Here is a 55184-nt window from a genome sequence, read left to right as displayed (position 1 = left end):
CGCCTGCGCGCGTTCGGACTGGCTTTCCCGGTCGTAGACCAGCGCGTAGACCAGCATAAGCGGCACGATCAGCACCGCCGCGACAAGGCCGGCCAGCAAGAGCTTCATGCCGGGGCTGCGTTCTCGTTTCATCGACTCGACTCCCTCATGGTGTTGCGATGAACCGTGCATTGTGAGCGACGAACTGAATGATGAGTGAACTCGTGCGCGCGTGCGTTGAAGCCGTCGAAATGTCCGGGCAGGATGGCGCGATGCTGAAACGAATCGCCCTTGCCGCGCTGGTTTGCCTTGCCTCCCCCGTCCAGGCGCAGGAAGTCATCGAAGCGGACGCGGAGGCGCAAGCCGAGTTCGAAACCACCGACGTCGTGCTGCAAACCACCATGGGCGACATCGTCATCGCGCTGGAGACCGAGCGCGCGCCGATCACCGCCGGCAATTTCCTGCGCTATGTCGAGGAGGATCGCTTCGACGGCACGGTGTTCTATCGCGCCATGCGGGTGGAATGGGGCGAGCAGCCCAACGGCCTGATCCAGGGTGGCACGCAATGGGACCCGGAGCGCGTGCTGCCCGGCATCGAGCACGAGCCGACCACCCTCACCGGCCTCAGCCATACGCGCGGCGCGCTGTCGATGGCCATGGGCGAGCCGGGTACGGCCAACGGCGATTTCTCGATCATGCTGGGCGACCAGACCGGCCTCGACGCCAATCCCGAAGCCGACGATCCGGTGTGGCGCAACGGCTATGCCGTGTTCGGCTACGTCAAGGAGGGGATGGACGTTGTGCAAGCGATCCATGCCGCGCCGATCGATCCGGAAAAGGGCGAAGGCTGGATGCAGGGGCAGCTGTTCGCCGAGCCGATCGAAATCGTCGAAGCCCGCGTGGTGGAGACCGAGGCTGCTGCCGAATAGCGCCTATTCGGGCATGATCACGCGGTAGATCTTCACCTCGCCCACGCCCTTCAGCGTCGCCAGTTCGGGTTCGCTGAAGTCCACTTCCTCGTTGGCGCCGTAATAGACGCTTTCGGACACGGCGATGCCGCCCGGATGGGCAATGCCCTCGATCCGGCTGGCGATGTTCATCGTGTCGCCCCAGTAGTCGTAGGCGAGCCGCTGCTGGCCGATTACCCCGCCCACCACCGGGCCGGTATGGATGCCCACCCGCACCTGCACGTCGATCTTGGTGCGGTCGGCATAGCGGCCGATCAAGTCGATCAGTTCGCAACCGAAGCGGATGGCGCAGCTCGCCCCGCTGTCGCCCGAGCCGTGACCGCCAGCCACCGCTAGGTAGGCATCGCCGATGGTCTTCACCTTTTCCACGCAGTGCTTCTCCGCTGCCTCGTCCGCCAGCAGGAAGATCTCGTTGAGCATCTTCACCAGCCGCCCCGGCGAGAGCGCCTTGGCGAGCTGCGAGAAACCGACGATGTCGACGAAGATCACCGATACGTCGGCAAAGGAATCGGCCACCGCCTCACCCTTGCGCAGCCGCTCGGCGACGTCCTGCGGCAGCACGTTGTGGAGCATTTCCTCGACCTTGGCCCGCTCCGCCTCCAGCGCGCGATTGGCCTCCCAGGTCTTCCGCGCGCGGCGGTCGATGTCCCAGTTCACGAAGGTCGCGAAGGTCAGGAAGGTGGTGAAGTTGGTGAAGGTATAGACCTTGGAGACGATCGAGCGGTCCGCCTCCAGCAGGAAGATCAGGTAGAGCGTCACCAGCGCGGCGGCCCAGATGAGGAAATTGCGCAGGGACGCTACAAAGCCAACGCTGGCGAACACCACCAGGATGCCCAGCTGCACGATGGCCATGCCGAAGCGCGAGATGCCGGTAATGTCCGCCTGCGCCGCCAGCGCCTCCAGCAGCATTACCATCGGCACCGCGAGCACGGAGAAGATGATGATATCGACCCACGGCCGTTCGACGTAGAAGCGCGTGTAGGTGGCGGCGAAGGTGGCGCCGAGCACGGCAATCATCAGTCCGGCGGCGATATTGTATTCGATTACCCCGTCGCGCGGGAAATGCATCGGGTTGAAGCCGATGTAGGTAATCAGCGTGGCGACCGCGATGGCGCAGAGGAAACGCGTCGCCGGGATGCGTTGGGTGCGCTCATGCACGACATAGGCCTGCTCGGCCTCTTTATCATCGAACCGGAAAGGCACGGCGCTTCCCCCCTTGGTCACGCGGTTGGGGGGAAGCTATCGAATGCGGCAGGCGTTGGCCAGCGCCGCGGAGCTTAATACTCTTCCTGCGCCAGGCGGCTCATCAGGATGGCCGCGCGCTGCGACTGGCGGGTGAGGCTGGTCAGGTCCAGGCTTTCCCCCGGCGCGTGGGTGCCGCGCCCGCTGGCGCCCATGCCGGCCAGCGCGTCGGTCAGCGGCGCGACGAAGCTGATGTCGGCCGCGCCGCGACGGATCGGGGCGATCGGTTCCTGCACCGCCAGTCCGAGGTCGGCATTCACCGCGTTGAGCCGCGCCAGCAGCGCGGCATTGCCCTCGGTCGGCGACATCGGCGGATAGCGGAATTCGACTTCCAGCGTGGCCTCGGTGCCCGGCAGGCCATCGGCGACGATCTCCTGCATCCGCGCCACCACGCGCTCGGTCTGTTCCTGCGAGATCGTGCGCAGGTCGCCGCGCGCCACGGCGCTGTCGGGGATGATGTTGGTCTTGCCGCTGGTGGTGGCCGAGAGGCCGTCCTCCGCCAGCACGGCGGGCGTGCCGCCGGCCACCAGACCGACGTTGAAGGTGAGGTTCTCCTCCGGCAGCTGGGTGCGGAAGGCATCGAGGATGCGCGCCAGTTCGTAGATCGCGCCGACGCTGCTGGCCGAGTGGAAGATGCCCGAGCTGTGTCCGGAGCCGGCGCTGATCCGCAGTTCCCAGCTGTTCGAAGAACGCCGCGCGGTCACGCCCATGTCACGCCCGTCGACGATGGAAAGCCCCTCGAATCCCAGCGTGACATCGGCCCATTCGCCAGCCGCCAGCAAGTCCGCCCGCGCCTCGGCAATCGGGTCGCCAACGTCTTCCTCGTCGCCGGTCAGCGCGACGACGATATTGGCGTCCTCCAGCGTTCCCGCCGCCTGCATGGCGCGCAGGGCGGAAAGGATGACGATGATGCCGCCCTTGTCGTCCTCGATGCCGGGGCCGGTGGCCACGTTGCCGTCGCGGGTGAAGTCCTGGAACGGGCTGTCCGGCTCGAACACGGTGTCCATGTGCCCGATCAGCAGCATGCGCGTGGAACCGGGCCGTCCCTCGTGCCGTGCGAACAGGTGGCCGGCCCGCCCGACATGCGACTGGTCGATGAACTCGACACTGAAGCCCAGCGCTTCGAACTCGGGCACCAGCATGTCCGCCACGGCGCGCACACCCTCATGGTTATGCGTGCCGGAATTCTGCACCACCAGCCGCTCGAGCAGCGCGACGTCGGTCTCGAAATGCTCCTCGACGGTGGAGACGATGGTCTCCTCGGCTGCGGAAAGCTGTGCGGCGGCAGGGGTGGAAAGGACCAGCGAGGCGGCAAGGCCCATGGTCGCGAGAATGCGGTTCGTCATGCCATCGAGATTGCACGGGTCGAAGGTGCGGGCAAGCCACCTTGCACTTGGAGCGCGCCTGGCGCGAGAACGGGACGGCGAGGCGTCCAGCTTGCCAGTGGCCAAAGCGACCTATACCGCTTGCTCCATGGGTACGCATAGATCAGCTACAGGACTGAATTTCCTGACAGCCGCAGGCGCGCTCGGGGTGGTCACCCACCTCGTGTTCTCGCCGCAACTCGATCCCGGCACCAGCTTCGGCGTGTTTGCCGCTTCCGAAGCCTTCTTCTGGCGTCTCAGCCTCGCCATCGGGGTGACGTTCCTGTTGCTGTGCGGGCTTGCCGCACAGTTCCGCAGCCTGTTCGACAGGATGGGGCGCTGGGGCAAGGCCACGCTGATGCTGGCCTTTGCCGGTACGGCGGTAACCTTCGCCCACGAATGGGGGCAGATCTTCTTCCTGCGAGAAGTGGCGCTGGTGGCACCGCAGGCGCTCGATACGCTGGAAGACCAAGCGGGCTTCAACCTGTTCGATCTCGAGTCCGCGATTGCGGCCTCGCTGTTCATGCTGGGCTGGGTAGCCTTCGTCATCGCCCTCTGGCGCAGCCGTGTGGTCGCAAGACGAGGTCCGCTGCTGGTCCTGGCCGGCTTCGTGCTGATCCCCGTGCTCACCCTGGCCCTTCCGGGCCTTTGGGGAGCAGCGCTCGGCAACGCCGTGCTCTGCGCGGGCTGGATGGTGCTGGGTTACGACCTCACCGGCGTTGCCGAGGAATAGCGGGAACGCGCCCTCAACTCCGCTACCACACCTTCGCCAGCATCCAGCCGGCGACTGCCAGCAAGGCCAGCGCCGAGAACAGGCGTACCGTCTTCTCTTCCGCCTTGCGCGCCACGACCGTGCCAAGATGCTCACCACCCAGCACCAGCAGGACATGGATGATCGTTGCGATCGCCACGTAGATGACGCTCAGCACCGTGTATTGCGGGACGAGGCCGTTATCGAAGTCGACGAAATTCGGCATCACCGTGATGAAGAACAGCGCCGCTTTCAGGTTCAGCACGTTGATGATCAGCCCGCGCCGGAAGAACTTCGCCGGATCGTCCTGTGCACCGCGCACCCAGCGCCCCCGTCGTGACGGCTCCCGCCAGGCATCCCAGGCGAGCCACACCATGAAGGCCACGCCTGCCAGGCAGATGGCCCGGAACAGCACCGGATAGTCGGCTACCAGCCGCGCGAGACCCGTCAAGGCGACAAGCGCCAGCAGGCTCAGCCCCAGCGCGATCCCCAGCGTTGCCGCAAAACCCGCCCGTTGCCCGTAACGGGCGCTGAGCATGGTCAGCCAGACCATGTTCGGCCCCGGCGTCAGCTCTATCAACAGGGCCGTCAGCGCGAAGGAAGCCGTTAGCGTCGACAGCACCGTGGTTAGCCGCCGCTAGTAGACCCGCTTCTTCGGCTTGATGTACTCCGCATCGTCGGTGAGCGTGTACTCGTGGACCGGGCGGTAGTCGATCTTCACCGCGCCGCCATTGCCGCCCCAGCCTTCGAACCATGCCGCGGTGTGCTTCATCCAGTTCGCATCGTCGCGATCCGGATAGTCCTCGTGCGCGTGGGCGCCACGCGATTCCTTGCGGTTCTCGGCGGAGTTCATGGTGACAACGGCCTGGGCCATCAGGTTGTCCAGCTCCAGCGTCTCGATCAGGTCGCTGTTCCAGATCAGCGAGCGGTCGTGGACTTTGATGTCCTGCATCCGCTTGTTGGTCTCGGCCAGCGAGCGCACGCCTTCGGCCATCAGCTCGCTGTCGCGGAACACGGCGGCGTGCTTCTGCATCGTCTGCTGCATTTCCTTGCGCACCTCGGCGGTGGAGGAACCACCATCGGCGTGGCGGAAGTGGTCGAGGCGACCCAACGCGAAATCGGCGCTGTCGGCAGGCAGCTCGTCGTGGCTCTGGCCCGGAGTGATCAGTTCCTTCAGGCGGAAGCCGGTCGCGCGGCCGAACACCACGAGGTCGATCAGCGAGTTGGAACCGAGGCGGTTCGCGCCATGGACCGAGACGCAGGCCGCCTCGCCCACGGCGAACAGGCCGGGCACGACATGGTCCGGATTGCCGTCGGGGCCGATGGTCACGACTTCGCCGTGATAGTTACAGGGGATGCCGCCCATGTTGTAGTGCACTGTCGGCGTGACGGGCAGCGGCTGGCGGGTCAGGTCGACACCGGCGAAGATCTTGCCGCTCTCGGTGATGCCCGGCAGGCGCTCGGCCAGCACCTTGGGATCGATGTGATCGAGGTGCAGGTAGATGTGGTCCTTGTCCGGACCGACACCGCGGCCTTCACGCATTTCCAGCGCCATCGAGCGCGAGACGACGTCGCGGCTGGCGAGGTCCTTCGCGGAAGGCGCGTAGCGTTCCATGAAACGCTCGCCTTCGGAGTTGGTGAGGTAACCGCCCTCGCCGCGCGCGCCCTCTGTAATCAGCACGCCCGCGCCGTAGATGCCGGTGGGGTGGAACTGCACGAATTCCATGTCCTGCAACGGCAGGCCGGCGCGCAGCACCATGCCGCCGCCGTCACCCGTGCAGGTGTGGGCGGACGTGGCGGTAAAGTAGCAGCGGCCATAGCCTCCGGTCGCCAGCACCACGCCGTGCGCGCGGAAGCGGTGGATCGAGCCATCGTCGAGGCACATGGCGATCACGCCGACGCAGCGACGGTTCTCACCCTCGCCCGCCATGATCAGGTCGATGGCGAAATATTCGATGAAGAAGTCCGCGTCGTACTTCAGGCTCTGCTGGTAGAGCGCGTGCAGCATGGCGTGACCGGTACGGTCGGCTGCGGCGCAGGTGCGCTGCACCGGCGGGCCTTCACCCATGTTCTGCATGTGGCCGCCGAAGGGGCGCTGGTAGATCGTGCCGTCCTCGTTGCGGCTGAAGGGCACACCGGCGTGCTCCAGCTCGTAGACCGCGGCGGGAGCTTCGCGCGCGAGATACTCGATTGCGTCCTGGTCGCCCAGCCAGTCGGCGCCCTTCACGGTGTCGTACATGTGCCACGACCAGTGGTCGGGCGAGTTGTTGCCCAGCGAAGCGGCGATGCCGCCCTGCGCCGCCACGGTGTGGCTACGGGTGGGGAACACCTTGGAGATGTTGGCGGTCTTCAGCCCGGCCTCGGCAGCGCCCATGGTGGCGCGCAGGCCCGAGCCGCCGGCACCCACGACGACCACGTCATAGGTGTGGTCGATGATCGGATAGGCGCGACCGTTGATTTCAAAAGTCTCTTTGCGGGCCATCAGGCGGCTCCTCCGGAGAAGGCAAGACGGGCAATGCTGAACAGGCCGAACGCGGCCCCGGCAAATGCAGCGAGGTTGAGGACGAGCATGGCGGCAAACTTGTTGCCCTCTTCATGCACGTAGTCCTCGATCACCACCTGCAGGCCCAGGCGGGCGTGCCAGAAGGTGCTGATCACCAGCATGGCCAGCATGAAGGCAGGCAGCGGCTGCCCGGCCCACTTGGCCATGCCGGCGTAGCTGTAGTCACCGGCGGTCGCCAGCGAGATGCCCAGAAACAGCACCGTCACCAGATTGCCGACGGCGGTGAAGCGCTGCATCACCCAGTGATGCGGCCCCTCGTGAGCCGCGCCCAGGCCGCGCACGCGGCCGATCGAAGTTCCGTTACCCATCGCTCAAGTCCTCAGCGAAGCAGGACGAAGGCCCAGAAGGCCACCGTCAGCACCACGCCCGCGATCATCGAGATCCACGAGAAGGTGCGATTCATGTCGAGTTCGTAACCGGCGCCGATATCCAGCACGAAGTGCCGCAGGCCGCTGCACAGGTGGTTGAAGAAGGCCCAGGTCAGGCCGATCAGCACCGCCATGCCATACCATTCGGTGGCGTGGCCGAGGAAGCTTTCGTAGGCTTCCGGCCCGCTGGCCAGCGCGCCCAGCCACCACAACAGCACGCCCAGGCCGACAATCGCCATCCCGTCGCCGGAAACCCGGTGGAGGATGGAGACGGCCATGTGCGGGCCCCATTTCCAGATTGACAGGTGCGGTGAGAGTGGACGGTTGGCCATGGCATATTCCGTTGGTTACGTTTGTGACGGCTGCTCTAGCGGATCGCGCGACTGAGGCAAGCGGACCTTGGCCCATAATCGCGCATTCCTGCGGCCTTTCCCCGCCTGTGACTGCCCGCTATGACCCCTGTCCATGACCAATATTCTCGTAACCGGCAGCAGCAGGGGCATCGGCCAGGCGATTGCCGACCAACTGGCAGAACGCGGCTGCAACGTCATGGGCCACGCAACGCGGGCCATCGACGCGCGCACCATTGCGGCGGACTTCGCCGATCCCCCCGCCCCGCAGATGCTGTGGGAGGAGGCGATCGAGCGGCTCGACGGGCGGATCGACGTGCTGGTGAACAATGCCGGCCTGTTCGAACAGATCCCCCTGCACGCCAGCGACATCGAATGGCTGGATCGGTGGGAGGACACCCTGCGGATCAACCTCACCTCTGCCGCGCAGCTCAGCCGCTTTGCCGTGCGGCACTGGCAGGACACCGGACGGACGGGCCGCATCGTGCATATCGCCAGCCGCGCGGGTCATCGCGGGGACTCGCCGGGCCACTGGCATTACGCGGCGGCCAAGGGCGGGATGCTGGCCATGCACAAGACCATCGCCCGCGCCTATGCCGCGGAAGGCATCTACAGCTACGCCATCGCGCCCGGTTTCACCGATACCGCCATGGCGGGCGATTACCTGGAAAGTCGCGGCGGCCCCGGCCTGCTGGCGGACATTCCGCTGGGCCGCGTGGCCGAGCCGGAGGAGATTGCCGACATCGCCGTGTTCTGCGCGCTCGACGCCCCGCCCAGCATGACCGGCGCGGTGATCGACGCCAACGGCGCCAGCTATGTCCGCTAGGTGCTGTTCCGTCGCCGCTGCGGCGCTGCTGCTGGGGGCCTGCGTCGCCCCGCAACCACCGGCCCCGCGCGCCAGCTCTTCCGTGCTGGATGCCGCCCGCGCCAACGCGCCTGCCGCCGCAGCCTGGGCCGAACAGTGCAGTGACTGGGACGACTGGGACAAGCGCGCCCAGCCCTTCCGCGTGCACGGCGACACCTATCACGTCGGCACTTGCGGCATATCCGCCGTGCTGGTCGCCGGGCCGGAAGGACACGTGTTGCTGGATACCGGCACGCGCAACGGCTCGCGCGTGGTGCTGAGCAATATCCGCACGCTTGGGTTCCAGCCGGACAACGTCGAATTCATCCTCACCAGCCACGAGCATTTCGACCACGTCGGCGGCATCTGGTGGGTACACCAGAACACCGGCGCGGCGGTGCTTACCTCTGCCGAGGCGGAGGCGGTCATCCGCACGGGGCAGGCCGATCCGGCCGATCCGCAGTTCGGCATGCACGAGCCGATGCATGATTACGAAGGCCGCCTGATGGTGCTCGAGAGTGCGGTAGAGACTGTAGACCTTGCCGGACTGGACTTCACCGCCATAGCCACGCCCGGCCACACGCCGGGCGCTCTGACCTGGCAGTGGCAGAGCTGTGAGGGCAGCGATTGCCGGACCATCGTCTATGCCGACAGCCTGTCCGCCGTCAGCCGCGACGACTACCGTTTCTCCGATCATCCCGCCTACGTGCAGGCCTATCGCGACGGTCTTGCCCGGCTCGCCGCACTCGACTGCGATATCCTGCTCACCCCGCACCCTTCGGCCAGCGGGATGCGCGAAAAGCTGCTGGCCGGCGATATCGGCAGCGGCATGACCTGTGCCGACTACGCCGCCGACCGGCTGCAACGCCTCGATGCGCGCCTAGCGGCAGAGGCCAGGCAATGAGCTGGAAGCTCTCCGCCGTCGCCAGCAAGGATGCCGTCGAGGCTGCCTTGGAAGCGCGCGAATATACCATCGGTTGGGACGAGAACATCGTCCTCACCGGTTTCGAGGTGGACCCGCAGGAACCCGACACCTGGCGGCTCGATGCATATACGCAGGACAAGCCTACCGAAGACGAGCGCGAGGCCGTGCGCGCGCTGTTCGGCGATAACCCGCCTCCCGTGCTGGCAGAGGAACTGCCGGACAAGGACTGGGTCGTCGAAAGCCAGAAGGGCGTCGACCCGATCCGCGCCGGACGCTTCCGCGTGCGCACGCCGGATCACGAGCCCCTCGACGAGCCCGGTGTCACCGAATTCGTCATCCCCGCCGCCCAGGCCTTCGGCACCGGCCAGCATGAGACGACCGCCGGCTGCCTGGAAATGCTCGACGTGATGAAGCAGCAGGGCCTGAACCCGCGCTCCATCGCCGACATTGGCACCGGCACCGGCCTGCTGGCTTTCGCGGCGATGGACCTGTGGCCGACGGCCCAAGCCACCGCCAGCGACATCGACCCGGTCTGCGGCCCCGCCGTGGTGGGCAATTGCGAACTCAACGGCATCCCGCTCGGCACCGCGCGCGGGCAGCTGGCCATGGTCATCGCCGACGGCATGGACGACCCTGCCCTGCAGGCGCGGGCGCCGTATGACCTGCTGATCGCCAATATCCTGGCGGGACCGCTGATCGAGATGTCCTTCGACTTCGCCGAGGCCGTGGCCCCGCGCGGCAGCATCCTGCTGGCGGGCCTGCTCGAACGGCAGGAAGAAGGCGTGCGCGCGGCCTATCACAAGGCCGGGTTCCGCCTGCACCGCCGGATCGTCAACGGCGACTGGAGCATCCTGTGGCTGCGTCACCGCTTCGCCGGGTAACCCGCGTCCTGATCGCCGTGGTGGGCGCGCTGGCGCTGGTGGTGATCGGCTATCCGCTGGCCGCCTGGGTCGGTAGTTCCATCCCGGAAAGTGTCCCTGCCGCGCTGCCGGACGATGCCGACACGATCGAGATCATGGTCGAAACCAACGGCACCCATACCAGCATCGTCGTCCCGGTCGTCTCGGCCACCAAGGACTGGCGCGAGGACTTTCCCAGCGCCGCCATGCCGCGCCCCGACGGCTCGCTGCCGACGCATCTCTCGATTGGCTGGGGCGAGCGCGAGGTTTTCCTCCACGTGCCGACCTGGGGGGACCTGAAGGTTTCCACCGCGCTGCGTATCGCCACTGTCGGCGGGGAGCCGCTGATGCGAGTCAGCCATTACCTGCGGCCACAGCCAAGCCCGAACCACCGCCCCGTGCGCATCACCGTCGCGCAGTACGAGCGACTGGTCGCGGCGATCGAGCGGCCCCTGCCCGAAATGCCCGCCGGCGAAAGCCGGCAAATCCTGCAGGGCACCTATGCGGACGATGCCTATTACGAGGCGGACGGCAGCTACACCATGGCGAACACCTGCAATACATGGGTGGGTGACACGCTGGCGGAAGCCGGAGTCGAGATGGGCATGTGGACGCCGCTTGCCGGCGGCGTGATGAAATGGATTCCCCAGCCCGAGCCCGCCACTTGACGAACGGCTAGGGGATACCGCAGGTTTCCTTGGCGGACCGCGTGGGATACAATGCGGCCGCACTGGAGCGAACACGAGCGCGAGGAGGATTGGCATCGCGCATGACAGGGCCGGACCGCGAAGATCGTTTCGATATCTCCATAACCGGGCAATTGCGCACGGGTACCGGTAAGCGCGACGTGACCATCGTCGACCTGTCCGAGCATGGCTGCCGCATTTTCGACCGCATGGGCTACCTGCAACAGGGCCTCGCGGTCACCATCCGCATAGGCCCCGTCGGCCCGATCGATGCATCGGTTCGCTGGCAGGACCAGCCCTATGCGGGCATTCGCTTCGACAACCCGCTCTACCCTGCCGTGCTCGACCATATCCGCGCGCACTTCGACCTGCGCAGCCTGGGCAGCGGCAACATCGATTCGGCGCCGGAGTAGCGCCTAGCCCGCAGCGGCGACGATTTCCGCCCAGCCGGCCTCGTCGATCACCTCGATGCCCAGTTCCTGCGCCTTCTTCAGCTTGGACCCGGCCCCCGGCCCGGCCACCAGCAGGTCGGTCTTGGCACTGACCGAGCCGGAAGCCTTGGCGCCCAGCCGTTCGGCCTGCGCCTTGGCCTCGTCGCGGCTCATCGTCTCCAGCTTGCCGGTAAAGACCACGGTCTTGCCGGCCACCGGGCTGTCGACGCTTTCGACCTCGTAACGCGGCGGGTCCACCTGGCCGAGCAGGTCTTCCCACACCGCGACATTGTGCTCTTCGTGGAAGAAGTCGCCCAGCGCCTCCACCACCGCGCCACCGATGCCATCGATGGAAGTGAGCAAGCCGGCAGCCTCCTCGTCACCGTCGCGGGCCTTCTCGGCGGCTTCGCGCAGCGCGGGCAGCTCGTGGAAGTACTTGAGCAGGTCGCGCGCGGTCACCGCGCCGACATGGCGGATGCCGAGGCCGAACAGCAGTCGCGCGGCATCCGGTTCGCGCTTCGCCTCGATGGAGGCAAGCAGGTTCTCGACCGATTTCTCCTTCCAGCCGTCCAGCGCGAGGATCTCCGCCTCGCGGTCCTTCAGGCGGAAGATGTCGGCCGGGCTTTCCAGCCAGCCGAGCGCGAAGAACTGGTCGATGGTCTTCTCGCCCAGCCCCTCGATATCCAGCGCGGCGCGGCTGACGAAGTGCTTCAGCCGCTCGGTGCGCTGCGCCGGGCAGATCAGGCCGCCGGTGCAACGCACGTCGACCTCGCCTTCCTCGCTCACCGCTTCGCTGCCGCACTCGGGGCAATGGTCGGGGAAAACGAAGGCCGGGCGATCCTCGTCGCGGGTAAGGTTGTCGACCACCTGCGGGATGACGTCGCCCGCGCGCTGGATCACCACCCGGTCTCCCGGTCGCACGCCCAGTCGCGCGATCTCGTCGCGATTGTGCAGCGTGACGTTGGTAACGGTGACGCCGCCGACCAGTACCGGGGCAAGCCGCCCGACCGGCGTCAGCTTGCCGGTGCGACCGACCTGGATGTCGATATGTTCCAGCACCGTTTCGGCGCGTTCGGCGGGGAACTTGTGCGCCATGGCCCAGCGGGGCGCCTTGGCGACGAAGCCCAGGCGCTTCTGCAGGTCGAGCCGGTCGACCTTGTAGACGACGCCATCGATGTCATAGGGCAGCCCTGCCCGCGCTTCCGAAATGCTGCGGTATTGCTGCAGCATATCCTTGACATCATTACACAATACCAGGTCAGGTGAAATCGGCAGGCCCCACTCAGCCATACGCTGCATCATGCCGTACTGCGTGTCGCACGGCACCTCGCTCGCTGCGCCCCAGCCGTGGGCGAGGAAGCGCAAGGGACGCCTGGCGGTGACGCTGGCATCCTTCTGCCGCAGCGAACCGGCCGCCGCATTGCGCGGATTGGCGAACTGGCGGACCTTGGCCGGATCGAATTCGGTGCCCTTCTCTGCGGCCGCCTTGCGCGCATCCTCCATCAGCTCGGCATTGAGCGCGGCGAAATCGGCCTTTGCCATGTAGACCTCGCCGCGCACCTCGAACAGTTCGGGCACCTCGCCGGACAGTCTCTGCGGAATGTCGGAAATGTGCGCGACATTGGGCGTGACGTTCTCGCCCACCTGCCCGTCCCCGCGGGTCGCCGCCAGCACCAGTTCGCCATTCTCGTAGCGCAGCGAGCAGGACAGCCCGTCAATCTTGTCCTCGGCGGTGAAGGCGACCGTCTCATCCTCGCCCAGCGAGAGGAACCGGCGCACGCGGCCGACGAAGTCCTCCACCTCCTCGTCCGAGAAGGCATTGTCGAGGCTGAGCATGGCCACCTCGTGCTGCACCTTCGACAGCGGCGAGGCGGAGATTTCGTGGCCGACGACCTTGCTGGGCGAATCCTCGCGCACGAGGTGGGGGAATTGCTCTTCCAGCTCCGCATTGCGGCGCACCAGGGCATCGAACTCGGCGTCGGAAATCTCCGGCGCGTCCTCCGCATGGTAGAGCTTGTTGTGCTTGGCGATGGCCTTCGCCAGCCGCATCAGTTCATTGGCGGCTTCGGCTTCGGTGATCTGGTTCATTCGGCGATGATCCGGTTATCCCGGGTGAATTCCCATGCGCTGCCGTTCCACTCGCCGCGATAGAGCGCGCTCATGGAGTTCTCGCCATTGGAGATGTAGCCGCCCCAGGCGCTGCAGCTGTCCTCGCTGGCGCAGGTGAAGTTGTGCAGGGTGAAGACCAGCGCGGGCTGCTGCGTCTCGGTATCGATCCAGCCGTTGCTGCGCCGCGAGCAGCGCGCCAGCGGAGCAAGGTTCGGGAAGCGCTCGATCAGCGCGATTTCCTGCTGCGGCATCAGCGCCTCTTCCTCGCGCCCGTCGTGGATGCTGGCACAGACGGTGGGGCGGTTGGCGATGTCGGAAGAGAAATAGGCGCCAAGGATGTGTTCGAGCATGGCCAGCTGCGGTGCGTCATGGCGCTGTGCCAGCGGTGGCAGCGGGTCCGGCGTGCCAAGGGTTTCCTCGGCAGGATTGGTGCAGGCGGCAAGCGCCAGCGCCGCCAATGGAGCAATTGCCTTCATCATACGCCCTCCAGCAGCCGGTCTGCCTGTGCGCGGGCCTCGGCGGTGATCTCCGCACCCGACAGCATGCGGGCGATCTCTTCCTGTCGCCCGGCCTCGTCGAGCAGCGCGACCGAGGTCTTGGTGACGGTGCCCTCGCTCGACTTGGCGATCATGTAATGCGTGCGCCCGCGCGCGGCGACCTGCGGGCTGTGCGTGACCGCCAGCAGTTGTCCGCCATCGCCGGCCAGCCGTGCCAGCCGTTCGCCGATCGCGCTGGCCACCGCGCCGCCGACACCGCGATCGATCTCGTCGAAGATCACCGTCGCCGCCCCGCCCTGCTCCGCCAGCGCCACTTTCAGCGCGAGGATGAAGCGCGACAGCTCGCCCCCGGAGGCAATCTTGTTGAGCGGAGCGAAATCGGCGCCGGGATTGGTGGCGATGAGGAATTCCACCGCGTCCATGCCGGCCGGGCCCCATTTCTCCTCGTCCTGCGCGGAGACGGCCGTCTTGAACCGCGCAGCGTCCAGCTTGAGCGGAGCAAGCTCGGCCGCAACCGCCTCGTCCAGCTGCATCGCGGACGTCACGCGCTTGCCGTGCAGGGCCTCGGCCCGCGCGCGATAGACTTCATGCGCCTCGCGCTCCGCCTTCTCGAGGTCCGCCAGGTCGGCATCGCCCTGTTCGATGGCGTCCAGCTTGGCGCGCATCACCCGCATCACTTCGGGCAGGTCGTCCACCTGGCAGGAATGCTTGCGCGCCAGCGCCCGCAATTCGAACAGCCGCGTCTCGATCCGGTCCAGCTCGGCAGGATCATGTTGCATCGCTTCGGCTGCGGCCTGCAGCTTTTCTTCCGCCTCGCCCGCCTCGATTACCGCGCGGTCAAGCGCGCCCAGCGCCTCGGCCAGCAGCGGGTGTTCCTCGGCGATGCGATCCAGCTTGCGTGCTGCCACCCGCAGCGAGGCGAGCGGCGAATCCGAACCATCCCACACTTGCCGCAGGTCTTCGAGGTCACCCGCCAGCTTTTCGCCCTTCTGCATGTCGGCCCGGGCATTGGCGAGGCTCTCCTCCTCGCCCTCGACCGGTTCGATGGCAGTGAGTTCCGCAAGGTGCGCCAGCAGCAGGTCCTGGTCGGCCTTGGCCTGTTCGATCTCGGCGCGCGCCCCGTCGAGCCGCGCCTGCGCCTGTCGCCAGGCTTCCCAGGCTGCGCCGACCCCGGCGACATCGGCCCCGGCATAGCGATCCAGCAGCGCCCGGTGTCCGCGCGGGTTCACCAGTCCGCGATCGTCATGCTGGCCATGCAGTTCCACCAGCGAACCGGACAGGCTGCGCAGCAGCGCCACGCCGACGGGCTGATCGTTGACGAAGGCCTTGCTGCCGCCATCGGCCTTCAGCCGGCGGCGCAGGATCAGCGGCTCACCCGGCTCGATCTCCACCTCGGCCTCTTCCAGCGCCTCGACCACGGCGGCGGGAAGCTGCGCGAACTCGAAGGTGGCGGTAACGCTCGCCTGCTCCTCGCCCGCGCGCACCAGCGCCGAATCGGCGCGGTTACCGAGCACCAGGCCCAGCGCATCCAGCAGGATCGACTTGCCCGCGCCGGTCTCGCCGGTCAGCACGCCCAGACCCGGCCCGAAGGTGAGGTCGAGCGCGTCGATCAGCACGATGTTGCGGATGGCTAGCGAGGTCAGCATGGCGGTTCGCCACCGTCATTACGACCCCGCCAGCGGCGGTGCAACGCACGCCGGCCGGCAATGATTCGACTCGTCGTTAATTGTGGACTAGCTGTGGATAAATTGGACGCAAGATCCAGGGGACCGGACTCGCAATGCACAAGATCGAAACGCGGCCACTTCGTCGCTATGCCTTCCGCATGCCGGTGGAACTCGAACGCGGTCGCCGCGCCAAGGCCAGCGGCCTGCTTATCGAACTGTCCCACGACTGCGCCCGAATCAGCCAATTGAGCCGCGGCAAGTACGAAGAAGGCGACAAGGTGGTGATCCTCGCCACTCCGGAACGCCAGCTTTCGGGCACCATCCGCTGGACCAACAACAGCATCGCCGGCATCCGCCTCGACGAACCGCTGCCGACCCCGGAATTGCAGGACCTTGTCGCGATGAATCGTCGGCAACAGGAACAGCCGGAACTGCGCTGCGGCACCTGATCCGGAACCCAAGGCGAGAATTTCTTAACCATTATCTGCGCTTAATCGGTGGGCAACCTCAGGAGGGACCCGCCGCGATGTCGGTGCTCACGATCAGGGCATACAAGCGTTACGCCACGCGCCTGCCGGTGGAGCTGCGTCGCAGCAGCCGCAAGACCGTGCAGGGGCTGCTGATCGAACTCTCCCAGCAAGGCGCTCGGATCAGCAATCTCGACCGCGGCAAGTACGAAGCGGGCGACGAGGTAGTGATCGTAACCCCTACCGGGCTGGAGCTGGAGGGCACCATCCGCTGGGCGCATGATGGCCTCGCCGGCGTGCGGCTCGGCCGCTCGCTGCACCTTCCCGAAATGCGGGACCTGCTGGAAATGAATCGTCGCCAGCAATCCGAAGTGGACTGGCGCTACGGCACCTGAAGCCTAGGTGGCGACGCGTTCCGGCGCGTGCTCTTCCATCAGGTCGAAGGCCTTCAGGTACCATTCCGAACCCGGATAGTTGGCACCCAGCACCGCAGCGTAACGCTGTGCCTCTTCCAGCAAGCCGAGCGACAGGCTGGTTTCGACCAGGCGATAGAGCGCCTCGGGCGTGTGGCTGGTGGTCTGGTAGTCATCCACGACGTTGCGGAAGCGCAGCTGCGCGGCCAGCCACTGACCGGTCCGCTCGTAGAATCGACCGATCTCCATTTCCTTGCCCGCCAGGTGATCGTTGACGAGGTCGATCTTCAGCCGCGCATCGTCGGCATAGGGGCTTTCGGGATAGCGGCGGACGATCTCGGTCAGCGCGGCCAGCGCCAGCTGGGTGATCGCCTGGTCACGCTCCACGTCGCTGATCTGCTCGTAATAGCTGATGGCGATCAGGTAATAGGCATAGGGCGCATCGCGGTTGCCCGGATGGATCGACAGGAAGCGCGAGGCCGACTGGATCGCGCGGTTGTAATCCGCCGCGGCGTAATAGGAGAAGGCACTCATCAGCTGGGCACGGCGCGCCCAGGGCGAATAGGGATGCTGGCGCTCCACTTCGTCGAACAGGCCGGCGGCCAGCACCAGGTCGCCGCGATCGAGCCGGTCCTTCGCCGCGGTGTAGAGCGATTCGACGTCGCGCGCGACGTAAGCGAGATCGTTCGGCTCGGTATCGCGACCGCCTCCACAACCCGCCAGCAGCATGGCACCCGTCGCGCACACCAGCGCGTTTCGAACGAAAAGCTTCGCAGTCATGCGCCGCCTATAACTAGCCGCGCGCTGAACGCCAAGTGAAGTGACGCCGCCAATCCCCTTCATGACCACATTATATAGCCGCCCGACCTGCCGTGGCCGATTGGTTGCACCTGAAAATGCCTCGACGTTTGTCGATGAAAGTTGGCCGGTTGTCGGGTCCAGGCGGCCTTGGTCGAGACCAGCCACGGTCCTGTCGACCTTGTGATGCCCTGACGCAAACCCCTGTCTACACCACAATCATCGCTTCGGCCCGTCCCCCAAATTTGCGGGCCAGAGCAAACAAGTGGAGGTGTAAAATGAAGACGATTTCGATGAAGACTGGCCTGGCCGCCGCGATCGCCGCGAGCGCCATGATTGCAACCCCGGCCCTCGCCGACGCCCGTGACGGCGGCGAGACCGTGTCGGTCCGCTACAGCGACCTCGACCTGTCGACGCAGGAAGGTCAGAGCGCGCTGCAGCGTCGCCTGAACCGCGCGGCAGAGGAAGTCTGCGGCATCGACTACCGCACGTCCGGCCGCGCGCTGCCGAGCAGCGAAGCACGCAGCTGCTACGCCGAGACGATCAAGACTTTCGAGCGGGAAATCGCCGTTCGCGCCGCTGAACAGCAGCGCGGTTGAGACCCGGCATGGTTTCTTAGCGAACCGGGACCAGGCCTCAACCGGGCGTAGGGTAAGATGCGCACGGGCTAGAGCCAACTAGCACCAAAGGCAAGGTCTCAAGCTGACCCGTCTGCGATGGCTTCCTAGAGAGCCTCGCGGCGGGTCTCTTTTTTTGTCCGGGACTGGCGCCGTAGGGACACGCTTTCTATAGGCTGCGGCATGGCCAAAGCCCTGTTCGAACTGAACCCCGATCTCGATCGCGCCAACCTCGCCCGGCGATTCGCTGCCGACAGCAGGTTGCAGATCGAAAACGTCCTCACCGACGAGACCGCACGCGAGCTGCGCAACATCCTGATCCAGGGTACCGAATGGGGTATCGCGCTGCAGGCGGGCACGCATAGCGAGCCGCACAGCTGGCGCGGGCGAGACCTGCGCAACCAGGCCGTGGGACAGGAAATCGTCGAGCTGGTGAAGGCCACCGATCGCAGTGCCGCGAACCGGGACTACGCCTTTCGCTGCAATCGCTACTCGCTGGTCGAAGGCTTGCAGCAACAGTGGGAGCCGGGCGGCCCGCACGAATTGCTGCTGGAATATCTCAACGCGCCTGATTTCCTCGGCCTGATGCGCGATGTCACCGGCATTCCCGAGCTTGCCAAGGCGGACGGGCACGCCAGTTGCTATGGCCCGAACCACTTCCTCGGGAAGCATATCGACAGCCATGTCGAGGAAGGCTGGCGGATCGCCTATGTCCTCAACCTTACCATCGACGACTGGTACCCCGACTGGGGCGGCTACCTGGTCTTCTACGATGACGACGGCAACATCGAAACGGGTCTCATGCCGCGCTTCAACACCTTGAATTTGTTCAGGGTTCCGCAGGCTCATGCGGTCACCTACGTACCCCCGTTCGCGCCGCGCGGGCGCTATGCCATCAGCGGGTGGCTGCGCGACAAGTGAGCGTTCCGCCGGCAGCAGCACAGGCCAACAGCGCCGGCCACGCCGCGATGAAGGCAGGCGATGCTGCCGCTGCGCAGACGCACTTCGCGCAAGCCGTGGCGCTGGCGCCCGAGGTACTCGATTTCCGCCTCAACCACGCCATTGCCCTCAACACCCTCGGTCGATTTGCCGAGGCGAGGACCGAGCTTGAGGCAGTGGAAGCCTTGGGCCGCGGAAACCCGGCCTATTGCTCCACCCGCGCCTCGTCGGAACGCGCGCTCGGTCGCAAACGCGAAGCGGCCGAGTGGTACGACCGGGCACTGGCCATCGAACCGCAGCGGGTACGCGCGCTGCATGGCCGCGCGCGCGTGGCGCTGGAACGTGGCGAGGCGGATGCGCTTGAGCGGTTCGATCGGGCCCTGGCCGTCAATTCAGGTGATGCCGACCTGTGGCTCGGCAAGGCGCAAGCGCTGGACGTGGCGGGCGATGCCGGGGGCGCCCATGCAATCGCCGAGCAACTGGTGGCACAGGCACCGCACTGGACAGAGGGACTGAAGTTCCTGGCGCAGCTGCGCCTGGGCGAAGGCGAGGAGGATTTCACCTCGCATTACGGCACCGCCGCGGAGCGTGTGCCGCAGGACCCGAACATCCTTGCCGAGTGGGCCACGCAACTGGCCGGGCTCGACTACAACGAACAGGCCGCCGAGGTTGCCGCGCGCGCATGCAAGGCCTTCCCGCAAATCGAGCACTTCCGGCTGATGCACGCGATCTATTCGGGCGCGGCCGGGGACGACGAGAAAGCCGAGCGACTGTTCTCCGCGCTGGAGATCGACAGCGAGAACCGCTGGGTGCAGGAAGCCCGGCATTCGTTGCGGCTGGCGCACTACGACCGGGCCGACAAGGCGCTGACGCGCGCACTCGAACTGGCTCCGCTCAGCATCTCGGCATGGGCATTGCGCGATATCCTGTGGCGGCTGACCGACAACCCGCAGGCGGAATGGCTGCACGGGCAGGAGGGTTTCGTGCGCCTGCTGGCGCTGCACGACGCCGACAGCGTCCTCGCTCCGGCCATCGCGGTGCTGCACGAGCTGCATGAAACCGCCCCGATGCCTCTGGGGCAGTCGCTGCGAGGCGGCTCGCAGACGCGCGGCATCCTGTTCGACCGCGAGGAGCCGGAACTGCTCGCCCTGCGCACCGCGATCGAGGACACACTGGAGGAATATCGCCAGGGCCTGCCGCCGCTCGACGAGGCCCATCCGCTGCTCGCGCATCGCGCTGCACCGTGGTGGATCAGCGGATCATGGTCGGTGCGGCTCAGCGGCGGCGGGCACCATCACGCCGCGCATATCCATCCGCAGGGTATCGTCTCCTCCGCCCTCTATTGCGAACTGCCCGAGAGCCTTGGCGACGACGATGATCGCGCAGGCTGGATCGAACTTGGCCGCCCTGCGCGCGACCTGCGCGTGGAGCTTGAACCGCTCTACGCGCTGCGCCCCAAGGCGGGCCACCTCGCGCTGTTTCCCAGCACGCTCTACCACGGCACCCGGCCGTTTGCGGAAGGCCGCCGGATGACGGTTGCATTTGACGTAACCCTCGCCGCATAGTCGCGGCATGAGCGCGAAGAAGGACAGTCGGCAGGCGTGGGACGCCTTTTGGGAAGCCAACACCGATGCCTCCGGCAGCGCCCGCGGCGGCTGCCTGCCCGATGCCTGGCAAGGCATCGACCAGGTGCAGACCGACGTCTGGAGCGCCTTCGCGAACAAGCTGCCTCGCGGCGTGCGGGTGATCGACCTTGGCACGGGTGACGGGCGCGTCATGGCCAAGCTGCTGGCCGCCCGGCGCGACCTGAAGCCGGTCGGGATCGACCAGGCCAGCGAACTGCCGACGCCGCCACGCGGCGCGAAGGTGCGTGCGGGTGTGCTGATGCGCGACTTGCCCTTCCCGGATGAGATCTTCGCCGCGGCCACCAGCCAGTTCGGCTTCGAATACGGCGACATCGCAGGCGCTGCCGCCGAAGTGGCGCGCGTGCTGAAGCCCGGCGGCATCTTCGGCGCGATCACGCATCGCACCGATAGCCCGATCCTCGCGCATAACCGCAAACGCAGGCAGCAGATCGCCTGGGCCATCGAGGAACAGGACCTGCCCGGTATCGCCAAGCGCAGTCTGCAATTGCGGCAGATGGGCATTGCCACCGTCCCGCCCGAGGTGGCGACGGCTCCCGAGGAAGGGGCGCGAAAGTTCGGCCCGGAATCGGCCGCATGGGAAATTGCCGAGGCGCTGCGCCGGACGCTGCATTTCGGCCGCAACGATCCGCCCGCGCATACCGCGGCGGTAATCGACCAGATCGTCGGCCAGGCCCAGAACGAGCTGGGCCGCATCGCCTCCCTGGAAATGGCCGCGGAGGCCGCCGGAACCGGCGAGAAGCTGGTCGCCGTGCTGGAAGCGGCCGGGCTGGAACTCTCTTCCAGCGAGGAACTGCGCGACGGGGCCGCAGCCACGCCGTTCGCGACGTTCCTGACTCTCACCAAGCCCGAATAGGATCAGCGCTTTCGCGCAGCAGGCGACCGCCCTTGGGCTTGGGTCTTGCGCTGCCTGCCGCCTGCACCACGCAAAGAAAAAGGGCGGGAGACCCTAAGGTCCCCCGCCCCTTCTTTAGCGATAACTCGCTTCGATCTGTCGCTTAGAAGCGGAACAGGACCGATGCGAACCAGTCGCGACCCAGCACGTCGTAGGTCGACGGGTAGGTGTTGGCCTGCTCCTGGTTGTCACCAAGCAGCAGCGAGTTCGGACGGTTGGTCACGAAGCCGTTGGCGTCGAACTCAGGCGCACCCGGCAGGGTGTCGAACAGGTTACGAACACCGACCGACAGGGTGATCATGTCGTTCCAGTCGTACGACATGGTCAGGTCGATCAGGTCGTAGGCGTCGATGCGCTCGATACCGTTGAACTGCGTGTAGTCGGTGCTCACGTCGTCATCGTCCACGGCGCTCAGGTGACGCCAGCGGGTCGAGAAGGTGAACGGACCATCAACCCAGGTGAAACGGCTCGTCCACTTGAAGGACGGAGTCGGTTCGCCGCACTCGTTGGCGAATTCGCCGGCGCACTCGATCGTACGCGGCAGCGCGGCGATCGGCACGAAGTACGAGCTCTCGGTCCAGGTACCCAGGAACGAGATGTTGAAGTCGGACACACCACCGCTGGTGAAGACCGAGAACGGCAGGTCCATGCCATAGTTGACCTGGAGGTCGATACCCGACACGCCCAGCTCGGCAATGTTGACCGACGAAACGAGCGGCGGAGCGTTCACGGTGATCGCACCATCGCTGTTACGGATGCCGACGAACGGCTGACAGGCCGCGTTGTTCACGTCCTGAATGTCGCCGTAGCACAGGTCGAACAGACCCTGGAGACTACCACCAGCGATCGAGATGGTGTCCTCGATCACGATGTCGAAGTAGTCAGCCGTGATGGTCAGGCCCGGAATTGCTTCCGGCTGCAGCACGACACCGAAGGTCCACGAGTCCGAGGTTTCTTCCTGCAGGCCCGGGTTACCACCGAACAGCGCCGGGATCTGAGCGTTCAGCTGAACGACAGCGGCGTTGCCGAGGTTGGCCTGCGGCACACCGGTAGCGACACAGATTGCGTCGGCACCCGGGTTGGCCGCCAGGAAGGTAGCGTTACCGCAGGGGTCGGTTGCACCGGGGAAACCGATGGCCTGACCGCCGAACAGCTCGCCCACGTTCGGAGCACGAACAGCACGCTGGTACTGACCACGGAACTTGATGTCCGGGATCGGCGAGAACTCGATACCGCCAGCGTAGGCCCAGACACCGCCGACGTTGGTCAGCGAGTAGTCGGAGTAACGGGCTGCACCGTTGACGTCGAGCGTGAGGCCCGAGTCGGTCTCGATGATCGGGATCTGCAGTTCGCCGAAGATCTCGTGCACGTTGTACGCACCGTCGGTCGGGCTACCGGCGTTGAAGCCGATAACGTCACCCGAGGAGAGCGCCGTGTCCGGGATGAAGCGCGAAGCAACGCGGCGATACTCACCACCCAGTGCGAAGCCGATCGGAGCGGCATTGCCGATCGCGAAGTCACCGAAGGTACCCGAGAGGTAGCCGGTCAGGACTTCGAGAGTCGAAATGTCGCCGTTCTGGGCCTGGATGGTGACAGCGTTCACCATCGCATCGGTCAGGGTGCCAGCACCGAACGGGTTGATCGCAGTGCCGGTGCCATCGAGGCCAGCCTGGAAGGCCGAGCGCGAGATGTTACCCGACTGGACGTTCGCGTTACGCGTGCGTGCGTACATGTAGTACGCGTCCCAGTTGATGTACTGGCCCAGGTCACCACGCAGACCAGCGAGGACACGGAACGCGTTGCGCTCGTCCAGGCTGTTACGCGGGCCGGTTTCCAGCATACGACGCTGGATGAAGGCACGTACAACACCCGGACCCGCCTGGTTCGGCGCGAGGCCGGCCGCGATACGGGCTGCGTTGACGTCTTCTTCACGCTGGTCGAGCGTCTGCAGCTGAGCGAAGGTGGCAGCGTCGAAGAACGGCTGCACCGTGTCCAGATCGATGTTGAAGGTACCGGTCACCGGGGTGGCGGCCAGTTCCTGGGCAACGCGGTTGTTGACGAAGGAAACTTCGGTGTAGGCTTCGACGCCATCGAAGATTTCGTATTCGGCATAACCGCCGATCAGGTAACGTTCCTGCGGGATCTGCAGGTAGTTGACCGGAGCGTAGTTGTAGGTGTCGCCGGCACGAGCGCGAGCAACACCCGGGGTGTCGAACAGCGCGTCGTCGATCGTCAGGCCGGAAGCCAGCGGGTAGCTGACACCGTCAACGGTGGTCGAACCCGGAGCGTTGAAACGGCCCTGCGGAACCGTCGACGAACCGAACTGCAGCAGGTTCAGGCCGAAAGTCTCGCCGCCCAGTGCGAAGAACGAGAAGTCACGGTCGCCCTGGAACACCGACGAACGGTTGTAGTATTCACCGAAGACGGTGGCACGACCACGGCCGTCAGCGAATTCGGTACCGATGGCACCGTGGATCTGATAGCGGTCGCCATCGCCACGGTCGGTGACCGAGTACTGGCCACCAACTTCGACGCCGTCGACGTGACGCAGGCGGAAGTTGACGACGCCGGACATAGCGTCCGAACCGTACACAGCCGAAGCACCACCGGTCACAACGTCAACGCCGTCCAGCAGGAACTGCGGGATGGTGTTCAAGTCGACGATCTGGGCGGTATCGTAGAACATCCAGCGACGGCCGTTGACCAGCACCATGGTGCGGGCCGAACCCAGACCACGCAGGTTCAGCGTGGAGGTACCGGTACCGGGGTTGTTCGAGTTGGAGGTGAAGCCCGGGATGACCTGCGGCAGCTGGTTCACCACGTTTTCGACGTTCACCGTACCCGACAGCGAGAACTCTTCGCTGTCGACGACCGCGATCGGCGCTGCGGTGTCAACGTTCTGACGCGCAATACGGGTACCGGTAACGAGAATCGTACCGTTATCTTCCGATGCGCCTTCGTCCTGCGCGTAGACTGGAGTTGCGACCAGCGACCCGAAGATCACGGTGCTCGCCAGCAGCGAGGCCTTCTTCCTGTTTATCAACATTAAAATGCTCCTGGTAAGTGGGAGAATTCGACGAAAGGAAGGCTGCCAAGGCTTGTTCGTTATGTCCGAACTTCAGCTTTAGGCGTCCATACCCCTCCTTCCTGACCGTGCCTCAAACACCATTGCGGCGCTGCATACAATCACACTGTGAAGAGGTTTCACACGAGATAGTTTCGTGTGACATTTTGGCGACAATTTTGACGGTTTTGCTGCACTGCAACAAAAGTGCGCGCAAGATTATTCCCAGAAGGCGACGCTTCGGCATTCGATACTTTCGCGGACGTTCGGCGCCTTGGCAGAGCCGTCCACAAAGGCCGAATGCGGGCAACGCCAGGTGCGCTCGTGATCGCTGTCGTAGAACTTGAACAGCAGCACGTCGTCGCGTTCCATGCCGGCGAAATACCACCAGCGGTGCGACGGGTGGTAGGAGAAGATCGTGGCGGCGAGCATGTCCTCCTCGCCGGGCACCGGCGCGGTCAGCGCGTCACCTTCGGGGAACTCGTCGACGATCAGCAGGGTATTGTCCTTTTCCTCCCCGCCGAAGCTTGTCCGCCCGTCGCACAGCGCCAGCGGGATATCCTGCGGCGGCGGCGAGAAGGTGCGCCAGTGGCTGGTGATGAGGAACCGCTTGAAACCCGGCCCGTCGGGAAAGCACTGCTCGTAGGTCTGGCGTGCCATGCGCTCGGCCGTACGCGGCGCGGTGTCGACATGCGCCTCACCCGCCGGCGGCTGGAGGCCGCCGTGGTGGGTGTAGCCCTCGCTCTTCTTGCTGGCATGTTCGGTAAGGTCGGCACTGGTCCGCAGCATCCAGCCGCGCGCGGCGCACTTGTCCGCCCCGGTCAGGCGCACGACGTCGGCTTCCACCTCGCGCTCGTAGAGCCGCTCGACCGTGGCCCTATCGTAGAAATCGGTCACCGCGCTGGCGCTCCTGGCGATCATGAAGCCGTGGGTGTCGAGGGTAAAATGGTCGCGGATCGGCATGCCGTCGCGAATGATCACCTCGTGGTCGGAATAGGTGCCGGTGTTGAGTTCCTTGCCCTGGCTGACATAGCGCCGCGTGACGAAGTCGCCCTCGTCGACATAGCGCATCATTGCCCGCACTTGCCGTGCATCGTCCTCGATCGAGGATTTCACCTGCGTTGCCATGGGCCTCTCGTCCTCCTGCTCCTCGCGAATTGCATGACACGAGACGCTGGCAGGCTTCAAGCCTTTCGCTATAGATGGCGCGAAACGCGAGGGGAGACGCTATGGGACCGCTACCGCCCGGCACGGACGATCGTGCCATCTGGGATATCTGGCAATCGCAATTTACGCTGCCCGCCGTGACGGTGGCGGACGAGCTCGGCCTGTTCCGCGCGATCGGCAACGAGGCACTCGATACCGGGGCGCTGGCGGAAGCGCTTTCGGTCGATGCGCGCGCGCTGGGCGTGCTGCTGGGCGCCCTTGCCTCGCTTGGCATGGTCGAGCGACGCAACGGGCGCTGGTCGGCAACCGCCCCTGCCCGCATGTGGCTGCACCCCGATGCGACCGGCTACTGGGGCGGCTTCCTGTTCCGTTTCCGCGAGACCATCCCCCTCCATGCCCAGCTGATCGAGATGGTGCGCACCGGCAAGCGGCCGGAGAACCGCGTGGCCGGCGGCCCGGAATGGGAGCGCGGGACAATGAGCGCCGAGGTGGCCAAACGCATCTCCGATTTCATGCACGCCCACTCCATGGGCCCGGCTCGCGGTGCGGCGATGCAGCCCGCCTTCACCGACGTCACCAGCCTGCTCGACGTGGGATGCGGCTCCGGCGTCTACGGTATCGAACTGGCCCGCGCCCATGAAGGGATGCGCGTGACCCTGCTCGACCTGAAGGAAATGTGCGTCGAGGCGGCCAAGCATGTCGAAGCGGCGAGACTGGCCGACCGGGTATCGACCTGCGGGCTGAACATGTTCGAGGAAGAGTGGCCGGAGGGGCACGATGCGCACTTCTTCGCCAACATCTGGCATGACTGGTCGGAGGAGACCAACGCCATCCTCGCCGCCAAGTCCTACCAGGCACTGGCGCCGGGCGGGCGAATCTTCCTGCACGAGATCCTGATGGATGACGACGGCACCGGCCCCTGGTCCGCCGCCAGCTTCAGCCTGATGATGCTGATGGGCACGCTGGGCAAGCAGTATACCCTGCCCGAGTTCGCCACGCTGCTGGAAACCGCCGGATTCGAGGACGTGCGCGCCTGCAAGACGCCGGGCAGCTACTACTCGCTCGTCTCCGCCCGCAAGCCGGGCTGAGCCGCAACGGCGCAAGCGCGCGCCGAACATGCCCAACACCGGGTTAACGACGCCCCTTCATCGCGTTCGTCAGCGCGCCGCTAACGCCGACTGTTACATGCAGGGCAAGCAGCACGGGGACCGCTGCGCAAAAAGGGAATCACCTGTCCTGGCAGGCCTCCCGAGGAGACTTGGGCAATGACCCACACACTACACGCCCTGCGTGCCGACGAGCGCGGCGCGACGGGTATCGAATACGGCTTTCTGGCCTCGCTGGTCGCGGTCGCCCTGGCGGGCGCCTTCGAGACGCTGGGCAACGAAGTCGACAACACCTTCGGCTACGTCGAGGGGGAGTATGACAGCGCCACACGCTGACCCAAGAGGTGACGGCAGTTCCTGACCGGAGACTGCCACCACCAGCGCCGTCATGCTGACAGGGCGCGGGTCGCTCACGCCGGCCCGCGCCCATTTTTTGTGGAGCTACTCCTCCCCCATCCGGAGGGCAGCGATAAACGCCTCCTGGGGAATGCTCACGTTGCCGTACTCGCGCATGCGGGCCTTGCCCTTTTTCTGCTTTTCCAACAGCTTCTTCTTGCGGGTGATGTCGCCGCCATAGCACTTGGCGGTCACGTCCTTGCGCAGGGCGGGGATGGTTTCGCGGGCGATGATCTTGCCGCCGATCGCGGCCTGGATCGGGATCTTGAACAGGTGGCGCGGGATCAGGTCTTTCAGGCGCTCGCACATGCCGCGGCCGCGTTCCTCGGCCACGGAGCGGTGGACGATCAGTGACAGGGCATCGACCGGCTCGTTGTTCACCAGGATGTTCATCTTCACCAGGTCGCCCTCGCGCAGGCCGATCTGCTCGTAATCGAAGCTGGCATAGCCGCGGCTGATGCTCTTCAGGCGATCATAGAAGTCAAACACCACTTCATTGAGCGGCAACTCGTAGCTCACCTGCGCGCGGCCGCCGACGTAGGTGAGGTCGGTCTGGATGCCGCGGCGATCCTGGCACAGCTTGAGGATCGCGCCGAGGTATTCGTCAGGCGTGTAGATCACTGCCTTGATCCAAGGCTCCTCGATCATCTCGATGCGGTTGACGTCGGGCCAGTCCGCCGGGTTGTGGATGTCGATCACCTTGGCGTCCTCGTTCTTGGTGTGGCCAAGGTGGACGCGGTAGACCACGCTGGGCGCGGTGGTGATCAGGTCGAGGTCGTATTCGCGGCTGAGGCGTTCCTGGATGATCTCCAGGTGCAGCAGGCCGAGGAAGCCGGCGCGAAAGCCGAAGCCCAGCGCGGCGCTGCTTTCCATCTCGTAGCTGAAGCTGGCGTCGTTCAGGCGCAGCTTGCCGATGGACTCGCGCAGCTTCTCGAAATCCGCCGCGTCGACCGGGAAGAGGCCGCAGAATACAACCGGCTGCACTTCCTTGTAGCCCTTCAGCGGGGTGGGAGCGCCGTTCTTCACCGTGGTAATGGTGTCACCCACGCGGGCCTGTTCGACTTCCTTGATCTGCGCGGTGATGAAGCCGATTTCGCCGGGGCCGATTTCGGGCAGGTCGGTGCGCTTGGGGCTGAAGCAGCCGACCCGGTCGACCAGGTGCTGCGTACCGCCCTGCATGAACTTGACGTTGAGGCCCTTGGTTATGACGCCGTCCATCACGCGGACAAGGATGACGACGCCGAGGTAGGGGTCGTACCAGCTATCCACCAGCATGGCCTTCAGCGGGGCGTTGCGGTCGCCCTTGGGCGGCGGGATCTTGGCGACGACGGCTTCCAGCACGTCCTCGATGCCGATGCCGCTCTTGGCGCTGGTCAGCACCGCCTCGCTCGCGTCGAGGCCGATGATATCCTCGATCTCCGCCTTCACCTTCTCGGGCTCGGCGGCGGGCAGGTCGATCTTGTTGATGACCGGCACGATCTCGTGGTCGTGCTCGATCGACTGGTAGACGTTGGCCAGCGTCTGCGCTTCCACGCCCTGCGCCGCATCCACCACCAGCAGCGCGCCCTCGCAGGCGGCCAGGCTGCGGCTGACCTCGTAGGCGAAGTCGACGTGGCCCGGCGTATCCATCAGGTTGAGCTCGTAGGTCTCGCCATCCTTCGCGGTGTAGTTCAGCCGCACGGTCTGCGCCTTGATGGTGATGCCGCGCTCGCGCTCGATATCCATGTTGTCGAGCACCTGCTCGCTCATCTCGCGCTCGGTCAGGCCGCCACAGTGCTGGATCAGCCGGTCCGCCAGGGTGGACTTGCCGTGGTCGATATGGGCGATGATGCTGAAATTACGGATATGCGACAGTTTGGTCATGGCGCGCCCTCTAGCGGAGGGCGAACCGCCTGTCAGCAAGGATTGCGCACCCGCGTGCGCTTAGCCTGCGCGCGAGGATCCCGCGCCGATATCCACCTGCATGAACTGCGGACGGCTCTGGGGGCCGCTTCCCCCGCCAGCCGCGGCCACGGCGGCCAGGTGATGCCCCTTCGGCAGCGCCTGCAAGGGCATGCCGGCAGCGGCCAGCATGTAGGGCGAGACACGGTGGCGGGTGCACAGCCCCCCTGCCCCGTTGGACACCAGCGGCGTCTCGAACTCCACGCCCTGGGTTGCGTCCTGCGAGCGGCGCACGACGCAGACGACAATCTGCCCTTCCCCCAGGTCCAGCACCAGCGGCGTGCCCACCGGCACGTCCAGCAGCCCCTCGATACGGGCGCCCGTGCGCGAAAGATCGCGCAGCATGGCCGTATAGTGATGGTCCTCGTGCACCACGCCGATCTTGCGCAGCAGGGTGCGACGTTCCGCACGGTGCTTCGCCGGTCCGACCGGCTCGAACAGCAGTTCGCCCGAGCCGAGTTTCTCCAGCAGGGCATCCTGCGGCATGGCGCGCGAGAAGATGAAGCCCTGCACCATGTCGACATGCAGGCCGGCGATGATTTCCAGTTCGTCCAGCGCCTCCACGCCCTCGGCGGTGGTAGCCATGCCGAGCGCGCGCGCCAGGCTGGCGATGGCCGTGATGATGGCGTGGTTCGAGTGGTTTTCGTCCGTGCAACCACGCACGAAGCTCTGGTCGATCTTGATCTTGTCGAACGGCGCGCTGCTCAAATAGGACAGCGACGAGAAGCCGGTGCCGAAATCGTCCAGCGCAAGTTTCACGCCCAGCTTCTTGAGCTGGGCGAACATGGCATCGGTGGTGCCCATGTCGCCCATGAACACCGTCTCGGTGATCTCCAGTTCCAGCTGGCGTGGCTCCAGCCCGGATTCCTGGAGGGCTTTTTCGACCAGGTTGGGCAGTTCCTCGTTCAGGAACTGCCGCGCCGAGACATTGACGGAAACGCGCAGGTCGCCGGGCCATTGCGCGGCATCCTTGCAGGCCTGCCTGAGGACCAGCGCACCCAGTTCCTCGATCAGGTTGCTGTCTTCGGCAATGGGGACGAAGGTGGCGGGCGAAATCGGCCCGTGTTCCGGGTGGTTCCAGCGCACCAGGGCTTCGAACCCGCGAACCTTGTGATCCTTCGTGCCCACCTGCGGCTGGTAGTGCACTTCCAGTTCCCCGGCATGGATGGCGTCGCGCAGGTCTTCCTCGATCTCGCGCCGATCGTCAGCATTTTCCTTCAGATCGTTCGAATAGAAGCGAAACTGGCCACGACCGCCGCCCTTGGCCGCATACAGCGCCAGGTCGGCCGCCTTTACCAGTTCTGCCGGCATGATGCCGTCATAGGGGGCGATGGCGATGCCGACGGAAGTACCGATGATGGCGCGACTGCCCTCTACCGAGTAGGGCTGCGAGATCATCTGGATCATGCGATTGGCGATTTCGCCCAGCCGCCCGCGATCGTCCATATCGGGAATGATGAGCTGGAATTCGTCACCGCCAAGACGCCCGATCTCGGCCCCGCCCGGAGCGATGCTCTGCAGGCGTTGCGAGACCTGGCGCAACAGTTCGTCGCCCGCCGGGTGGCCTAGCGTATCGTTCACCTGCTTGAACCGGTCGAGGTCCATCATCACCAGCGCACAGCTGCGCTTCTCGATCCTGTAGGCGTTGAGCGTGGTTTCCAATCGACGCTGCATGCGGTGACGATTGGCCAGGCCTGTCAGTGAATCGAATTCCGCCAGCTTGGAGGCATTCAGCTGTTCTTCGTAGATATCGGTGATGTCCCGGGCGATGCCGCGATAACCGATGAAATCCTGCTTCTTGTCGAACTGCGCGCGTCCGGTCAGCTCCCACCACTTGCCGGTGCCCGCACTTCCTGCCTCATTCACCAGCTGGACTGGCTGTTCGACGAAGCTGGTGCGCGAACTGACCATGTAGGAAATCGGCTTGGTCTCGGTCTCGTCGTGCTCGACGTTGACCGTCTTGAAGACACTCGCCAACGGTTCACCGATTACCTCGCGTTCGGTAGTGAACTGGGCCAGGGCCTTGGGCGAAAGATAGGTCAGGCGGTTCTGCGCGTCGGTCGCCCAGAACCAGGCGATATCGCTCTTCTCGAAGCATTCGAGCATCTGCAGGCGTTCGCGATCGCTGACGTTCACCTTGGCGAGCTTGGCTGCCACGGCTTCTGCGTCGGGCACGCGGACGGGTTCGGACTGCTGTCCGCCAAATCCCTTCCACATGTCTCGCACACCCATCTTGCCAACTACTCCAATCAATGCGCTTTTTCCGACGAAGCGCAGCAAGCGTATTCCCGCGCAAACGTTCTAAACAGATAGGCTTACCAAACCGCTAAGCCTGACCCCCTGGCCGGCCGGTCATCCAGCCTTCTCCAACGATTCCGGTGAGCGCGACGCTGCTGCCTCACCTTGGATCGCCGCGATCCTGCCGGCACCGTCTCGTTGCAGCGGATTGGCGAATTCCACGCCCATGCGATCATCCTCGCACCAGCGCGCGGTGCAGGTCACCAGGTGCTTCTGCGAAATCTGCACCTTGAAGATCGTGCCGACCGGGACGTTCCAGAGACCCTCGATCAGTGCCCCGGTGGTGGAGATGTTCTTGACCACGCCGTTGTAGAGGTTGCCGTTGTGGTCCAGCACAACCTTGCGCAGCATGGTCTGGCGCGGCGCCCGGCTCGACCGCGGGCCACGCGCCACGGCAGCCAGTCCGGAAGCCAGGCGTTCGGTGGCATCCTCGAAGCTCAGCGGTCGTTCGTAGATGAAACCCTGCACGTGCGTGCAGCCGTGCATGCGCACCAGTTCCAGCTCGTCCAGCGTTTCCACGCCCTCGGCGGTGGTATCCATGCCCAGGGCATGGGCGAGGCTGGTGATGGAAGCGATGATGGCGCCGTGGCGGCTGCCTTCCTGCGTGGCCCCGCGCACGAAGCTCTGGTCGATCTTGATCTTGTCGAACGGGGCCTTCTTCAAATAGCCCAGCGAAGAATAGCCGGTGCCGAAATCGTCCAGCGCCAATCGCACGCCCAGCTTCTTCAGCGCGGCGAACATGGCGTCGGTCCCCGCGTCATCCTGCAGGAACACGGATTCGGTGATTTCCAGCTCCAGCCGCGAGGGATGCACCTGCGCATGGGCCAGGGCATTGGCGACGACAGTGGGCAATTGCAGGTTGGCAAACTGCACCGGGGAGACGTTCACCGCGACCCTGACTTCCTCGGGCCATGTCGCCAGGTCCGCGCAAGCCTTGCGCAAGGCCCATTCGCCGATCTGCTGGATCATCCCGGTATCTTCGGCGGTCTCGATGAAGCGTTGCGGGGAAACCCAACCCTTCACCGGGTGTTGCCAGCGCATCAGAGCTTCGAACCCGGTGATCTTCTCGCTCTCGCAGGAAATGACCGGCTGGTAGAATAGCTGCAGTTCGCCTTTATGGATGGCATCCCGCAAGTCGTCTTCGAGCTGCGACCGCGCCTCGGCCTCGGCGTGAAGGTCCTGCGAGTAGAAATGATAACGACCGCGCCCGGCATCCTTCGCTGCATAGAGCGCCAGGTCGGCATTGCGGATCAGCGCCTCGCTGGTGGAGCCATCGTCAGGGGCGGTGGCGATGCCGACGGAGGCGCCGATCACCACGCGCTGCCCATCGATAGAATAGGGCTGCGACAGCGAATTGATGATGTCGCGGCCAAGCGATGCGATCTGGTTGCGGTCGGTTCGCGTGGGCACGATGACCTGGAATTCGTCTCCACCCAGACGGCCCACCTGTCCCAGCTTGCCGACCGCGCGCTCCAGCCGCTGGGCGACCTGCTTCAGCAGCGCGTCGCCGGCAGGGTGTCCCATGGTATCGTTGACGTGCTTGAAGCGATCGAGGTCGAGCAGCAGCACCGAGCAGTGGCGGTTTGCCTCCTGCGGGGCACTGACGATCTTTTCCAGCGCCTGTCCCATCTGGAAGCGGTTGGCGAGCCCGGTGAGGGAATCGTACCGGGCGAGGCGCGTCGCGTGTTCCTGGCTCCGCTTGCGCTCGGTCAGGTCGGTGCCGGAGCCGCGAAAGCCGATGAAGTTGTCGAAATGGTCATACAGCGGCCGACCCGAAATCGCCCACCAGCGCTCGTCGCCGGACACGGCTGCGCGAACCGCCAGCTCACTGAACGCCGAGCGGGCAGAAAGGTGGAACATCAGCGTGCGTTCACCCTCGCCGCCGGTCACTTGCAGGTCGAACAGGGACGTAAGCGGCTGCCCCAGCAGGTCCTCCGCCTGCTTGCCCAGCGCCTCTGCCACGGGCGGTGAAACGTAGGTTAGCAAGGAGCGGCGATCGGTTTCCCAGAACCAGCCCTGCCCGGTCTCTTCGTAGTCGGTGAGGATGTCCTGGGCGCGGGTGGCAACGCGTTCCTGCATCAACCTGAATTCCTCGCGCTGCGCCGCCTTGCGCATCTGTTCGCGGGTGACAAGCACCGCAAGGACGAAGCCGATGCCCAGCGCGACGAACCCGACCAGCGATCCGGTGGCGGCCACGATCGCGGCCCAGAGCGCGATCTGGGCGGCAAAGATCATGGCCGGCGTGCGGCGCAGGTAGACGACCGAAATCGAACTGACGGCCAGCATCGCCACCACCGTCACGTCCCATGTCAGTCCGCCTTCCACGGCCCATTCGTTCTTGCCGTATCCGAACAGGAACAGCGGCAGGAAGATGGCGAAGGTGGCGGCGGCCAGCTTGTGCCGCATGCTGCGCGCGGCAACCAGATCCCAGACCTTGGGCAGCGGCGCCATCAGCAGGACCGACAGGATCAGCGGGACGCCGGAAAGTCGGCTCGGCCAGGCCGAGCTCATCGCGAAGCCGGCTCCGATCGCAGCGATCATGACCAGCAACATGTAGTGCCATTCGCGCGGGAAGATTTCCTTCAGTTCGAGCACGTCGCGCGACGGCTCCGGGCGGCGTGTCAGCACCGGCTCCCTGCGCTCTTCGACGCGGCGATCCGGAAGCACTTCCCTGACCACGTCGCGCGCGTTGGCGGTCGATGCTGTCGACTGGCTTGCTGGCTCGGGGAAGACGCTGGGCGCAGGGTCCTGTTCGCGCGACTGCGCGTCGGCGCTTGCGCGCCTGACCCTCTGGATCGCCGATCGGCTCCCACCACTCATGTTCCGCTATTGCCCCAAACCCCTTTGAAAAACGGTTAATCGGGCAAGCTTTCACATGGGCGAAATTCTCCGGGCAAAGCCGAGGGTGGGCGCATTGCCGTAAAGGGTTAATTTGTTACAAGATCAGGCGACTGTCAGCGGGCAGCGGGGAGAGCGGCATGCGGCATATTGCGATCATCGGTTCGGGTCCGGCGGGATACTACACCGCCGAAGCCGCGCAAAAGCACTTCGGCGACGATGTTCGCGTCGATATTTTCGACCTGATGCCAGTGCCTTACGGCCTGATCCGCACCGGCGTCGCGCCCGATCACCAGTCGATCAAGGGGGTCTCGCGCCGATACGAGAAAACCGCGCTGACCGAGAACGTGCGCTTCGTGGGCAATGTGGCAGTAGGCCGCGACATCACCATCGCGCAGTTGCAGGAGCTGTACGACGCGGTGGTGCTCGCCACCGGCGCGCCGGAAGACCGCGAACTGGGCATTCCCGGCGAGGACCTGGCCAACGCTTTCGGCAGCGCGGCCTTTGTCGGCTGGTACAACGGCCACCCCAAGTTTGCCGAGCTAAACCCCGACCTGTCGGGCTCTACCGCCGTCGTCATCGGCATGGGCAATGTCGCGCTGGACGTCGCCCGGATGCTGTCGAAGACCGACTGCGAATTCGAAGGCAGCGACATCGTCAGTCACGCGCTGGAGGCGCTGTGCCAGTCGAAGATCGAGCGGATCGTGCTGCTTGGCCGCCGCGGGCCGCACCAGATCATGATGACGCCCAAAGAACTGGGCGAGCTGGCCCACCTGGAGTGCGCCGCGCCGCATGTCGCTCAGGGCGACCTGCCGGACGAGGCGGAGGATGCCCTGCTCGAACCCGGCCTGCGCAAGTCGGTGACCATCCTGCGCCAATTCGCCGCTACGCCCGAACACATCCGCGCCGAAAAGCGTATCGCCATCGAATTTGCCTTCTTCGCCCAGCCCAAGGCGCTGCTGGGAGACGGCAAGGTCGAAGCCATCGAGATCGAGCACACCGAGCTGGTGAAGGGGCGCGCCGTCGGCACCGGCGAGACCGCGCGCCTGCCCGCCGACCTGGTGATCAGCTGCATCGGCTATCGCACCACGCCCATCCCCGGCGTCCCGTTCGACCAGCGCGCCGGCCGTTTCGCCAACGACGAGGGGCGCATCCTGCCCGGCCTCTACTGTGTCGGCTGGGCCAAGCGCGGACCTTCCGGCACGATCGGCACCAACAAGCCCGACGGATTTACCGTTATCGACAAGATTGCCGAGGACATCGCCAGCGGCACGCTGGGCAGTGCCGGCAAGAAAGGGCGCGCCGGCTTCGATGCCTATGCCGCCGAGAAGGGTCTCGACGTGGTTACCTTCAAGGACTGGAAGAAGATCGAGGAAGCCGAGGCCAAGGCCGCCCGCGAAGGCGCTCCGCGTGAGAAATTCGTCGATATCGAGGCGATGATCAAGGCGGCGAACTAGGAGCCGGGAACCGCGAAGCTGCCTTTGGCCGCACGTTCAATGCGCCGAACCGCCCAAGGGCTGAGCGTCAATTGCCCCACTTCAGGATCGCCGAAACCCAGCCGGTAACACGGGAAGAACAGCACCCGGCGCGGCGTGACGGTGATGTCCCGCCAAGGCACCAGGAACGGACGCGAGACGATACCGAAGATGCGCCAGACCCTTACCCGCAATCCGGTGCGGCAGACGTCGAGCGAAAGGCACTGCCCATACTGGACCCCGCCCAGCGGCAGGTAGCCCATCGCCCCGCTGACGAATCGCATGCTTTCAAGCACATGGGCCGGCTCGTAAGGAAAGGCGCGCTGCAGCTTCGCCCACCCGGACAGGTTGTGCAGGACAGTGGTCACCAGCAGCCACAGGGCTGCAAAGAACAACAGGAAGCCGATTGCGATGGACCAGACGGGCACGTCGTCGCCCGTTACGGCATCACACCCGCATCGGCATCAGCACGTAGAGCGCCGGGCTGGACTCGTCCTTGCGGATCAGCGTCGGGGCGCCGGCATCGGCAAAGTGTAATTCCACCGTGTCGGCGTCCATCTGCTGCAGGATGTCCTTCAGGTAGCCGGCGTTGAAGCCGATCTCCATCGGGTCCGAACTGTACTGCGAGGAGACCTCTTCGGTGGCGTTGCCGTTGTCCGGGCTGGTGACGGTCAGCGTCACGCGGTCGGTGTCGAGGCCCATCTTCACGGCGCGGGTCTTCTCGGTGGCGATGGTAGCCACGCGGTCGACACCGGCGAACAGCGACTTCGGATCGACCTTCAGCAGCTTGTCGTTACCCGTCGGGATCACGCGGCTGTAATCGGGGAAGGTGCCGTCGATCAGCTTGCTGGTGAGCACCACGCCGCCTTCACCGCCAAGGGTGAAGCGGATCTTGGACGGCGACAGGTCGATGGCGACATTGCCCTCCATCGCCTCTTCCAGCAGCTTGCGCAGCTCGGCAACGGCCTTACGCGGCACGATCACGTCGGGCATGCCTTCGGCGCCGTCGGGACGGTCCAGCGTGAAGCGCGCCAGGCGGTGGCCGTCGGTGGCGGCGGCCTTCAGCACCGGGCGATCCTCGTCCGCGACGTGGAAGAAGATGCCGTTGAGGTAATAGCGGGTTTCCTCGGTGGAGATGGCGAAACGCGTGCGGTCGATCAGCTCGGCCAGCGTCGCCGCGGGCAGTTCGAAGCTGGTCGGCAGGTCGCCTTCCACGATCACCGGGAAATCGTCCCGCGGCAGGGTCGGCAGGGTGAACCGGCTGCGCCCGGCCTTGATCACCATGCGGTTGTCCGCCGTCTCCAGCGACACCTCGCTGCCGTCGGGCAGCTTGCGGGCGATGTCGAACAGCAGGTGGGCGGACACGGTGATCGCGCCGCCGCTTTCGACGCTGTTGGCCTCCAGGTGTTCCACCACCTGCAGGTCGAGGTCGGTCGCCATGATCTTGACGTGGCCCTGCTCGTCCGCCTCGATCAGCACGTTGGAGAGGATCGGAATGGTGTTCCGCCGCTCCACCACGGACTGGACGTGAGAAAGACAACGCAGCAGCTTCGCGCGTTCGATGGTGGCCTTCATCGCAAATGGTTCCCCAAGTCTCGCGCAGCGGTGCCGGATAAGCCCGGATTCGCATGGCTGCGCCGGTAAATTGCCTTCATACCCTTAGCGGAGGTGCTGATACGGGCAAGGATTCCGGCGTGGTTGACCGGATTCCTTGGGGAAAAGTAGGGGGTGAAAGCCGCTCTCAGGCAAAAACGCGTGAATTCGCTGCCTTGTCGCTCACGCTGGTCACGTAACTCGCGATGGCGGTGGCAATCTTGGCCCCGCCGGCCACCGAAGGCTCGATCGCGTTGGCGTAGTCGGCGGCCTCGTCGCAGACGATCCGCAAGTCGATCAGGTCAAGGCCCTCGCGATGGATATTGCGCGAGATCGCGTCGTTGAAGATCCCCATGGCCGTGGCGATCAGCGGCCCCATGTCGGCATCGTAGATCGTGCAGACCGCCACCGGGATCGGCAGCCGGCCGGCCCGCTCCACCAGCGCCCGGTGCAGCGGCTCGAACTCCGCCCGCGCCTGCAGGAGCAAGGCCATGGCAGAGCCGACCGTGGAGGTATCCTGCTCCAGCAAGGCCGCGTGATGCAGGATATCGTTGCCACCCGACGACAGGATCGCGTGGGTGGCATCGGCCGGGCACCGGTCCAGCTGGCGCTCCGCCTGCTCGCAGATACTGCCATCCACCGCCAGCAGGGTGACCCTGTCCTCGGGATCGAGCTTGGCGCGCAACTGCGCCGATACGTCCGGCCAGCCCTCGACATAGGAGGCGTTATCGAGGATCGAATCTCCAAACAGGACGACGTGGCGCGCCACCTGTTAGCCGAGCATCGCCATGCCGCCGTTCACGTGCAGCACCTGGCCGGTGACATAGCTGGCTTCCTTGCTGGCCAGGTAGGCCACGGCAGCGCCGATATCGTCGCCCTCGCCCATGCGGCCCATGGGAATGCGGGCGTTGATGGCGTCCTTCTGCTTGTCGTCCAGCGCATCGGTCATGGCGGAACGGATGAAGCCGGGCGCCACGCAGTTCACGGTGATGCCGCGCGCGGCCAGTTCCTGCGCCAGCGAACGGCTCATGCCGACCACGCCGGCCTTGGCGGCGCAGTAGTTCATCTGCCCCGGATTGCCGGTGGCGCCCACCACGCTGGTGATGTTGATGATGCGGCCGAAACGGGCCTTCATCATCGGGCGGGCGCTGGCGCGCATCAGGCGGAAGGTGGCTTCCAGGTTGATCTTGATCACCTGGTCCCACTCCTCGTCCTTCATCCGCATGGCGAGGTTGTCGCGGGTGATGCCGGCGTTGTTGACGAGGATGTCGATGCCGCCCAGCGTGTCGATCGCGGCGGGCACCAGTTCCTCCACCTGCGTGGTGTTGGACAGGTCGCAGGTAATCTCGACGTGGCCGTCATGGTCGTGATGGGCGTAGTCGCCGTTCAGCTGCTCGCGGAAGGCGCGCAGCTTGTCGCTGTTGGAACCGCTGAGCGCGAGGCGCGCACCCTGCTTGGCCAGCGCCACCGCGATGGCGGAACCGATGCCGCCGCTTGCGCCGGTTACCAGCGCGGTCATTCCCTTGAGATCGAACATCTTTCTTACTCCTACTGCAGCGAGCGGAATTCGCGTTCACCGACGCGCTGCAACCCCATGAAACCCAGCAGAATGCCGACCTTGACGGCATTCGCCTCGTCGTCGCCGAGGCCGGCGCCGAGGACGAAGGCTCCCAGCGTGATGGCATCGCCCGCCGGCGGCGCGCTGTCCTGCCCGGTCATCCCGCCCATCAGCCCGCGCTCAATGGCCTCCCACAGGCGCGTGCGGTCGCCGGTGGCCAGCGCATCGTCGATCTGGCGCAGCTGCGTCGGCGTCAGTTCGCCCGAAGCGCGATAGGCAATGTTGTTGAGACGGCCCAGCTCGTAGAAGGCAGCGTACATCGCCAGCTCTTCGTTCCAGCCGTGGCGCGTGATGCACTGCTCCACCGCCGCCATGGCGATCGAGCCGAGCCGGTCTGCGGCGGGATTGGCCGCATTGCCATCGCCGAAGCGCACCTGCGGGCCAAGCTCCGCGATCTCGCTGCGTTGGCTGTCGGTATAGGCGCTCTCCATGCAGGTGAGCCCTTTCTGCTGTGCCAGCGCCGGGGTCGCGCCCAATGGCAAGGCCAGCGCCAGCGCGGCGGCCGAGAGGGTGAATTTCCGCAGCATCATCCGATCTCCTTCGCCAGCCCTTCGATATCGTCCATCCCGATGACGCTGGTCACCGTCGCATCGGGAGCAATCTTGCGGATCATCGGACCCAGCACCTTGCCGCCCAGCTCGACGAAATGGGTTACCCCCGCAGCCTGCATCGCCAGCACGCTTTCGCGCCAGCGCACGCGGCCCGTCACCTGCTGCACCAGCAGGTCGCGCTCGGTCGCCGGATCGGTGACTTCGGCAGCCGTGACGTTGGCATAGAGCGGCAAGCGGAAGGGGCCCGGAGGAGTGTTGTTGAGCGCCACGTCCATGCGCTGCGCCGCGGGTTCCATCAGCGAGCAGTGGAACGGCGCGGACACCGGCAGCTTCACGGCGCGCTTGCAGCCGTGTTCCTTGGCCAGCTCCACCGCGCGGTCGATCGCCTCGGCATGGCCGGACAGCACGACCTGGCCCGGATCGTTGTCATTGGCGACTTCGCAGACCTGGCCTTGCGCGGCGGCTTCGGCGAGGGCCTGCGCCTTTTCCAGGTCGGCTCCCAGCAGCGCGCACATGGCGCCGACGCCGATCGGCACGGCATCCTGCATGGCGATCCCGCGCAGGCGCAGCAGCTTGGCGGTATCGGTCAGGCTGAAGGCGCCAACGGCGGCCAAGGCGGTATATTCGCCCAGCGAGTGGCCGGCGACGCAATCGCCCTTCTCCGACAGGTGGAAGCCGCCCTCTTCGAGCACCTTCGCCACGGCAATCGCATTGGCCATGATGGCGGGCTGGGCGTTGGCGGTCAGCGTCAGTTCGCTTTCCGGCCCCTCTGCCATCAGGCGGGCGAGGTGCTGGTTCAGCGCCTCGTCGACTTCGCCGAAAACCTCGCGTGCGGCGGCGCTGGCTTCGGCCAGTTCCACGCCCATGCCAACCTTCTGGCTCCCCTGCCCGGGGAAAACGAATGCAATCATGGAATCTCCTTCTCTGCGCGCGGGACTATGCGTCGCGGGCCGCGCGCGCAACTCCGAACGGGACGATCGCATTGGCGGCATCGTGCCCGATGTCGGCGCGGCCAAGGTAGGGGATGCCGCTGCGGCGGCACCAGTGACGCGCGATTTCCTCTTCGGTCATGCCGAAAGGACGGTCGTTTTCCGGCACCTCGGAAATGCGGCCAAGGCGGATTCCGGCAACACCCTGCAAGTGTTCGGTGATGTGGAAAAACAGCCGGTCGACGGCATAGAGATGCTCCGCCACCTCCTCCACCAGCACGACATGGCCGGTCAGGTCCGGCATCAGCTCGGTGCCGACCAGCATGGCCAGCGTCATCAGGTTGAAGGCAACGGTGGGCCGGTCATCCAGCCCTGCCTCCAGCGGCACCTCTTCGCCCGACAGATAGCGCAGCACGCGGCGCACCGCGTCCTCGCCACCCTCGCGCCGGATGTCGCCCGCCAGCGGACCATGCACCGGCTTGCCGATGCGATTGCGGTAAAGCGCCCCCAAAAGCGTCCCTGCATCGGAATAGCCGAGATAGGTTTTCTCGTGCGCCGCCGGGCCAAGCGCAGCGATGGCGTCTGCGGCAATGCGATTCGAGCCGTAACCGCCCATGGCGAACCAGATGGCGTCGATGCCGGGATCGTTGGCCGCCGCCACGAAGGCAGCCAGCCGCGTCTCGTCATCCCCGGCAAAATGCCCCTGCTCGACGAAGCACTGCGGGGCAAAAGCCAGCGAGATCTGCGGGAATTCGGCTTTTGCCAGGGCCGAGACAGCCTCCGCCCGTTCCGGCCGGATCGGCTTTCCCGGACATAGAGCCATAATGTGCCGTTGCATTGCCATCCCACCTACTTATCATCGCGCCAACAAAGAACCAGAACCCCCGATAAGGTCGTGCATGCCTGACGAGCAGATTTCCCCGGCGGATACCACTCCGCGCAAGTTCTTCTTCTGTGGGATCGGCGGGTCCGGCATGCTGCCGCTCGCCAATATCGTGAAGGGCCTGGGGGCCGAGGTCGCCGGATCGGATCGCAGCTTCGACCAGGGACGCACGCCGGAAAAGTTCGCCTGGCTCGAACGGCAAGGCTTCAAGCTGTTCCCGCAGGACGGCAGCGGGCTGACCAGCGCGGACCAGGTGCTGGTCGCCAGCGCGGCAATCGAGGATACGGTTCCCGAAGTCATCCGCGCCAAGGCGCTCGGCTGCCAGCGGGTTACACGCGCGGAACTGCTCTCGCGCCTGTTCAACAAGGCGCCCTGCTCACTGGCCGTGGGCGGCACCAGCGGCAAGTCGACCACCACGGCCATGCTCGGCTGGATCCTCGATCACGAAGGCCGTCGTCCCACCATCATGAACGGGGCGGTGATGAAGAACTTCGTCAGTCCGGAAAATCCCTTCGCCAGTGCGATCGTCGGCGGGCGCGAGGTGTTCGTGTCCGAAGTGGACGAGAGCGACGGTTCCATCGCGCTCTACCGCCCCAGCGTGGCGGTGCTGCTCAACGTCAGTCTCGATCACAAGACGATCGAGGAACTGCGCAAGCTGTTCGGTGACTTCCTCGCCAATGCCGACGCCGCAGTGGTCAACTACGACGATGACGACGCCGCGCACCTGGCAGACCGGGCAAAGAAGGTGCTGTCCTTCGGCATCGACAACCAGAAGGCAACGCTTGGCATCGAACCGGGGACGATAATCGAGGAGCAGGACCGGATTTCCGCGCTGCTCGTCGATCGCCGCACCGATACCGGCCATTCGCTGCGCATTCCCATGCCGGGCCGGCACAACCTGGAAAACGCCCTCGCCGCCATCGCGGCCGCCGTGGCCGTCGGCGTCGACGTGCACGATGCCTGCATTGCGCTGATGACCTTCCGTGGCCTCGCCCGCCGGTTCGACGTGCTCGGCACCAGCGCGGGCGGCGTGACCGTGATCGACGATTTCGGCCACAACCCGGAAAAGGCCCGCGCCACGCTGCGCACGCTGAAGGCACACGAAGGGCGCGTGATCGCCTTCTTCCAGCCGCATGGCTACGGCCCCTTGCGGCAGATGGGTAACGAGCTCGCCGACACTTTCGCCAAGGAACTGGGCGCGGGCGACATCACGATCATGTGCGAGCCGGTGTACTTCGGGGGCACGGTGGACCGCAGCGAAGGCAGCGAGCGGATCGTCGATCTGATCAAGGCCAAGGGCGGCAATGCCGAATACCTCGAAACCCGCGAGGAATGCGGCAATCGTATCGTCAAACTCGCTCAGCCGGGCGACCGCGTGGTGGTGATGGGCGCGCGCGACGATACCCTGACCACGTTCGCCCAGAGCCTGCTGGACCGCATGTAGATAAGGCTTTCGCAACCCTTCTCCCCCTACCTTGCGCGCGGATCGCAAACAGGCCCGGAGAGACCCATGCAAAAGAACTACCGCCAGGCCGGTGTCGGCATGCTCAATGCAGCGCCGGGGACCTACCTCGTGCATGCCTATTTCGATCATAACGAGATCGACGTCGTGCGCTGCAACGTGATCGGCTGGCAGGTGCTGGCCGATCGCAGGCTCACCCCGCTGGTGGTCGACCCGCGCGCTGCGGACGACGACAAGTGGACGGTGATCCACCCCGATGGCCGCGTCGAATGTTCCGATGGCCGCACCTGGAAGAACGAGGACTGCTGGCTGTTCGAGGAAAAGCGCGACCATCGCCGCGCCGCCGCCTGATCGCGAACGGGCCTAGTGCCCCGCGCCGGTTTCGTGGCCCAATCGCAGCACCTTGTGCAGCAGGAAGGCGATAACCGCACCCAGCAACAGGCCCGTCGCTGCTGACAGGGTGGCGAAGGTCAGCCAGCCCAGCACGCCGCCGACGGCGCCGGTCGCTTCGGCAACCGCGTGCTCGATACCTTGGACGAAGTGCTCCGGCCCGGCCACGCCAACTTCGGCAAGGCCGTGCAGGATGATGCCGCCACCGACCCACAGCATGGCGACAGTGCCGATGGCCGACAGCAGGGTCAGCAGCTTGGGCATGGCATGCACCAGCCAGTCGCCGAACTTGCGCCCGAACTCGGTAATGCCTTCCTTGGCCAGGTGCAGACCGATGTCGTCCATCTTCACGATCAGCGCGACCGTTCCATAGACCGCCACCGTCACGGCAACGCCGACAAGCGCCAGCACCACGCCGCGCGTCAGCAGGTCTTCGGTGGCGACCTCGTTCAGCGTAATGGCCATGATCTCTGCCGAAAGGATCAGGTCCGTGCGGATGGCGCCGGATACGCGCTGCTTCTCGAAGGCGACGGGATCCTCGATCTCGTCCTCCAGCGTCTTGCCGTGCTTTGCGCCGCCCAGCTTCTCGATGATCTTCTCGGCACCTTCATAGGAAAGGTAGGCCCCGCCCAGCATCAGCAGCCAGACGATCAGCCAGGGCAGGAACTCGCTAAGCAGCAAGGCACCCGGCAGCAGGATCGCCAGCTTGTTGATCAGGCTGCCCTTGGTGATCTTCCAGATGATCGGCAACTCGCGCGCCGGGTCCAGCCCGTCGACATAGCTCGGCGTCACCGCCGCATCGTCGATCACCACGCCGGCCGTCTTGGTGCCTGCGCGACCGGCGGCCACGGTGATATCGTCGACCGAAGCGGCGACCGTGCGCGCCATCACCGCCGCATCGTCCACCGAGGCAGCCGCACCGCGCGCAAGGACCGCAATATCGTCAAGCAGGGCTACGAGGCCACCGGGCATGCAATTCTCCGAGAAGTTGGATGACAGCTTGGCTTGCCAATGCGCGAAGCGCTTGGAAAGTGCCGAAGAGGGCTATTCCACGCGATAGACGGTAATCCGCACCGCCGGGACGGGATGATCGGTGGCCATGCCCAGTTGCCCGACGAAGGTGCCCTGCCCCATCCAGGCGTATTCGCCCAGCGGCGGCTCGAACACCGGGCGGGTATAGACCGGCTGCATGCTGCCGTCGGCGGCGCGGCAGATGGTCGCGCGGTTGACGACGTTGATCAGCGCGCCATCCTCGGTCTCGATGAAGTAGTCGGCTTCCAGCTCGGTGCAGCCGTCGGGGCGATCGATCTGCCAGTCCCAGGCCCCGGCCCGCACCGTGCCGGAAATGCCCTCGCCTACCACCTGCCCGCCGGTGATCGGGATGATCCGCCGCACCCCGCGCACGGTCTCGCCGATCTGATCGACCTCGCCCAGTTCGGCGGTGATGGTGAACACCTCCACCAGTTGCGGTCCGTCCTGCGCCATGGCAGGTGCGGCAAGCGCCAGTACGGCGGCGGAAGCAAGTGTTCGCATGTAGAGTCTCTCCCCTTGGACGAGGCACCCTAACCGCGCTTGCAATTCCCGCCAATCCCGCTATGTGCGCCCCTTCCCTGCGACCCGGTGCGTCCGGAACGGGGAAATCAAGAAAGCCGGAGGGGCCCCGCGATCCGCGCGGACAAGCCAGCGATCGGCATGGAGTGAAAGGAAGCGCACATGGCTCATTACGAGCATGTTTTCCTCGCGCGTCAGGACTTGAGCCAGGCTCAGGTTGATGCGCTTGCTGCCGGTGCCACGGACATCGTGGAATCGAACGGCGGCAAGGTCGTGAAGACCGAGACTTGGGGCCTCAAGAGCCTCGCCTACAAGATCGACCGTAACCGCAAGGCGCATTTCGTCATGCTCAACATCGACGGGCCCGGCTCGCTGGTGGCCGAGCTGGAGCGCCAGAATGCGATCAACGAAGACATCATCCGCTGGCTGACGATCGCCGTCGAACAGCACGAAGACGGCCCGTCCGTGATGATGCGCAAGAACGACCGCGAGAAGAAGCGCCGTTCCGACCGGGAGGACCGTAACTGATGGCACGCCCGTTCTACCGCCGCCGCAAGTCCTGCCCGTTCGCGGCCAAGGACGCTCCGAAGATCGACTACAAGGACGTGCGCCTGCTGCAGGGCTTCATGTCCGAACGTGGCAAGATCGTCCCGAGCCGCATCACCGCCGTTTCCGCCAAGAAGCAGCGCGAGCTGGCCAAGGCGATCAAGCGCGCCCGTCACCTGGGCCTGCTGCCCTACATCGTGAAGTAAGGAGGACTTACCCATGGATATCATCCTCCTCGAACGTATCGGTGGCCTCGGCTCGATCGGTGACATCGTCACCGTGAAGGACGGCTATGCCCGCAACTTCCTGCTGCCGCAGAAGAAGGCCCTTCGCGCCAACGAGGCGAACAAGAAGGTCTTCGAAGCCAACCGCGAGCGTCTGGAAGCCGAAAACGCCGAAAAGCGTACCGCTGCACAGAAGCAGGGCGAAAAGGTCGAAGGCACCGAGATCGTCCTGATCCGTGCCGCGTCCAACGCCGGCCAGCTGTACGGCTCGGTCAACGTGCGTGACGTTGCTGCCGCCCTCGTCGAAAAGGGCCACGACATCGACAAGCGCCAGGTCATCATGGGTGCGCCCATCAAGACCATCGGCATGTTCGACGTGACCATCGCGCTGCACGCCGAAGTCGAAGTGACGGTCAAGGCCAACGTCGCCCGTTCGGACGACGAAGCCGAGCTGCAGAGCCAGGGCGTCGACATCCTTGCGCAGGCCGCCGAGGAAGAAGCTGCCGCTTCTGCCGCCGAAGGCTTCCAGGAAGAGCTCGATCCCGACCGCGAACTGGGCGAACTGCCCGCTGCGGAAGGCGAAGAAGCTGCTGCTGAAGAAGAAGCTCCGGCCGAAGGCGAAGAGAACGCCGAAGGCTGATCGCTTCGCTAGCGAGACAAACAAGGGCGCTGCCGGAAACGGCGGCGCCCTTTTTTTTGTGGCGTTACTGGAGCAGGGCCTCAGCGCGCGGAGGCGTGATCGCCCGTTTCCAGCCGCATCATGTAGGCCACCAGCGAATCCACCTGGTGCGGCTCGAGGTGCACGCCCATTTCGATGGGATAGTTGTGCGCGTCGCGCAGCCACGTCGCCAGCCCCTCAGGCGTAGTGCCGGGCCGGTTGACCACTTCGCGGAAAGCCGTGGCGTCCTCGTTGGGAGAATCGCCGGTGCCGCCCACCGCGTGGCAGCTGCTGCAGGAATCCCGCGCAATCAGCATGCCCATGGAAGCATTGGGTTCGTAGGGAGCCTCGTCGTCCACGGTCTCACAGGCACCCAGCGCGAGAAGCAGCATGGCCGTGGCGGCGCCGGTCATTCGGTTACTTGTCATCAAAACATCCATTCCTGTCGTAGCCACGCCAGTCGTCCCAAACCCGTGGTAGGGGCAGGCTGGCCTGAAAAGGGATTGATTTGCAAGGGCCAGGAGGCGCTTTGCCCCCGGCCCCTGCCTTTTCCTTCGTGTCAGAACTGCGCCAGCAGCCGTACCCAACCGTGGCGGCCGTAACCCGGCAGGCGATCGCCCAGCGGGACATCCGACGCGCCGACGCGGCTGCGCCCGGCAAGGTGCGGCTGGTAGAAGGTGTCGAACAGGTTCTCGACACCCGCTTCCAGCGCGATCGCCGGGGTCAGATCGACGCGCCCGAACAGGCCGACCACGGCATAGCCGTCGCTCGCCTGCTCGTCGTTGGTGGCGGAAACCTCCTCTTGCACAGCCGCGGCAAGGAGTTCGGCCCCCAGCGAGACCCGTACGCCTTGCCATACGGCCGCCAGCCGCAGGTTCGCCGGCGAGACGCGGTAGAGATTGTCGGCAATGTCGCGCCGCTCCCCGCGCACGAAGCTGGCCGTGCCGGACAGCTCCAGGCTCTCGACCGGACGCAGGGTGAAATCCATGTCCACGCCCCACAGCTCCGCATCGACATTGGCAAATTGCAGCGGAGTGCTGTCGCCGTTCATCGCCGCGACCATCTCCACCGGGCTGTCGACCACGCCGACGGTATCGTCGAACGGCACGCCCTGGATGAAGTCGTCGACCCGGCGATAGAACAGCGTCGGGCGGAAGCTGGCCATGTCGCCATCGAAATCGATGCCCAGTTCGGCAATCCAGGCGGTTTCCGGGTCGAGACCGAGATTGCCGACATAGATGTTGCCGTCCGCCAGCCCGAAGCTGGCCTCGGTCGGCAGCCAGCCGAACCGTTCGAGCAGGCTCGGCACGCGCTCTTTGCGGGCCAGCGTCAGGCGCGGCGTGATCGCATCCGTCGACAGCCATGCGCGCAAGACCCCGTCTACCATCGTCTCGGAGTAGCTCCGGTCAGCAGCGATGAAGGCATTGGCAAGGTTGCGCGGCCCCATCGGCACGGCAGTGCCCAGTTCCGGCACCCCCGCTTCCTGCAAGGTGTGATCCAGCCGCGCCCCGACTTCGGCCTGCACCGCGCCGAGAGCCCCACGCCATTGCACGTAACCGCCAAAGCGATCCGCTTGCAGGTTCGGCTGGGCGTCGATGAAGAAGGCAGCATTGGTCGGATCGGTGATCCGCACGAACTTGTCGACCAGCTCCATGTCGCCGCCCAGCTCGACATGGCTGGTCGCCGTGCCGAAGCGCAGGGCGGCTTGTGCCGTCGTGGTGTCGGCATCGGCAAAGGTCGCCCGGGCACGCGGCGCCGGAGGCTGGCGCAGCGTCTGGTTGTCCATCAGGTGCCGCACGGCGACATGGCCCAGCCGCAGGTCCAGATGCACGTCTTCCGCCAGTTCGCCGCGATAGCCGCCTTGCACGAAGTCCGTGTCGAAATAGACGATATCCATCGCGAAAGGCGGATTGCCGGTCGGGTCGGTTTCGTTGCGGCGATACTCGGCGAAGACCTCGCCCTCGCCTAGGCGCAGTCCAGCGTGAACGCCGTAGAGGTTGCGCTCGAACGAGGTGCCTACGGCTGTTCCGCCGGGGAATTCGTAAACCTCGCCCTCCTCGCGGCTGGCGATTACGCCCAGCCGCCAGGTCTCGTTGGCGAGCGCCGCCAGTCCGCCGATGGCGTAGCTGTCATCGACGCTGCGATACTGGCTGGCGAGCCGCACCTGCGGCGTCACATCCGGGCCATCAGCGAAATGCGCCTGCACCAGCTGCGCGTTCACCGCACCTGCCAGCGAGGGGCCTTGCGACACCGGGGCGACACCCCGCGCCACCTCGATCGCCTCGACCAGGATCGACGGCGCGTAATGCAGCGGCGGGTCCATGGCATTGGGGCCGCCGGTCGCGAAGCGCTGGCCGTTGACGCGGCCCAGCACGCGCTGGCCTGCCAGCCCGCGGTAGGAGAGCTGCCCGGAAAGCGCACCGTTGCCCACCAGCGCCCCGCCCGGCGTGCGCGCGGCAATGGCGGCGGCATCGGCGGGCAGCGCGATCTGTTCGGGCGGTTCGAGGGTGTCCTTCGCCGGCGCATCGGCGCGGGCGGAGGTGACGACGATCCGGTCGGTGAGGACCGCGTCGGAGCTATCGCTCTCCTGCGCGGCAAGCGGCACCGCAAACAGGGTGCAGGAAGCGAGCAAGCCCGCCCTGCAAATCGTATTCAGGGACATGATCAATTCTTTCGCTGACAAAGCGTGAGGGCCGCGCCGGCGCATGGCCGGGCGGCACGGGTCTGGTTCTGCTGGTTGTCAGGCGAAGAAAGGTGGTGCGCGCAACGGCGGCCGGAGGCGGTCGGCTTCGACGATGCCGAACTGCGGCAGCGTGGCGCTTTCGGGCGGCACCGCGTCGCGCAGCAGCACGTCGAATGCCGGCCGGTCCGCGTCCAGTGCGGCGAAGCCGATGGCGGAGAATGCGCAACTGCTGTCGCCGCGCGTGGCCGCCGGGGGCGTATCGTCCCCGGGCGACGAAGGCATGTGCCCCATCGCCGCGTGGTCCATCGCACCGGCCTCCCCGGCCTGTGCCGGCAGCGCGCGCGCCAGCGGGTGCGTAGTGGGGCAGAGCGTGACGGTGATGCCGTGCGCGCCGCTGGGCGCGAGCATGTGCCCCGCCGGCACCAGCGCATGCATGCCGAGCACCGCCAGGAGCAGCACCAGCATCTTGTGCCCGTTTCGCCGGAGATTTGCGCGCAGACCCGTCATTCCGGCCTTGCCGCTAGCGGGTTACCCCTGCGGAGTCATTTGATTAGGCGCAAGCCCGGGAAAAAATTCCGGCCTGCCGCCTAGTTCACGACAGCCAGGCCATCCCCGCCCGGGCCCGTAGCGAGGCGGCGGAGCACCTCGCCGCTGGCAAAGTCGATCTCGGCAATGGTATCCGTCGCGGTCTCGGCCGCGTAGAGGCGCGAGCCGTCGTCGCTGAACACCAGCGTTACCTGCACGGCATCGCGCGACCCGGAAACAGGGATGGTGCGCGCGACTTCGTTGGTGCCGGTATCAATCACCGACAGGTCGCCGCCGCCGAAATTGCTGCTGACGACGAAACGGTCACTGGGCGCAAGCCGGATCGGCACCTCGCCGGTCGCCACCTCCACCTCGGTTTCCAGCGTCACCGGATCGAGGCGGTAGGCGATGCGGTCAGCGTTGGAGGCGACCCACAGGCTCTCGCCATCGGGCGAGAGGGCAATCGCCTCGATCTGCTCGCCCACTACGCGGCGTGTGACCTCGGTCCCCGCTTCGAGATCGTAGCGCACGACCTCGCCCGTCGGAATGATGGTGCCCCAGGCGAAGCGCTCCGCCGCGTCGACAACCACCAGGTGCGGCCCCGGTCCGCCCCCGCCGATTTCGGTGAGCTGCGGTTCGTCGGCAGTCGGCCCTTCGATCACGTAGAGCGAACCGCGCCCCTCGGCCCCGGCGATCACGCGTCCATCGTCCAGCCACAGCGCCGAATGGACGCGCGCGCCCTCGCCCAGTTCGATGACGCGCACCTGCGCAAGGTCGGCGGTGGCGTAGATCTCCACGTCGCGGCCCGAATAGCAGGCCACCATCACATGAGCCTCGTCCGGCGAGACGGTCAGCTCGTGCGGGTTCTCGCAAGTCTCCGCGCGGTGCGTTTCCTCACCCGTGGCAAGGTCGATGCGCGACAGGCTGGCGCCGCGCTTGTTGGCGACGAACAGGGTGCCCTGGCTGGCAACCGAGGGCTGCGCTTCCGTCTCGGCCACCGCCTCGCAGGCAGGCAGGGCAAGGCAAATGGCTACGGCGGCAAGGATACGCATGGTGAGGCTCCGGTGTCTGTGTCCCGGCAAGCCTATCACGCTGTCCTACGAAAGAAAGTCGAGGATCGCCTGCCCCATGTCGGGCTTGGTCACGCTGCTCATGTGATTGCCGGGGATCACCTGCACCCGCGCGTCGGGCAGTGCAGCGGCCAGCCGGTCGGGCGAGCCGTTGTCGCGGTCCTGGTCGCCGATCAGCACCAGCACGGGCATGTCGATCTTCGACAAGTCGTCCGTAGCGATGTCCTCCACCCCGCGCGTCATCAGCAGGCGCGCGGCGACGCGGTCGATGCCCTGCGTCTTCATGAAGCTCTTGGCGAGGAAGGCCGGGTCGCCATGCTCGATCTCGTCGTAGCGGTCGATCATGTCGATGAAGAAGGCGGCGCGCTTCTCCCAGTTGGTTAGCCCCTCGATACCCATGCCCGCCAGCACCAGCCGCCGCGGACGCAGACCCGCGATCACCGCGCTGGTGGCCGTGCGCGCGCCCAGCGAGAAGCCGACGAGGTCGTAGTCGTCCAGCCCCAGCACCTTCACGATATGCTGCGCATCGCGCACCAGCACACCGGGGGAATAGAGCTCCGGATCATGCGGCGCGTCGCTGTGCCCATGCACCCGCCAGTCGGGCATGATCGCCTCGAACCCGTTCGCGGCCAGCAGCGCGGCGTGGCCGAACTTCTGCCAGTTGATCTCGGCATTGGAGAACAGGCCGTGCAGCATCAGCACGGGGCGCCCGGCCCCCATGCGATGCACGGCAATGTGCGTCCCGTCCGGCGCGGTGATGGTTTCGGTGGTGAGGTCGCTCATCGCGGGATGCAGTTCTCGCCCGCCCACAGCGCCTCGACGCCGGCATCGTCGCCTGCACCGGTGAACAGCCCGGCGATGACCGGGGTAGCGGGATCGCCGATGGTGAATTCCTCGCCCACGGTGCTGTCTTCCACCATGGCGATATTCTCTGCCGCCAGCAGCTGCGCGCGCGTGCCGATGTCGGAATAGGGAGTGGTCGCCCAGTAACCGACGAACTGATCGTCGCGGAAGTTGAGCGTCAGTCCGTCGTAGCTGGTGAAGGTGAGGCCGCAGTCATTGGGCGTGGTGCTGGTTTCCACCACCGCGCCCAGTACGTTGCCCAGCGTCGCCTCGGTCGGCACGCGGCTGGAACCGAAGGGCACCGCCAGTTCCTCGAACCCGCTTTGCGCGGGGACGACGATACCGGTGCCCTGCAGGTCCAGCGCGACGTCTTCCGCCGGGGCTGCCTCTGCCCCGGTGTCCTGCCCGTCTTCCCCCGGTGCATCCCCGCAGGCGGCAAGCATCAGCGGGAGGGCGAGGAGAGCAAGACGGCGCATAAGACTTATCCCTTTTGCAAGTGACGCCGACCCAGCAGCTCGGCAATCTGGACTGCGTTAAGTGCAGCACCCTTGCGCAAATTGTCGGAAACGCACCACAGCGTCAAACCGTTGTCCACGGTGCTGTCTTCGCGCACGCGGCTGATATAGGTCGCGCCGTCACCGGCGCTTTCCACCGGGGTGACGTATCCACCGTCCTCGCGCTTGTCGACGAGCATGATGCCCGGCGCCTCGCGCAGGATGTCCTGTGCTTCCTTGGCGGAGATTTCCTTCTCGAACTCGATGTTGATCGCTTCCGAGTGGCCGACGAACACCGGCACGCGCACGCAGGTGGCGGTCAGCTTGATCTTGGGATCGAGGATCTTTTTCGTCTCGACCACCATCTTCCACTCTTCCTTGGTGGAACCGTCTTCCATGAACACGTCGATGTGCGGGATCACGTTGAAGGCGATCTGCTTGGTGAAGGTGCGCGGTTCCACCTGGTCGCCGACGAAGATGGCGCGGCTCTGTTCGAACAGCTCGTCCATGCCCGACTTGCCGGCGCCGGACACCGACTGGTAGGTGGAAACGACCACGCGCTTGATCGTCGCAGCATCGTGCAGCGGCTTCAGCGCCACCACCATCTGCGCGGTCGAGCAGTTGGGGTTCGCGATGATGTTCTTCTTCTTGTACTCGTCGATCGCGTCGGGGTTCACCTCGGGCACGATCAGCGGCACGTCCGGGTCCATCCGGTAGAGCGAGCTGTTATCGATCACCACGCAGCCGGCGGCGGCCGCCTTGGGCGCATATTCCTTGGTCGCCGCGCTGCCGCAGGCGAACAGGGCGATATCCCAGCCGGCGAAGTCAAAGTGCTCGAGGTTCTTGCACTTCAGCATCTTGCCGGTGTCGCCAATCTCGATCTCGGTGCCCGTCGAACGCCCGGAAGCGACCGCAGCCACCTCGTCCATCGGGAATTCACGCTCGGCAAGGATGGCGAGCATCTCGCGCCCGACATTCCCCGTCGCTCCGACCACGGCAACACGATAACCCATTTCAAATCTGCTCCACTTGTATGCGACCCAAAGGCAGAGGCGCTGTTAGCGCCATGTCTCGCAGGTGCAACATAAAAGGCGGTTGCAGCCGTTACCGGTCTGCAAGCCCCTGTAATTCAACGGCTGCCAAACGTGCTTAACTTCATGGTAACCACGTTTGTTGGCAAATTGTTAACCCCATGCTTTCATTTCGAGGAAAGATGACGCGGGAAACCCTGGTCCCATATGCGTTATCGCTCGTCGTGCCCGAGCAATTCCTGGCCCGAAAACAGTAGGGGCGGCTTCCACCTCCTGTGGAGCCGCCCCTTTCTTTTCTGCCGGTGAGGCGAAAGCTCTTACTTGGAGACGTTCTCGCGGCGCTCGGCGATACGGGCGCTCTTACCGGTACGGCCACGCAGATAGTACAGCTTGGCGCGACGCACCACGCCGCGGCGAACCACGGTGATGCTGTCGATGTTCGGCGAATACAGCGGGAACACACGCTCCACACCTTCGCCGAAGCTGATCTTGCGGACGGTGAAATTCGAATTGATCGAACGGTTCGAACGCGCGATCACCACGCCTTCGAAGTTCTGGACACGGGTACGCTGGCCTTCGACCACGCGCACACCAACGCGCACGGTGTCACCGGCGCGGAAATCGGGAATATCCTTCCCTTCGGACAGAGCGGCGATGTTTTCCGCTTCGAGTTCCTGGATCAGACCCATTGGTCGTTCCTTCAATCTTCACGCTGCGCGCCAGAGGCAGAACGGCCCGGAACCCCACCATGGCGCTCCCAAAGGTCCGGCCTGCGTAACCGTGTGTCTTCCTCGCTCCTCGCCTTGCGCCAAGCAGCGATTTTCGCATGATCCCCCGATCGCAGCACTTCAGGGATCGTGCGCCCTTCCCATTCCTGAGGTCGGGTATATTGCGGATACTCGAGAAGGCCGTCCTCGAACGATTCCTCGGTACCGCTAGAAGCCGCGCCCATTACCCCCGGAAGCAGGCGAATGCAAGCGTCGAGTATGGTCAGTGCGGCAGGCTCTCCGCCGGAGAGCACGATGTCCGCCAGGCTGACCTGTTCCACCTGCGGGCGCGCCTCGAAAAAGCGCTCGTCGAAGCCCTCGAAACGGCCGCACACGAAGGTGACGCCGGGGCCGGCGGCAAGCTCGCGGATGCGCGCCTGGGTGATCGGCTTGCCCCGCGGCGTCATGGCCAGCACCGGGCGCTCGTCCGCCACGCTGTCGAGCGCTGCTGCCAGCACATCGGGCTTCAGCACCATGCCGGCCCCGCCGCCGGCGGGCGTATCGTCGACAGTGCGGTGCTTGTCGGTGGCGAAATCGCGAATCTGCACCGTCTCGCAAGACCATGCACCCTGCTCCAGCGCGCGCCCGGCCAGCGAGACGCCGAGCGGCCCGGGAAACATCTCGGGATAGAGCGTCAGGATGGTGGCGGCGAAGGTCACTCGCCGCGCTTTCTCGCCCGGTTGCGTGCCCAGGCATCGCCCAGCAGGCCTACGCCATAGCCTGTCACCGCCGTCAGCACGCCCAGTACGCCCATCGCCATGGCCCACATCGGCGCCATGTTCTGGCACGGCGGGTCTTCGCAGCTGAGATCCTGCGTCAGCACGATCCACAGGCCGAAGCCGAAGAACGGCAGGCAGGCCGGCAGCGCGGCCCAGGCGGCGTTCTTGAGGTTCTTCGACTGCGGCCGGTAATGCGCCAGGGCAAAGCCGATCGGGAACGGCACCAGGATAACGAGGGCGAAGACGAGCAGTTCAAGCATGGGCTGTCGTTAGGGAAGCACGGCGCGCGGCGCAATCGGGTGGTTCAATCCTCGCTATCGCCGTCGCGCCAGTTCACGCCCAGCCGACTGCGGGTGTCGACCGTCAGCTCGAACACGTCCGGCCGCGAATAGTGGCCGTCAGTGTCGAGGCTCGCCAGCGCCTCGGCGATAGCAGACAGCTCGAGCGTGGCGGTGAGCATTTGCTCGCCCTCGCCCGCTTGCGCCAGGAGGCCGGCATCGGGCGCGGCGATGAGCGAGCCGCCCTGGTTGAGCACCTCGCCGGGGATGGCCTCGATCAGCTCTTGCGCCGCGGCATCGCCGCCGCAGCGCTCCAACCCGTCGAGCAGGTCGTCCTTCACTTGCACCAGCCCCGCCGCCAGCACGAAGCAGCGGCCTTCCATCGCGTAGTGGCGGCTGGCCACGGCGTAGCTTTCGCGCACGGTCGGCCAGGCGGCGACATGCACGCTCTCGCCAAGGTTGTGCATGGCCGCGCGGGCGAGCGGCATCCAGTGCTCCCAGCAGATTAGCGCACCGACCCGGCCCCATTCGGCTTGGTGCACGTTCAGGGTCGAACCGTCCCCGCGCATCCACACCAGCCGTTCGCCATGGGTGGGCACCAGCTTGCGGTGGTCAAGCACCGGCTCGCCGGGGCGGAAGGTCAGCTGGTTGTTGTAGAGCGAATTGCGC

General features: G+C 65.6%; 57 protein-coding genes (2 of these 57 running past the window's edge). 21 read left to right on the top strand and 36 right to left on the bottom strand.

All coding sequences use genetic code 11. The features are described 5' to 3' along the window. On the bottom strand, positions 1-132 hold the 5' portion of the coding sequence (creD, locus tag OZN62_RS00815; protein WP_269100734.1) for a cell envelope integrity protein CreD. 1284 nt of this gene lie to the left of the window's left edge; only the first 132 of its 1416 coding nucleotides appear in the window; it begins with the start codon at positions 130-132; its stop codon lies beyond the left edge, outside the window. A 119-nt stretch (positions 133-251) separates the two neighbouring features. On the opposite strand from creD, the gene OZN62_RS00810 reads away from it, so the two are divergent. Next, positions 252-908, top strand: coding sequence for a peptidylprolyl isomerase (locus OZN62_RS00810; protein ID WP_269102195.1), 657 nt, complete (start codon positions 252-254; stop codon positions 906-908). Between the two features lie 3 nt (positions 909-911). On the opposite strand, the gene OZN62_RS00805 is transcribed toward OZN62_RS00810, so the two are convergent. Continuing rightward, a complete protein-coding gene (locus OZN62_RS00805) occupies positions 912-2171 on the bottom strand; it encodes an adenylate/guanylate cyclase domain-containing protein (RefSeq protein WP_269100733.1) in 1260 nt (419 codons plus the stop codon). A gap of 53 nt (positions 2172-2224) precedes the next feature. Further along, positions 2225-3535, bottom strand: a complete 1311-nt coding sequence (locus OZN62_RS00800; protein ID WP_269100732.1) for a M20/M25/M40 family metallo-hydrolase — start codon at positions 3533-3535, stop codon at positions 2225-2227. 127 nt (positions 3536-3662) lie between these two features. On the opposite strand from OZN62_RS00800, the gene OZN62_RS00795 reads away from it, so the two are divergent. Continuing rightward, positions 3663-4286, top strand: a complete 624-nt coding sequence (locus OZN62_RS00795) for a hypothetical protein (protein WP_269100731.1) — start codon at positions 3663-3665, stop codon at positions 4284-4286. A gap of 22 nt (positions 4287-4308) precedes the next feature. Here the strand turns inward: OZN62_RS00795 and OZN62_RS00790 are convergent, their stop codons facing one another. The 4 genes from OZN62_RS00790 to sdhC are packed head-to-tail and all read right to left on the bottom strand — an operon-like array spanning position 4309 to position 7567. Next, on the bottom strand, positions 4309-4926 hold the full coding sequence (locus OZN62_RS00790) for a LysE family translocator (RefSeq protein WP_269100730.1): 618 nt from the start codon (positions 4924-4926) through the stop codon (positions 4309-4311). A gap of 15 nt (positions 4927-4941) precedes the next feature. Then, positions 4942-6786 carry a succinate dehydrogenase flavoprotein subunit gene (gene sdhA / locus OZN62_RS00785; RefSeq protein WP_269100729.1) on the bottom strand — a complete coding sequence of 615 codons (1845 nt, stop codon included), beginning with the start codon at positions 6784-6786 and terminating at the stop codon, positions 4942-4944. Further along, positions 6786-7175 (bottom strand): succinate dehydrogenase, hydrophobic membrane anchor protein, encoded by a 390-nt coding sequence (gene sdhD, locus OZN62_RS00780; protein WP_269100727.1) that lies wholly within the window; start codon positions 7173-7175, stop codon positions 6786-6788. The genes sdhA and sdhD overlap by 1 nt, the downstream gene beginning before the upstream one ends. An 11-nt stretch (positions 7176-7186) precedes the next feature. After that, on the bottom strand, positions 7187-7567 hold the full coding sequence (gene sdhC, locus OZN62_RS00775) for a succinate dehydrogenase, cytochrome b556 subunit (protein ID WP_269100725.1): 381 nt from the start codon (positions 7565-7567) through the stop codon (positions 7187-7189). A 133-nt stretch (positions 7568-7700) separates the two neighbouring features. Between sdhC and OZN62_RS00770 the strand changes: the two genes are divergently transcribed. The 5 genes from OZN62_RS00770 (at position 7701) to OZN62_RS00750 (ending at position 11352) form a co-directional block, all read left to right on the top strand. Beyond that, complete coding sequence (locus OZN62_RS00770) at positions 7701-8411, top strand: SDR family NAD(P)-dependent oxidoreductase (RefSeq protein ID WP_269100722.1); 711 nt, start codon at positions 7701-7703, stop codon at positions 8409-8411. Beyond that, positions 8401-9333: a subclass B3 metallo-beta-lactamase gene (gene bla, locus OZN62_RS00765; protein WP_269100720.1), complete on the top strand. Its 933-nt coding sequence runs from the start codon at positions 8401-8403 to the stop codon at positions 9331-9333. The genes OZN62_RS00770 and bla overlap by 11 nt, the downstream gene beginning before the upstream one ends. Then, positions 9330-10235: a 50S ribosomal protein L11 methyltransferase gene (locus tag OZN62_RS00760; RefSeq protein WP_269100719.1), complete on the top strand. Its 906-nt coding sequence runs from the start codon at positions 9330-9332 to the stop codon at positions 10233-10235. The genes bla and OZN62_RS00760 overlap by 4 nt, the downstream gene beginning before the upstream one ends. Continuing rightward, positions 10208-10921 carry a DUF2459 domain-containing protein gene (locus OZN62_RS00755; protein ID WP_269100717.1) on the top strand — a complete coding sequence of 238 codons (714 nt, stop codon included), beginning with the start codon at positions 10208-10210 and terminating at the stop codon, positions 10919-10921. The genes OZN62_RS00760 and OZN62_RS00755 overlap by 28 nt, the downstream gene beginning before the upstream one ends. 101 nt (positions 10922-11022) lie before the next feature. Continuing rightward, positions 11023-11352 (top strand): PilZ domain-containing protein, encoded by a 330-nt coding sequence (locus OZN62_RS00750; RefSeq protein WP_269100715.1) that lies wholly within the window; start codon positions 11023-11025, stop codon positions 11350-11352. Positions 11353-11355: 3 nt separating this feature from the next. Here OZN62_RS00750 and ligA read toward each other — a convergent pair whose 3' ends face one another. The 3 genes from ligA to recN are packed head-to-tail and all read right to left on the bottom strand — an operon-like array spanning position 11356 to position 15622. Next, positions 11356-13458 carry an NAD-dependent DNA ligase LigA gene (ligA, locus tag OZN62_RS00745; protein WP_269100713.1) on the bottom strand — a complete coding sequence of 701 codons (2103 nt, stop codon included), beginning with the start codon at positions 13456-13458 and terminating at the stop codon, positions 11356-11358. Then, complete coding sequence (locus OZN62_RS00740; RefSeq protein WP_269100710.1) at positions 13455-13958, bottom strand: hypothetical protein; 504 nt, start codon at positions 13956-13958, stop codon at positions 13455-13457. The genes ligA and OZN62_RS00740 overlap by 4 nt, the downstream gene beginning before the upstream one ends. Beyond that, positions 13955-15622, bottom strand: a complete 1668-nt coding sequence (gene recN, locus OZN62_RS00735; protein ID WP_269100708.1) for a DNA repair protein RecN — start codon at positions 15620-15622, stop codon at positions 13955-13957. Before recN ends, OZN62_RS00740 begins: the two co-directional genes overlap by 4 nt. 134 nt (positions 15623-15756) lie before the next feature. Here recN and OZN62_RS00730 point away from each other — a divergent pair, with 134 nt between their 5' ends. Further along, complete coding sequence (locus OZN62_RS00730) at positions 15757-16092, top strand: hypothetical protein (protein WP_269100707.1); 336 nt, start codon at positions 15757-15759, stop codon at positions 16090-16092. Positions 16093-16169: 77 nt separating this feature from the next. Beyond that, positions 16170-16505: a PilZ domain-containing protein gene (locus tag OZN62_RS00725; protein WP_269100706.1), complete on the top strand. Its 336-nt coding sequence runs from the start codon at positions 16170-16172 to the stop codon at positions 16503-16505. Positions 16506-16508: 3 nt separating this feature from the next. Here the strand turns inward: OZN62_RS00725 and OZN62_RS00720 are convergent, their stop codons facing one another. Further along, entirely contained in the window at positions 16509-17303 is a 795-nt protein-coding gene (locus OZN62_RS00720; RefSeq protein WP_269100704.1) for an outer membrane protein assembly factor BamD, read from the bottom strand. A gap of 296 nt (positions 17304-17599) precedes the next feature. On the opposite strand from OZN62_RS00720, the gene OZN62_RS00715 reads away from it, so the two are divergent. The 4 genes from OZN62_RS00715 to OZN62_RS00700 all read left to right on the top strand — a co-directional run bounded on the left by OZN62_RS00715 (position 17600) and on the right by OZN62_RS00700 (position 21376). Further along, on the top strand, positions 17600-17920 hold the full coding sequence (locus tag OZN62_RS00715; protein WP_269100702.1) for a UrcA family protein: 321 nt from the start codon (positions 17600-17602) through the stop codon (positions 17918-17920). Positions 17921-18121: 201 nt separating this feature from the next. After that, a complete protein-coding gene (locus OZN62_RS00710) occupies positions 18122-18859 on the top strand; it encodes a 2OG-Fe(II) oxygenase (RefSeq protein ID WP_269100700.1) in 738 nt (245 codons plus the stop codon). After that, positions 18856-20442: a putative 2OG-Fe(II) oxygenase gene (locus tag OZN62_RS00705; RefSeq protein WP_269100699.1), complete on the top strand. Its 1587-nt coding sequence runs from the start codon at positions 18856-18858 to the stop codon at positions 20440-20442. The genes OZN62_RS00710 and OZN62_RS00705 overlap by 4 nt, the downstream gene beginning before the upstream one ends. 7 nt (positions 20443-20449) lie before the next feature. Next, a complete protein-coding gene (locus OZN62_RS00700; protein ID WP_269100696.1) occupies positions 20450-21376 on the top strand; it encodes a class I SAM-dependent methyltransferase in 927 nt (308 codons plus the stop codon). Positions 21377-21518: 142 nt separating this feature from the next. Here the strand turns inward: OZN62_RS00700 and OZN62_RS00695 are convergent, their stop codons facing one another. Both OZN62_RS00695 and OZN62_RS00690 read right to left on the bottom strand, forming a co-directional pair. Beyond that, the gene (locus tag OZN62_RS00695) at positions 21519-24461 is read right to left on the bottom strand and encodes a TonB-dependent receptor plug domain-containing protein (protein WP_269100695.1); all 2943 of its coding nucleotides are present in this window, start codon (positions 24459-24461) and stop codon (positions 21519-21521) included. A 237-nt stretch (positions 24462-24698) separates the two neighbouring features. Continuing rightward, entirely contained in the window at positions 24699-25607 is a 909-nt protein-coding gene (locus tag OZN62_RS00690; protein ID WP_269100694.1) for a CmcJ/NvfI family oxidoreductase, read from the bottom strand. 101 nt (positions 25608-25708) lie between these two features. On the opposite strand from OZN62_RS00690, the gene OZN62_RS00685 reads away from it, so the two are divergent. Together OZN62_RS00685 and OZN62_RS00680 are read left to right on the top strand one after the other, a co-directional pair. Next, a complete protein-coding gene (locus OZN62_RS00685) occupies positions 25709-26734 on the top strand; it encodes a methyltransferase (protein WP_269100692.1) in 1026 nt (341 codons plus the stop codon). A gap of 177 nt (positions 26735-26911) precedes the next feature. Further along, positions 26912-27088, top strand: coding sequence for a Flp family type IVb pilin (locus OZN62_RS00680; RefSeq protein WP_269100691.1), 177 nt, complete (start codon positions 26912-26914; stop codon positions 27086-27088). 105 nt (positions 27089-27193) lie between these two features. On the opposite strand, the gene lepA is transcribed toward OZN62_RS00680, so the two are convergent. The 3 genes from lepA to OZN62_RS00665 form a co-directional block, all read right to left on the bottom strand. Then, on the bottom strand, positions 27194-29011 hold the full coding sequence (lepA, locus tag OZN62_RS00675; protein WP_269100690.1) for a translation elongation factor 4: 1818 nt from the start codon (positions 29009-29011) through the stop codon (positions 27194-27196). Positions 29012-29071: 60 nt separating this feature from the next. Next, positions 29072-31306 carry an EAL domain-containing protein gene (locus tag OZN62_RS00670; RefSeq protein WP_269100688.1) on the bottom strand — a complete coding sequence of 745 codons (2235 nt, stop codon included), beginning with the start codon at positions 31304-31306 and terminating at the stop codon, positions 29072-29074. A 135-nt stretch (positions 31307-31441) separates the two neighbouring features. Continuing rightward, positions 31442-34207 (bottom strand): EAL domain-containing protein, encoded by a 2766-nt coding sequence (locus OZN62_RS00665; protein WP_269100687.1) that lies wholly within the window; start codon positions 34205-34207, stop codon positions 31442-31444. A gap of 158 nt (positions 34208-34365) precedes the next feature. Between OZN62_RS00665 and OZN62_RS00660 the strand changes: the two genes are divergently transcribed. Further along, positions 34366-35682: an FAD-dependent oxidoreductase gene (locus tag OZN62_RS00660; RefSeq protein WP_269100686.1), complete on the top strand. Its 1317-nt coding sequence runs from the start codon at positions 34366-34368 to the stop codon at positions 35680-35682. Here the strand turns inward: OZN62_RS00660 and OZN62_RS00655 are convergent. From OZN62_RS00655 to OZN62_RS00625, 7 genes are all read right to left on the bottom strand, one after another. Beyond that, entirely contained in the window at positions 35679-36128 is a 450-nt protein-coding gene (locus OZN62_RS00655; protein WP_269100685.1) for a hypothetical protein, read from the bottom strand. The genes OZN62_RS00660 and OZN62_RS00655 overlap by 4 nt on opposite strands. A 19-nt stretch (positions 36129-36147) precedes the next feature. Next, complete coding sequence (gene dnaN, locus OZN62_RS00650) at positions 36148-37275, bottom strand: DNA polymerase III subunit beta (protein ID WP_269100684.1); 1128 nt, start codon at positions 37273-37275, stop codon at positions 36148-36150. 166 nt (positions 37276-37441) lie between these two features. After that, complete coding sequence (locus OZN62_RS00645; RefSeq protein ID WP_269100683.1) at positions 37442-38062, bottom strand: SGNH/GDSL hydrolase family protein; 621 nt, start codon at positions 38060-38062, stop codon at positions 37442-37444. A gap of 3 nt (positions 38063-38065) precedes the next feature. Further along, positions 38066-38830 carry a 3-oxoacyl-[acyl-carrier-protein] reductase gene (gene fabG, locus OZN62_RS00640; RefSeq protein ID WP_269100682.1) on the bottom strand — a complete coding sequence of 255 codons (765 nt, stop codon included), beginning with the start codon at positions 38828-38830 and terminating at the stop codon, positions 38066-38068. 11 nt (positions 38831-38841) lie between these two features. Then, a complete protein-coding gene (locus OZN62_RS00635) occupies positions 38842-39441 on the bottom strand; it encodes a hypothetical protein (RefSeq protein ID WP_269100681.1) in 600 nt (199 codons plus the stop codon). Further along, positions 39438-40373: an ACP S-malonyltransferase gene (gene fabD / locus OZN62_RS00630; RefSeq protein WP_269100680.1), complete on the bottom strand. Its 936-nt coding sequence runs from the start codon at positions 40371-40373 to the stop codon at positions 39438-39440. Before fabD ends, OZN62_RS00635 begins: the two co-directional genes overlap by 4 nt. A gap of 25 nt (positions 40374-40398) precedes the next feature. Then, the gene (locus tag OZN62_RS00625) at positions 40399-41229 is read right to left on the bottom strand and encodes an LD-carboxypeptidase (RefSeq protein ID WP_269100678.1); all 831 of its coding nucleotides are present in this window, start codon (positions 41227-41229) and stop codon (positions 40399-40401) included. 61 nt (positions 41230-41290) lie between these two features. Between OZN62_RS00625 and OZN62_RS00620 the strand changes: the two genes are divergently transcribed. Together OZN62_RS00620 and OZN62_RS00615 are read left to right on the top strand one after the other, a co-directional pair. Further along, positions 41291-42718: a glutamate ligase domain-containing protein gene (locus OZN62_RS00620; protein WP_269100677.1), complete on the top strand. Its 1428-nt coding sequence runs from the start codon at positions 41291-41293 to the stop codon at positions 42716-42718. A 66-nt stretch (positions 42719-42784) separates the two neighbouring features. Then, on the top strand, positions 42785-43087 hold the full coding sequence (locus OZN62_RS00615; RefSeq protein WP_269100676.1) for a hypothetical protein: 303 nt from the start codon (positions 42785-42787) through the stop codon (positions 43085-43087). A gap of 12 nt (positions 43088-43099) precedes the next feature. Here the strand turns inward: OZN62_RS00615 and OZN62_RS00610 are convergent, their stop codons facing one another. Both OZN62_RS00610 and OZN62_RS00605 read right to left on the bottom strand, forming a co-directional pair. Beyond that, positions 43100-44098: a DUF808 domain-containing protein gene (locus OZN62_RS00610; protein WP_269100675.1), complete on the bottom strand. Its 999-nt coding sequence runs from the start codon at positions 44096-44098 to the stop codon at positions 43100-43102. 72 nt (positions 44099-44170) lie between these two features. Continuing rightward, positions 44171-44659 (bottom strand): DUF3237 family protein, encoded by a 489-nt coding sequence (locus tag OZN62_RS00605; protein WP_269100674.1) that lies wholly within the window; start codon positions 44657-44659, stop codon positions 44171-44173. 180 nt (positions 44660-44839) lie between these two features. Here OZN62_RS00605 and rpsF point away from each other — a divergent pair, with 180 nt between their 5' ends. The 3 genes from rpsF to rplI are packed head-to-tail and all read left to right on the top strand — an operon-like array spanning position 44840 to position 46087. Next, positions 44840-45205: a 30S ribosomal protein S6 gene (gene rpsF, locus OZN62_RS00600; protein WP_269100672.1), complete on the top strand. Its 366-nt coding sequence runs from the start codon at positions 44840-44842 to the stop codon at positions 45203-45205. Beyond that, complete coding sequence (rpsR, locus tag OZN62_RS00595; protein ID WP_269100671.1) at positions 45205-45429, top strand: 30S ribosomal protein S18; 225 nt, start codon at positions 45205-45207, stop codon at positions 45427-45429. Before rpsF ends, rpsR begins: the two co-directional genes overlap by 1 nt. 13 nt (positions 45430-45442) lie before the next feature. After that, positions 45443-46087, top strand: coding sequence for a 50S ribosomal protein L9 (gene rplI / locus OZN62_RS00590; protein WP_269100670.1), 645 nt, complete (start codon positions 45443-45445; stop codon positions 46085-46087). Between the two features lie 80 nt (positions 46088-46167). Here the strand turns inward: rplI and OZN62_RS00585 are convergent, their stop codons facing one another. The 11 genes from OZN62_RS00585 to OZN62_RS00535 all read right to left on the bottom strand — a co-directional run. Beyond that, complete coding sequence (locus OZN62_RS00585) at positions 46168-46533, bottom strand: c-type cytochrome (protein ID WP_269100669.1); 366 nt, start codon at positions 46531-46533, stop codon at positions 46168-46170. Positions 46534-46664: 131 nt separating this feature from the next. After that, positions 46665-48767, bottom strand: a complete 2103-nt coding sequence (locus OZN62_RS00580; protein WP_269100668.1) for a TonB-dependent receptor plug domain-containing protein — start codon at positions 48765-48767, stop codon at positions 46665-46667. 78 nt (positions 48768-48845) lie between these two features. Next, entirely contained in the window at positions 48846-49253 is a 408-nt protein-coding gene (locus OZN62_RS00575; RefSeq protein ID WP_269100665.1) for a hypothetical protein, read from the bottom strand. Positions 49254-49375: 122 nt separating this feature from the next. Beyond that, positions 49376-50365 carry a YncE family protein gene (locus OZN62_RS00570; protein ID WP_269100664.1) on the bottom strand — a complete coding sequence of 330 codons (990 nt, stop codon included), beginning with the start codon at positions 50363-50365 and terminating at the stop codon, positions 49376-49378. Between the two features lie 45 nt (positions 50366-50410). Continuing rightward, positions 50411-51166, bottom strand: a complete 756-nt coding sequence (locus tag OZN62_RS00565) for an alpha/beta fold hydrolase (RefSeq protein WP_269100662.1) — start codon at positions 51164-51166, stop codon at positions 50411-50413. Continuing rightward, complete coding sequence (locus OZN62_RS00560; RefSeq protein WP_269100661.1) at positions 51163-51702, bottom strand: hypothetical protein; 540 nt, start codon at positions 51700-51702, stop codon at positions 51163-51165. The genes OZN62_RS00565 and OZN62_RS00560 overlap by 4 nt, the downstream gene beginning before the upstream one ends. A gap of 5 nt (positions 51703-51707) precedes the next feature. After that, positions 51708-52733, bottom strand: coding sequence for an aspartate-semialdehyde dehydrogenase (locus OZN62_RS00555; RefSeq protein ID WP_269100660.1), 1026 nt, complete (start codon positions 52731-52733; stop codon positions 51708-51710). Positions 52734-53068: 335 nt separating this feature from the next. Continuing rightward, a complete protein-coding gene (gene rplS / locus OZN62_RS00550; RefSeq protein WP_269100658.1) occupies positions 53069-53440 on the bottom strand; it encodes a 50S ribosomal protein L19 in 372 nt (123 codons plus the stop codon). A gap of 11 nt (positions 53441-53451) precedes the next feature. Then, a complete protein-coding gene (gene trmD, locus OZN62_RS00545) occupies positions 53452-54177 on the bottom strand; it encodes a tRNA (guanosine(37)-N1)-methyltransferase TrmD (protein WP_269100657.1) in 726 nt (241 codons plus the stop codon). Further along, positions 54174-54497: a hypothetical protein gene (locus OZN62_RS00540; RefSeq protein ID WP_269100656.1), complete on the bottom strand. Its 324-nt coding sequence runs from the start codon at positions 54495-54497 to the stop codon at positions 54174-54176. The genes trmD and OZN62_RS00540 overlap by 4 nt, the downstream gene beginning before the upstream one ends. 44 nt (positions 54498-54541) lie before the next feature. Beyond that, a protein-coding gene (locus OZN62_RS00535) for a carbon-nitrogen hydrolase family protein (protein WP_269100655.1) crosses the window boundary here: on the bottom strand, positions 54542-55184 show its 3' portion. Its footprint extends 326 nt past the window's final position; only the last 643 of its 969 coding nucleotides appear in the window; the start codon falls outside the window, past its right edge; it ends in the stop codon at positions 54542-54544.

Source organism: Aurantiacibacter sp. MUD11, from assembly GCF_026967575.1.
Lineage (GTDB): Bacteria > Pseudomonadota > Alphaproteobacteria > Sphingomonadales > Sphingomonadaceae > Alteraurantiacibacter.
The sequence above is the reverse complement of the archived record's forward strand: the minus strand, read 5'-3'. Positions and strand labels throughout refer to the sequence as shown.

Bases quoted from the DNA above. Each gene is read 5' to 3' on its own strand.
- sdhA (WP_269100729.1), bottom strand. From the start codon at position 6,786: ATGGCCCGCAAAGAGACTTTTGAAATCAACGGTCGCGCCTATCCGATC.
- OZN62_RS00610 (WP_269100675.1), bottom strand. From the start codon at position 44,098: ATGCCCGGTGGCCTCGTAGCCCTGCTTGACGATATTGCGGTCCTTGCG.
- OZN62_RS00685 (WP_269100692.1), top strand. From the start codon at position 25,709: ATGGGACCGCTACCGCCCGGCACGGACGATCGTGCCATCTGGGATATC.
- OZN62_RS00660 (WP_269100686.1), top strand. From the start codon at position 34,366: ATGCGGCATATTGCGATCATCGGTTCGGGTCCGGCGGGATACTACACC.
- OZN62_RS00665 (WP_269100687.1), bottom strand. From the start codon at position 34,207: ATGAGTGGTGGGAGCCGATCGGCGATCCAGAGGGTCAGGCGCGCAAGC.
- fabD (WP_269100680.1), bottom strand. From the start codon at position 40,373: ATGATTGCATTCGTTTTCCCCGGGCAGGGGAGCCAGAAGGTTGGCATG.
- rplS (WP_269100658.1), bottom strand. From the start codon at position 53,440: ATGGGTCTGATCCAGGAACTCGAAGCGGAAAACATCGCCGCTCTGTCC.
- OZN62_RS00625 (WP_269100678.1), bottom strand. From the start codon at position 41,229: ATGCAACGGCACATTATGGCTCTATGTCCGGGAAAGCCGATCCGGCCG.
- OZN62_RS00555 (WP_269100660.1), bottom strand. From the start codon at position 52,733: ATGGGTTATCGTGTTGCCGTGGTCGGAGCGACGGGGAATGTCGGGCGC.
- OZN62_RS00715 (WP_269100702.1), top strand. From the start codon at position 17,600: ATGAAGACGATTTCGATGAAGACTGGCCTGGCCGCCGCGATCGCCGCG.
- OZN62_RS00615 (WP_269100676.1), top strand. From the start codon at position 42,785: ATGCAAAAGAACTACCGCCAGGCCGGTGTCGGCATGCTCAATGCAGCG.
- OZN62_RS00800 (WP_269100732.1), bottom strand. From the start codon at position 3,535: ATGACGAACCGCATTCTCGCGACCATGGGCCTTGCCGCCTCGCTGGTC.
- OZN62_RS00810 (WP_269102195.1), top strand. From the start codon at position 252: ATGCTGAAACGAATCGCCCTTGCCGCGCTGGTTTGCCTTGCCTCCCCC.
- dnaN (WP_269100684.1), bottom strand. From the start codon at position 37,275: ATGAAGGCCACCATCGAACGCGCGAAGCTGCTGCGTTGTCTTTCTCAC.
- OZN62_RS00605 (WP_269100674.1), bottom strand. From the start codon at position 44,659: ATGCGAACACTTGCTTCCGCCGCCGTACTGGCGCTTGCCGCACCTGCC.
- OZN62_RS00695 (WP_269100695.1), bottom strand. From the start codon at position 24,461: ATGTTGATAAACAGGAAGAAGGCCTCGCTGCTGGCGAGCACCGTGATC.
- OZN62_RS00560 (WP_269100661.1), bottom strand. From the start codon at position 51,702: ATGCGCCGTCTTGCTCTCCTCGCCCTCCCGCTGATGCTTGCCGCCTGC.
- OZN62_RS00580 (WP_269100668.1), bottom strand. From the start codon at position 48,767: ATGTCCCTGAATACGATTTGCAGGGCGGGCTTGCTCGCTTCCTGCACC.
- rpsR (WP_269100671.1), top strand. From the start codon at position 45,205: ATGGCACGCCCGTTCTACCGCCGCCGCAAGTCCTGCCCGTTCGCGGCC.
- OZN62_RS00620 (WP_269100677.1), top strand. From the start codon at position 41,291: ATGCCTGACGAGCAGATTTCCCCGGCGGATACCACTCCGCGCAAGTTC.
- lepA (WP_269100690.1), bottom strand. From the start codon at position 29,011: ATGACCAAACTGTCGCATATCCGTAATTTCAGCATCATCGCCCATATC.
- OZN62_RS00565 (WP_269100662.1), bottom strand. From the start codon at position 51,166: ATGAGCGACCTCACCACCGAAACCATCACCGCGCCGGACGGGACGCAC.
- OZN62_RS00740 (WP_269100710.1), bottom strand. From the start codon at position 13,958: ATGATGAAGGCAATTGCTCCATTGGCGGCGCTGGCGCTTGCCGCCTGC.
- rpsF (WP_269100672.1), top strand. From the start codon at position 44,840: ATGGCTCATTACGAGCATGTTTTCCTCGCGCGTCAGGACTTGAGCCAG.
- OZN62_RS00635 (WP_269100681.1), bottom strand. From the start codon at position 39,441: ATGATGCTGCGGAAATTCACCCTCTCGGCCGCCGCGCTGGCGCTGGCC.
- OZN62_RS00690 (WP_269100694.1), bottom strand. From the start codon at position 25,607: ATGGCAACGCAGGTGAAATCCTCGATCGAGGACGATGCACGGCAAGTG.
- OZN62_RS00570 (WP_269100664.1), bottom strand. From the start codon at position 50,365: ATGCGTATCCTTGCCGCCGTAGCCATTTGCCTTGCCCTGCCTGCCTGC.
- OZN62_RS00750 (WP_269100715.1), top strand. From the start codon at position 11,023: ATGACAGGGCCGGACCGCGAAGATCGTTTCGATATCTCCATAACCGGG.
- OZN62_RS00575 (WP_269100665.1), bottom strand. From the start codon at position 49,253: ATGCTGGTGCTGCTCCTGGCGGTGCTCGGCATGCATGCGCTGGTGCCG.
- OZN62_RS00760 (WP_269100719.1), top strand. From the start codon at position 9,330: ATGAGCTGGAAGCTCTCCGCCGTCGCCAGCAAGGATGCCGTCGAGGCT.
- OZN62_RS00700 (WP_269100696.1), top strand. From the start codon at position 20,450: ATGAGCGCGAAGAAGGACAGTCGGCAGGCGTGGGACGCCTTTTGGGAA.
- bla (WP_269100720.1), top strand. From the start codon at position 8,401: ATGTCCGCTAGGTGCTGTTCCGTCGCCGCTGCGGCGCTGCTGCTGGGG.
- ligA (WP_269100713.1), bottom strand. From the start codon at position 13,458: ATGAACCAGATCACCGAAGCCGAAGCCGCCAATGAACTGATGCGGCTG.
- sdhC (WP_269100725.1), bottom strand. From the start codon at position 7,567: ATGGCCAACCGTCCACTCTCACCGCACCTGTCAATCTGGAAATGGGGC.
- OZN62_RS00795 (WP_269100731.1), top strand. From the start codon at position 3,663: ATGGGTACGCATAGATCAGCTACAGGACTGAATTTCCTGACAGCCGCA.
- fabG (WP_269100682.1), bottom strand. From the start codon at position 38,830: ATGTTCGATCTCAAGGGAATGACCGCGCTGGTAACCGGCGCAAGCGGC.
- OZN62_RS00770 (WP_269100722.1), top strand. From the start codon at position 7,701: ATGACCAATATTCTCGTAACCGGCAGCAGCAGGGGCATCGGCCAGGCG.
- OZN62_RS00670 (WP_269100688.1), bottom strand. From the start codon at position 31,306: ATGTGGAAGGGATTTGGCGGACAGCAGTCCGAACCCGTCCGCGTGCCC.
- OZN62_RS00585 (WP_269100669.1), bottom strand. From the start codon at position 46,533: ATGACAAGTAACCGAATGACCGGCGCCGCCACGGCCATGCTGCTTCTC.
- recN (WP_269100708.1), bottom strand. From the start codon at position 15,622: ATGCTGACCTCGCTAGCCATCCGCAACATCGTGCTGATCGACGCGCTC.
- OZN62_RS00540 (WP_269100656.1), bottom strand. From the start codon at position 54,497: ATGCTTGAACTGCTCGTCTTCGCCCTCGTTATCCTGGTGCCGTTCCCG.
- sdhD (WP_269100727.1), bottom strand. From the start codon at position 7,175: ATGGGTAACGGAACTTCGATCGGCCGCGTGCGCGGCCTGGGCGCGGCT.
- OZN62_RS00730 (WP_269100707.1), top strand. From the start codon at position 15,757: ATGCACAAGATCGAAACGCGGCCACTTCGTCGCTATGCCTTCCGCATG.
- OZN62_RS00725 (WP_269100706.1), top strand. From the start codon at position 16,170: ATGTCGGTGCTCACGATCAGGGCATACAAGCGTTACGCCACGCGCCTG.
- OZN62_RS00680 (WP_269100691.1), top strand. From the start codon at position 26,912: ATGACCCACACACTACACGCCCTGCGTGCCGACGAGCGCGGCGCGACG.
- OZN62_RS00710 (WP_269100700.1), top strand. From the start codon at position 18,122: ATGGCCAAAGCCCTGTTCGAACTGAACCCCGATCTCGATCGCGCCAAC.
- OZN62_RS00720 (WP_269100704.1), bottom strand. From the start codon at position 17,303: ATGACTGCGAAGCTTTTCGTTCGAAACGCGCTGGTGTGCGCGACGGGT.
- rplI (WP_269100670.1), top strand. From the start codon at position 45,443: ATGGATATCATCCTCCTCGAACGTATCGGTGGCCTCGGCTCGATCGGT.